The organism is Neorhizobium sp. P1_A6 (assembly GCF_056406795.1).
The window spans coordinates 227386-283493 of sequence record NZ_JBFTZM010000003.1; the positions used below are offsets into that span (position 1 = coordinate 227386).

General features: G+C 62.3%; 56 protein-coding genes (2 of these 56 only partly in view). 22 read left to right on the forward strand and 34 right to left on the reverse strand.

Annotated elements, in window-relative coordinates:
* A protein-coding gene (locus AC1D3C_RS07960) for a DNA alkylation repair protein (protein ID WP_477482516.1) crosses the window boundary here: on the forward strand, nt 1–520 show its 3' portion. The gene continues 170 nt to the left of window position 1, outside the view; the window shows 520 of its 690 coding nt (coding positions 171–690); its start codon lies beyond the left edge, outside the window; it ends in the stop codon at nt 518–520.
* Here AC1D3C_RS07960 and AC1D3C_RS07965 read toward each other — a convergent pair.
* From AC1D3C_RS07965 to AC1D3C_RS07985, 5 genes are all read right to left on the reverse strand, one after another.
* Complete coding sequence (locus tag AC1D3C_RS07965; RefSeq protein ID WP_477482517.1) at nt 517–1269, reverse strand: helix-turn-helix domain-containing protein; 753 nt, start codon at nt 1267–1269, stop codon at nt 517–519. The genes AC1D3C_RS07960 and AC1D3C_RS07965 overlap by 4 nt on opposite strands.
* Before the next feature lie 15 nt (nt 1270–1284).
* Nucleotides 1285–1701 (reverse strand): ester cyclase, encoded by a 417-nt coding sequence (locus AC1D3C_RS07970; protein ID WP_477482518.1) that lies wholly within the window; start codon nt 1699–1701, stop codon nt 1285–1287.
* Between the two features lie 102 nt (nt 1702–1803).
* The gene (locus AC1D3C_RS07975; protein ID WP_046637655.1) at nt 1804–2292 is read right to left on the reverse strand and encodes an Lrp/AsnC family transcriptional regulator; all 489 of its coding nucleotides are present in this window, start codon (nt 2290–2292) and stop codon (nt 1804–1806) included.
* Between the two features lie 48 nt (nt 2293–2340).
* Entirely contained in the window at nt 2341–3000 is a 660-nt protein-coding gene (locus AC1D3C_RS07980; RefSeq protein WP_477482519.1) for a uracil-DNA glycosylase family protein, read from the reverse strand.
* A 2-nt stretch (nt 3001–3002) separates the two neighbouring features.
* Entirely contained in the window at nt 3003–3569 is a 567-nt protein-coding gene (locus AC1D3C_RS07985; RefSeq protein ID WP_477482520.1) for a thermonuclease family protein, read from the reverse strand.
* A 120-nt stretch (nt 3570–3689) separates the two neighbouring features.
* Here AC1D3C_RS07985 and AC1D3C_RS07990 point away from each other — a divergent pair, with 120 nt between their 5' ends.
* The 3 genes from AC1D3C_RS07990 to AC1D3C_RS08000 are packed head-to-tail and all read left to right on the forward strand — an operon-like array spanning nt 3690 to nt 5767.
* A complete protein-coding gene (locus AC1D3C_RS07990; protein ID WP_038542723.1) occupies nt 3690–5225 on the forward strand; it encodes a sensor histidine kinase in 1536 nt (511 codons plus the stop codon).
* A 42-nt stretch (nt 5226–5267) separates the two neighbouring features.
* A complete protein-coding gene (locus AC1D3C_RS07995; RefSeq protein WP_477482521.1) occupies nt 5268–5501 on the forward strand; it encodes a hypothetical protein in 234 nt (77 codons plus the stop codon).
* Complete coding sequence (locus AC1D3C_RS08000) at nt 5498–5767, forward strand: type II toxin-antitoxin system RelE/ParE family toxin (RefSeq protein WP_477482522.1); 270 nt, start codon at nt 5498–5500, stop codon at nt 5765–5767. The genes AC1D3C_RS07995 and AC1D3C_RS08000 overlap by 4 nt, the downstream gene beginning before the upstream one ends.
* Before the next feature lie 12 nt (nt 5768–5779).
* Here the strand turns inward: AC1D3C_RS08000 and AC1D3C_RS08005 are convergent, their stop codons facing one another.
* Both AC1D3C_RS08005 and cobT read right to left on the reverse strand, forming a co-directional pair.
* Nucleotides 5780–6172, reverse strand: coding sequence for a diacylglycerol kinase (locus AC1D3C_RS08005; RefSeq protein ID WP_477482523.1), 393 nt, complete (start codon nt 6170–6172; stop codon nt 5780–5782).
* A gap of 7 nt (nt 6173–6179) precedes the next feature.
* On the reverse strand, nt 6180–7199 hold the full coding sequence (gene cobT / locus AC1D3C_RS08010) for a nicotinate-nucleotide--dimethylbenzimidazole phosphoribosyltransferase (RefSeq protein ID WP_255394411.1): 1020 nt from the start codon (nt 7197–7199) through the stop codon (nt 6180–6182).
* Nucleotides 7200–7309: 110 nt separating this feature from the next.
* Between cobT and AC1D3C_RS08015 the strand changes: the two genes are divergently transcribed.
* Genes AC1D3C_RS08015 through AC1D3C_RS08025 form a run of 3 tightly spaced genes read left to right on the forward strand, consistent with a single transcriptional unit; the run spans nt 7310 to nt 9028 of the window.
* Entirely contained in the window at nt 7310–8086 is a 777-nt protein-coding gene (locus AC1D3C_RS08015) for an adenosylcobinamide-GDP ribazoletransferase (RefSeq protein ID WP_477482685.1), read from the forward strand.
* 19 nt (nt 8087–8105) lie between these two features.
* Nucleotides 8106–8327, forward strand: coding sequence for a DUF1289 domain-containing protein (locus tag AC1D3C_RS08020; RefSeq protein WP_038586489.1), 222 nt, complete (start codon nt 8106–8108; stop codon nt 8325–8327).
* Entirely contained in the window at nt 8324–9028 is a 705-nt protein-coding gene (locus tag AC1D3C_RS08025) for a TIGR02281 family clan AA aspartic protease (RefSeq protein ID WP_038542711.1), read from the forward strand. Before AC1D3C_RS08020 ends, AC1D3C_RS08025 begins: the two co-directional genes overlap by 4 nt.
* 2 nt (nt 9029–9030) lie before the next feature.
* On the opposite strand, the gene AC1D3C_RS08030 is transcribed toward AC1D3C_RS08025, so the two are convergent.
* Nucleotides 9031–10008 carry an AraC family transcriptional regulator gene (locus AC1D3C_RS08030; RefSeq protein WP_477482524.1) on the reverse strand — a complete coding sequence of 326 codons (978 nt, stop codon included), beginning with the start codon at nt 10006–10008 and terminating at the stop codon, nt 9031–9033.
* A gap of 100 nt (nt 10009–10108) precedes the next feature.
* Here AC1D3C_RS08030 and AC1D3C_RS08035 point away from each other — a divergent pair, with 100 nt between their 5' ends.
* The gene (locus AC1D3C_RS08035; protein WP_477482525.1) at nt 10109–11332 is read left to right on the forward strand and encodes an MFS transporter; all 1224 of its coding nucleotides are present in this window, start codon (nt 10109–10111) and stop codon (nt 11330–11332) included.
* 30 nt (nt 11333–11362) lie between these two features.
* On the opposite strand, the gene AC1D3C_RS08040 is transcribed toward AC1D3C_RS08035, so the two are convergent.
* The 5 genes from AC1D3C_RS08040 to AC1D3C_RS08060 all read right to left on the reverse strand — a co-directional run bounded on the left by AC1D3C_RS08040 (nt 11363) and on the right by AC1D3C_RS08060 (nt 17584).
* Nucleotides 11363–12124, reverse strand: coding sequence for an ABC transporter permease (locus tag AC1D3C_RS08040; protein ID WP_038542707.1), 762 nt, complete (start codon nt 12122–12124; stop codon nt 11363–11365).
* Nucleotides 12121–13047 carry an ABC transporter ATP-binding protein gene (locus AC1D3C_RS08045; protein WP_477482526.1) on the reverse strand — a complete coding sequence of 309 codons (927 nt, stop codon included), beginning with the start codon at nt 13045–13047 and terminating at the stop codon, nt 12121–12123. The genes AC1D3C_RS08040 and AC1D3C_RS08045 overlap by 4 nt, the downstream gene beginning before the upstream one ends.
* 653 nt (nt 13048–13700) lie before the next feature.
* A complete protein-coding gene (locus tag AC1D3C_RS08050) occupies nt 13701–14024 on the reverse strand; it encodes an MmcQ/YjbR family DNA-binding protein (protein ID WP_477482527.1) in 324 nt (107 codons plus the stop codon).
* 9 nt (nt 14025–14033) lie between these two features.
* A complete protein-coding gene (locus AC1D3C_RS08055) occupies nt 14034–15503 on the reverse strand; it encodes an extensin-like domain-containing protein (protein WP_477482528.1) in 1470 nt (489 codons plus the stop codon).
* 242 nt (nt 15504–15745) lie between these two features.
* On the reverse strand, nt 15746–17584 hold the full coding sequence (locus AC1D3C_RS08060) for a methyl-accepting chemotaxis protein (protein ID WP_477482529.1): 1839 nt from the start codon (nt 17582–17584) through the stop codon (nt 15746–15748).
* A gap of 209 nt (nt 17585–17793) precedes the next feature.
* Between AC1D3C_RS08060 and AC1D3C_RS08065 the strand changes: the two genes are divergently transcribed.
* Entirely contained in the window at nt 17794–18183 is a 390-nt protein-coding gene (locus tag AC1D3C_RS08065) for an acyl-CoA thioesterase (RefSeq protein WP_038586468.1), read from the forward strand.
* Nucleotides 18184–18197: 14 nt separating this feature from the next.
* Nucleotides 18198–18785, forward strand: coding sequence for a hypothetical protein (locus AC1D3C_RS08070; RefSeq protein ID WP_477482530.1), 588 nt, complete (start codon nt 18198–18200; stop codon nt 18783–18785).
* Nucleotides 18786–18799: 14 nt separating this feature from the next.
* Here AC1D3C_RS08070 and AC1D3C_RS08075 read toward each other — a convergent pair whose 3' ends face one another.
* Both AC1D3C_RS08075 and AC1D3C_RS08080 read right to left on the reverse strand, forming a co-directional pair.
* Complete coding sequence (locus tag AC1D3C_RS08075; RefSeq protein WP_477482531.1) at nt 18800–19978, reverse strand: DUF1501 domain-containing protein; 1179 nt, start codon at nt 19976–19978, stop codon at nt 18800–18802.
* A gap of 3 nt (nt 19979–19981) precedes the next feature.
* A complete protein-coding gene (locus AC1D3C_RS08080) occupies nt 19982–21454 on the reverse strand; it encodes a DUF1800 domain-containing protein (RefSeq protein ID WP_477482532.1) in 1473 nt (490 codons plus the stop codon).
* Nucleotides 21455–21783: 329 nt separating this feature from the next.
* On the opposite strand from AC1D3C_RS08080, the gene AC1D3C_RS08085 reads away from it, so the two are divergent.
* The 6 genes from AC1D3C_RS08085 to AC1D3C_RS08110 all read left to right on the forward strand — a co-directional run bounded on the left by AC1D3C_RS08085 (nt 21784) and on the right by AC1D3C_RS08110 (nt 31178).
* Entirely contained in the window at nt 21784–23778 is a 1995-nt protein-coding gene (locus AC1D3C_RS08085; RefSeq protein WP_477482533.1) for a putative bifunctional diguanylate cyclase/phosphodiesterase, read from the forward strand.
* Between the two features lie 94 nt (nt 23779–23872).
* Complete coding sequence (gene uvrB / locus AC1D3C_RS08090) at nt 23873–26935, forward strand: excinuclease ABC subunit UvrB (protein ID WP_477482534.1); 3063 nt, start codon at nt 23873–23875, stop codon at nt 26933–26935.
* Between the two features lie 121 nt (nt 26936–27056).
* Complete coding sequence (locus AC1D3C_RS08095; protein WP_477482535.1) at nt 27057–28079, forward strand: ParA family protein; 1023 nt, start codon at nt 27057–27059, stop codon at nt 28077–28079.
* Nucleotides 28080–28081: 2 nt separating this feature from the next.
* Nucleotides 28082–28933, forward strand: coding sequence for an SIR2 family protein (locus AC1D3C_RS08100; RefSeq protein ID WP_477332558.1), 852 nt, complete (start codon nt 28082–28084; stop codon nt 28931–28933).
* A 322-nt stretch (nt 28934–29255) separates the two neighbouring features.
* Nucleotides 29256–29696: a DUF3828 domain-containing protein gene (locus tag AC1D3C_RS08105; RefSeq protein WP_477332560.1), complete on the forward strand. Its 441-nt coding sequence runs from the start codon at nt 29256–29258 to the stop codon at nt 29694–29696.
* 942 nt (nt 29697–30638) lie between these two features.
* On the forward strand, nt 30639–31178 hold the full coding sequence (locus AC1D3C_RS08110; RefSeq protein ID WP_477482536.1) for a hypothetical protein: 540 nt from the start codon (nt 30639–30641) through the stop codon (nt 31176–31178).
* A gap of 150 nt (nt 31179–31328) precedes the next feature.
* On the opposite strand, the gene AC1D3C_RS08115 is transcribed toward AC1D3C_RS08110, so the two are convergent.
* From AC1D3C_RS08115 to cysG, 5 genes are all read right to left on the reverse strand, one after another.
* The gene (locus AC1D3C_RS08115; RefSeq protein ID WP_477482537.1) at nt 31329–32156 is read right to left on the reverse strand and encodes a ferredoxin--NADP reductase; all 828 of its coding nucleotides are present in this window, start codon (nt 32154–32156) and stop codon (nt 31329–31331) included.
* Nucleotides 32157–32303: 147 nt separating this feature from the next.
* Nucleotides 32304–32813, reverse strand: coding sequence for a DUF934 domain-containing protein (locus tag AC1D3C_RS08120; protein ID WP_477482538.1), 510 nt, complete (start codon nt 32811–32813; stop codon nt 32304–32306).
* On the reverse strand, nt 32814–34487 hold the full coding sequence (locus AC1D3C_RS08125; RefSeq protein WP_477482539.1) for a nitrite/sulfite reductase: 1674 nt from the start codon (nt 34485–34487) through the stop codon (nt 32814–32816).
* Nucleotides 34488–34494: 7 nt separating this feature from the next.
* Nucleotides 34495–34809 carry a DUF2849 domain-containing protein gene (locus AC1D3C_RS08130; protein WP_247139022.1) on the reverse strand — a complete coding sequence of 105 codons (315 nt, stop codon included), beginning with the start codon at nt 34807–34809 and terminating at the stop codon, nt 34495–34497.
* Nucleotides 34806–36260 (reverse strand): siroheme synthase CysG, encoded by a 1455-nt coding sequence (gene cysG / locus AC1D3C_RS08135; RefSeq protein WP_477482540.1) that lies wholly within the window; start codon nt 36258–36260, stop codon nt 34806–34808. Before cysG ends, AC1D3C_RS08130 begins: the two co-directional genes overlap by 4 nt.
* 235 nt (nt 36261–36495) lie before the next feature.
* Here cysG and AC1D3C_RS08140 point away from each other — a divergent pair, with 235 nt between their 5' ends.
* The 3 genes from AC1D3C_RS08140 to AC1D3C_RS08150 all read left to right on the forward strand — a co-directional run bounded on the left by AC1D3C_RS08140 (nt 36496) and on the right by AC1D3C_RS08150 (nt 38696).
* Nucleotides 36496–37074 carry a nucleoside deaminase gene (locus AC1D3C_RS08140; RefSeq protein WP_477482541.1) on the forward strand — a complete coding sequence of 193 codons (579 nt, stop codon included), beginning with the start codon at nt 36496–36498 and terminating at the stop codon, nt 37072–37074.
* Between the two features lie 24 nt (nt 37075–37098).
* A complete protein-coding gene (gene mazG / locus AC1D3C_RS08145; protein ID WP_477482686.1) occupies nt 37099–37932 on the forward strand; it encodes a nucleoside triphosphate pyrophosphohydrolase in 834 nt (277 codons plus the stop codon).
* Nucleotides 37933–38006: 74 nt separating this feature from the next.
* Nucleotides 38007–38696 (forward strand): methyltransferase family protein, encoded by a 690-nt coding sequence (locus tag AC1D3C_RS08150; protein WP_477482542.1) that lies wholly within the window; start codon nt 38007–38009, stop codon nt 38694–38696.
* Nucleotides 38697–38720: 24 nt separating this feature from the next.
* Here AC1D3C_RS08150 and AC1D3C_RS08155 read toward each other — a convergent pair whose 3' ends face one another.
* From AC1D3C_RS08155 to dusB, 10 genes are all read right to left on the reverse strand, one after another.
* Nucleotides 38721–39740 carry an acyltransferase family protein gene (locus AC1D3C_RS08155; protein ID WP_477482543.1) on the reverse strand — a complete coding sequence of 340 codons (1020 nt, stop codon included), beginning with the start codon at nt 39738–39740 and terminating at the stop codon, nt 38721–38723.
* Between the two features lie 147 nt (nt 39741–39887).
* Nucleotides 39888–41261: a GTPase HflX gene (hflX, locus tag AC1D3C_RS08160; RefSeq protein ID WP_477482544.1), complete on the reverse strand. Its 1374-nt coding sequence runs from the start codon at nt 41259–41261 to the stop codon at nt 39888–39890.
* Nucleotides 41262–41304: 43 nt separating this feature from the next.
* Entirely contained in the window at nt 41305–41547 is a 243-nt protein-coding gene (gene hfq / locus AC1D3C_RS08165; protein WP_007757453.1) for an RNA chaperone Hfq, read from the reverse strand.
* A 106-nt stretch (nt 41548–41653) separates the two neighbouring features.
* Nucleotides 41654–42517, reverse strand: a complete 864-nt coding sequence (locus tag AC1D3C_RS08170; protein ID WP_477482545.1) for a D-amino-acid transaminase — start codon at nt 42515–42517, stop codon at nt 41654–41656.
* Between the two features lie 31 nt (nt 42518–42548).
* A complete protein-coding gene (gene trkA / locus AC1D3C_RS08175) occupies nt 42549–43925 on the reverse strand; it encodes a Trk system potassium transporter TrkA (RefSeq protein ID WP_477482546.1) in 1377 nt (458 codons plus the stop codon).
* A gap of 20 nt (nt 43926–43945) precedes the next feature.
* Complete coding sequence (gene ntrX, locus AC1D3C_RS08180) at nt 43946–45310, reverse strand: nitrogen assimilation response regulator NtrX (RefSeq protein WP_038542664.1); 1365 nt, start codon at nt 45308–45310, stop codon at nt 43946–43948.
* A complete protein-coding gene (locus AC1D3C_RS08185; RefSeq protein WP_477482547.1) occupies nt 45300–47573 on the reverse strand; it encodes a sensor histidine kinase NtrY-like in 2274 nt (757 codons plus the stop codon). Before AC1D3C_RS08185 ends, ntrX begins: the two co-directional genes overlap by 11 nt.
* A gap of 222 nt (nt 47574–47795) precedes the next feature.
* On the reverse strand, nt 47796–49247 hold the full coding sequence (gene ntrC, locus AC1D3C_RS08190; protein WP_038542662.1) for a nitrogen regulation protein NR(I): 1452 nt from the start codon (nt 49245–49247) through the stop codon (nt 47796–47798).
* The gene (locus tag AC1D3C_RS08195; RefSeq protein ID WP_046601061.1) at nt 49244–50392 is read right to left on the reverse strand and encodes a two-component system sensor histidine kinase NtrB; all 1149 of its coding nucleotides are present in this window, start codon (nt 50390–50392) and stop codon (nt 49244–49246) included. The genes ntrC and AC1D3C_RS08195 overlap by 4 nt, the downstream gene beginning before the upstream one ends.
* The gene (gene dusB / locus AC1D3C_RS08200; RefSeq protein WP_477482548.1) at nt 50389–51408 is read right to left on the reverse strand and encodes a tRNA dihydrouridine synthase DusB; all 1020 of its coding nucleotides are present in this window, start codon (nt 51406–51408) and stop codon (nt 50389–50391) included. The genes AC1D3C_RS08195 and dusB overlap by 4 nt, the downstream gene beginning before the upstream one ends.
* A gap of 158 nt (nt 51409–51566) precedes the next feature.
* Between dusB and AC1D3C_RS08205 the strand changes: the two genes are divergently transcribed.
* Nucleotides 51567–52787, forward strand: coding sequence for a bifunctional 2-C-methyl-D-erythritol 4-phosphate cytidylyltransferase/2-C-methyl-D-erythritol 2,4-cyclodiphosphate synthase (locus AC1D3C_RS08205; RefSeq protein ID WP_477482549.1), 1221 nt, complete (start codon nt 51567–51569; stop codon nt 52785–52787).
* Entirely contained in the window at nt 52784–53287 is a 504-nt protein-coding gene (locus AC1D3C_RS08210) for a CinA family protein (protein ID WP_477482550.1), read from the forward strand. Before AC1D3C_RS08205 ends, AC1D3C_RS08210 begins: the two co-directional genes overlap by 4 nt.
* Here AC1D3C_RS08210 and AC1D3C_RS08215 read toward each other — a convergent pair.
* A complete protein-coding gene (locus AC1D3C_RS08215; RefSeq protein ID WP_477482551.1) occupies nt 53278–53745 on the reverse strand; it encodes a type II toxin-antitoxin system RatA family toxin in 468 nt (155 codons plus the stop codon). The two genes, AC1D3C_RS08210 and AC1D3C_RS08215, sit on opposite strands and share 10 nt — an antisense overlap.
* Nucleotides 53746–53754: 9 nt before the next feature.
* On the reverse strand, nt 53755–54345 hold the full coding sequence (locus AC1D3C_RS08220; protein ID WP_477482552.1) for a P-loop NTPase family protein: 591 nt from the start codon (nt 54343–54345) through the stop codon (nt 53755–53757).
* A gap of 302 nt (nt 54346–54647) precedes the next feature.
* Between AC1D3C_RS08220 and AC1D3C_RS08225 the strand changes: the two genes are divergently transcribed.
* The gene (locus AC1D3C_RS08225; RefSeq protein ID WP_007758868.1) at nt 54648–54833 is read left to right on the forward strand and encodes a hypothetical protein; all 186 of its coding nucleotides are present in this window, start codon (nt 54648–54650) and stop codon (nt 54831–54833) included.
* A gap of 22 nt (nt 54834–54855) precedes the next feature.
* Here AC1D3C_RS08225 and lipA read toward each other — a convergent pair whose 3' ends face one another.
* Together lipA and AC1D3C_RS08235 are read right to left on the reverse strand one after the other, a co-directional pair.
* Nucleotides 54856–55830, reverse strand: coding sequence for a lipoyl synthase (gene lipA / locus AC1D3C_RS08230; RefSeq protein ID WP_477482553.1), 975 nt, complete (start codon nt 55828–55830; stop codon nt 54856–54858).
* Between the two features lie 37 nt (nt 55831–55867).
* Nucleotides 55868–56108, reverse strand: partial view of a GlsB/YeaQ/YmgE family stress response membrane protein gene (locus AC1D3C_RS08235; RefSeq protein ID WP_038542645.1) — the 3' portion only. It continues 5 nt past the right edge of the window; the window shows 241 of its 246 coding nt (coding positions 6–246); its start codon lies beyond the right edge, outside the window; it ends in the stop codon at nt 55868–55870.

Genomic DNA, 56108 nt, shown 5'->3' on the forward strand with positions numbered 1-56108 from the left:
CCGGGCGCTGGACCTCTGGCGCACCGGCATCCGCGAAGCCCGCATGCTTGCGATCTATACCGCCGATCCCGCCGCGCTGACGCCGGCCGAGGCGCGCGGATGGGCCGAGGACTTTGCCTCCTGGGAAATCGTCGACACCGCCGCCGACCTTTTGACCGAAACGCCCTACTGGCAGGAACTCGTTGCGGATTTCGCCGCGGACGACCGCGAATTCGTCCGCCGGACCGCGTTTGCGATGATTGCCGGCGCCGCCGTGCACTGCAAACAGGAGCCGGATGAAACCTTCGTCGCCTATCTGCCGCTGATCGAGGCGCATTCCGCCGACCCGCGCAATTTCGTTAGGAAGGCGGTCAACTGGGCGCTCCGCAATATCGGCAAACGCAACCGGACCTGCCACGCCCCGGCTCTTGAAGTCTCCGAAAAGCTTGCCGCCTCATCGGACAGGACCGCCCGCTGGATCGGCAAGGATGCAGTGAAGGAATTGTCGGGCGAGAAGCTTCTGGCGCGACTGAAGGCTTAGCCGGCTTTACCCACACGGTATTGCCGCGGCGTCGCGCCCGCAAACGTCCGGAACGCCTTGATGAAGGAACTCGTGCTTTCGAACCCGCAGGCAAGCCCGATTTCCGTTATCGGCTCCCGGCCGGCCAGCAGCATCTCCTTGGCCCTCACCATCCGCGCCCGATGCCGGAAATCGCGAAAGCTCATGCCGAGTTCCGCATCGAACCGCCGCGCCAGCGTCCGTTCCGAAAGACGTGACGCCTCCGCAAGGGAGCCGAAATCGAGGTCCCGGTCGAGATATTCCAGCATCCGCCCGACGGCGACCGCCATGCCCGGCGACTGCGGTTTCGGCAACCACGTCTCGTCCTCGTCCGCCGCCAGTTCCTTCGCCACGGATGCGAGCGCCTTGAAGAAGGCATTCGCGGTTTCGTCGCATGAGGGGCGCCCCGTATCCCAACGCATGACATGCAGGATCATTTGCCGCGCCAGATCGGAAAGACCGAAGACCCGGCAGGCCGGTAGCGGCGCTTCGAATTCGCGATCGCCGAACAGAACCGAGGACGCCGTGGCCGACCCATTGCTGCGCACCGCAATCACTGTTCCCCGCGCGATCAGCGCCGCCCTTTGCGGCGGTAGCATCCAGCGGCGGTCGCCGATATCGAGAATGAAGGTGCCGGCCGAGGCGTAAAGCAGGTAATCGGCATCGAAGGCCCGTTCGATCTCGAACGGCTCGTCAAACACCCGATGATAGGCATGAGAAATCGTCGCCATCGCTGCCGGGCTTACCTATACCGCCTGCTGTCCCCGCATCTGCTTTAGCAGTTCGGCGGTGTCGAGCAATGCGGAATGATGGACAATCTTTCCGTCCTTCAGGACGAAGCTCCGGTAGGCGCGCACGCGGATGGGATTGCCGGAGGGTTCGACGCCCTTGAAAGCCGCCTGGTGCGTGCCGCGCAATGTCAGCTCGCACATGACGCTATCGTCTTCGGCAGTCATCCGCTCGATCGACCAGACGGCATCCGGCATGATCCGCTTCTGCACCGCCACCATGGCGCAGTGTCCTTCGGAATTGGCCGGCGAATAGGTGGCCTCCTGATAGTTGGCAGCGAAAAAATTCTCGAAGCGCTCGATCAGACCGCGGTTCCAGATCTCTTCGATATATCCGCGGACGATCGTCTTGTTGGTCTTGGCCTGATCCTGCATGGCGAGCTCCATCTGTTTCGATGAAGCCCAGATAAAATCAAACGGGCCGTTTGAACTCGGCCCGTCCCGCCAGAAAATGATCCCGATCCGCCAATCGGCCGATCACTCCTCGCCGGACTTCTGGTTGTCCAGCGTCATGTAGTCGAGCGGCAGCTCGGTCGTGTACTTGATCTGCTCCATCGCAAACACCGAGGAGACGTCGCGGATCTCGATCTTGGCGATTAGGCGCTTGTAGAAGGCATCATAGGCGCCGATGTCCGGCACGACGACGCGCAGCAGGTAGTCGACATCGCCGCTCATCCGGTAGAATTCGACCACTTCCGGGAAATCGACGACGACTTCCGAGAATCGCTTCAGCCATTCGATCGAGTGGCTGGCGGTGCGGATCGAGACGAACACCGTGACCTTGGTATTGACCTTGACCGGGTCGAGCAGCGCCACACGGCGACGGATGACGCCGTCCTCTTCCATCTTCTGGATGCGGCGCCAGCAAGGCGTGGTCGACAGGCCGACCTTCTTCGCGAGGTCCGCGACGGCGAGAGTGGAATCTTCCTGCAGAATGCGGAGTATCTTACGGTCGAGGCGGTCCATCAGAGTCCTTTCGAAATGATTTTTCGTTATACACCGAATTCGTGGCAGTTAACCGAAATTTGTTTCCCGTATCAAGCTATCCACATGCTGTCGCAGGACCGGCAGCAGATCCGCCTCGAACCATGGATTCTTTTTGAGCCAGCCGGTATTGCGCCAGCTCGGATGCGGCAGCGGCAGTATCCTCGGCCCCTGGTTGGCGAAAACATAGTCTCGCCAGTTTTCCACCGTTTCCGTCATGCCCTTGCGGCGCCGGCTCCCCAGATGCCAGGCCTGCGCATAAGTTCCGACGGCGATAACCAGCTCGATCTGCGGCATGGCGGCGATCACCCGAGCCCGCCAGAGCGGCGCGCATTCGAGCCGCGGCGGCAGGTCGCTGCCCTTGGCATCGTAACCCGGAAAACAGAAGCCCATCGGCACGATCGCAAACTTTTCCGGATCGTAGAACTCTTCGCGGGTCACGGCCATCCAGTCGCGCAGCCGATTTCCCGAGGCATCGTTGAACGGCAGCCCGCTTTCATGCACCCGAAGCCCCGGCGCCTGGCCGGCGATCAGCACCTTCGCCGTCTTCGATAGCACTGCGACCGGCCGCGGCTCATGCGGCAGACGGTCGCCTTCGCCTTTCGCCGGCGCGTCGCGACAGATGCGGCAGGCCGCGATCGCGCCGGCCAGCCCGCCGATATCTTCCCCGCCATCGGCGATATCATCCATGCTCATTGCCAGGCCGTCACCCGTTTCATCCAATCCCAAAATGCCTCCACCAAGCTGACATCGTCCATCGTGCCGCGGCTGGCGCGCCAGTCGCGCGGGCTTTCGAACCGGCCGGCCCACAGCCCCTGCCGTTCGCGCCGCGCTTCCACCTGTTCCTGCGCATAACGTCCCGAGGCGACGGCGAGACCCTGCCGCACCAGCGTGCCGTTGATGCTCGTCGTGCCCGAATGGCAGCGGACGAGAAGCCGACGATATTTGTCGCGCTCGCGGCCGAGACATTCCGTCTTACCGTCGGCAACGAGGCGCATCAGCAGCCGTCTCGCCTCCTCCCCGCAGGCCCATGGTTTGCCGCGGCCGTCTTCGCAGGTCTGGTCGAGTTCCGGCGCATCCATACCCTGCAGCCGCAGGCGCTCGCCGCCCATCGCCAGCGTATCGCCGTCGATCACGTGGAACGGGCCGCGCACGGTGCTGTCGGCTGCCTCGTCCAGCTTGGCGGCAATCAGCACCAGAAGGATGAAGAAGGCCACGAGAAACGCGCCGTCGCGAAAAACCCTGAACGTTCGAGCCACAATCCAGCCTTATTGGAAAACGGAAGCTTCAGGAAAATGGCAAACAAAACCTTTCCCGGCAGTACTCTCTTAAGGATTTGGACATACTCTCTCAACACCCGGGGTATCAGTTCAGTGGCCATGAGTAGCGGCGTCAGCACATCGACCGACAAGAACATCGTTGATCGCTCGCGCGGCCACCGTAACAAGGCCGTCTCTAAAGCCGTGCGCGCCACGCGTGAACGCCTGCAGTCCAGCTCCCAGGGCAATCAGATCTTCGACCGCGACATGATCGCCATGCACGTCAATTCCGTGCTGCAGGGCGCATCGGTCATGCCGATCTTCATCGTCGTGGTGACGGCGATCGGCGTCTACCTCAATCCGAACGCCAATCTTTTTGCCTGGGCGCTGCTGATGTTCAGCGTCCATGCAATCAACGTGCTGATCGCCCGTCGCGCCAGCCGCAAGGACATCGGCTCGGGCGACGTCCAGAAATGGCGCCGCAGGCTGCTCGCGGCGCAGTTGATCGTCGGCACCGGCTGGGCGCTCTTCGCGCTACAGAACTGCAATGCCTGTTCGGGCGATAACTATTATTTCTACAAGGGCGCCGTTCTCCTTTTCGCGATCTCGATCACCGCTATGAGCAGTTTCATGCTGCGGCTCGGCGTGTTGTTCGGCTTCCTGCCGATGATCCTGGCGCTGCTTGCGACGGCCATCCTGACACGGAATGTGCTTGATATCGGCATGATCGCGATCTGCGCCATCGCGGTCGTCTTCTTCCACTATATCGCCGACCGGCTCTATCGCTCCAACCTGACGCTGATGTCCTATCAGTCGGAAAAGGACGACCTGATCGCCGAGCTGGAAGTGGCGAAATCCATGTCGGACGAAGCCCGCCGCCGCGCCGAAGAGGCGAACCTTGCCAAATCCCGGTTCCTCGCCTCGATGTCGCACGAACTGCGCACGCCGCTCAACGCGATCCTCGGCTTCTCCGAAGTCATGAGTTCCGAGGTCCTCGGCCCGCTCGCCAACCCGACCTACAAGGAATATGCTGGCGACATCCACCGTTCCGGCCAGCATCTCCTCAATCTGATCAACGAGATCCTCGACCTGTCGCGCATCGAGGCCGGCCGCTACGACCTCGCCGAGGAATCGCTGTCGCTGCTGGAGATCGCCGAGGATTGCATCGGCATGGTGCAGCTGCGCGCCAGCGCCAAGAACATCTCGATCAGCCAGCAGTTCGAACCGCAATTGCCGCAGGTCTGGGTCGATGAAAAATCGATGCGGCAGGTCCTGCTGAACCTGTTGTCGAATGCGGTCAAGTTCACGCCCCAGGGCGGCGAGGTGACCGTCAAGGTCGGCTGGACAGCCGGTGGTGGCCAGTATGTAGCGATCAAGGACAACGGACCCGGCATTCCGGAAGAGGAAATCCCGGTTGTGCTGTCGGCCTTCGGCCAGGGCTCGATCGCCATCAAGAGCGCCGAACAGGGCACCGGCCTCGGTCTGCCGATCGTCCAGGCGATCCTTGCCAAGCACGACGGCCAGTTCATCCTGCGCTCCAAGCTGCGCGAAGGCACCGAGGCGATCGCCATCCTGCCGGCGACGCGCGTGCTGCAGAGCGTGCCGGCCGTCGCCGACGCCCAGACCGTCGCCCGCCGTCGCAAGAGCTTCGCCTGAGCAGTATCTTTTGCACCGACACGTTTGGTGTATAATGCGCATATGACCAAACTTCTCGACCGCGCCATTGAACAGGCTAGAGAACTTCCTGCGGAAATGCAGGACGAGCTCGCCGCTATGCTTCTAAGCTTTATGGGTGAAAACGATCAGGAAGGCGTCTACGAGCTTACGCCGGAGGAAGAAGCCGATCTGGAAGAAGCCGATCGCGAAATCGAGCGCGGAGAGATTGCGACCGAGGAAGAAGTCCGCGCCATGTGGGCAAAGTACAGCCTGTGAAACTTCGCTACACGGCCAAAGCTCTCCACGAAATCGACGAGGCTATCTCCTATATCGGCGACCATTCTCCGCAAGGTGCAGACAATGTCGCTGCCCGCATTCGCGGAGCGCTGACGTTCTTGAGCGAGCAGCCGTTCGCGGGCAGTATCACGCCGAGAAATACCCGCCGCTTCTTTCTCAAACCCTATCCCTACACGGTCTATTACCGTGTCGGCGTCGACGAAATCGTCATTCAGCGCTTCCGCCACACGTCTCGCAAGAGTTAGTAATCGCCAATCTCACCCCCAGACGCCCTTGACCACCACATAAACCACGAAAAACCCGTTGGCGCAGAGCAGGCAAAAGACCGCGAACGAGCCGAGATCCTTGGCGTGACGGCCGACGGTGGAGATTTCCGGGGATATGCGGTCGACCAGTTCCTCGATCGCGGTGTTCAGCGATTCCACCGCAAACAGCACGAGCATCAGGATGGCCAAGACGAAATAGTCGAAAGCACCGGCACCGACGATCGCAAACAGCACGACGGCCGCCGCACAGGCAATCACCTCATGGCGAAAGGCTTCCTCCTGCCACAGGCGCATCAGCCCCTGCATCGAATAACGGAAGGCCGCAATTACCCGGCGGATGCCGGTCGCCCTTTCGATATTGCAGTCGAGCGGCGTCTTTTCCATCCGGGGCTCAGTGGCTCTTGTTGCTGACGCCGGCCTGCTCGAACGTCGCCATGCCGGAATGGCAGGCGGCGGCCGCCTTGACGATGCCAGCCGCAAGTGCCGCACCGGTCCCCTCGCCGAGCCGCATGCCGAGCGCCAGAAGCGGCGTCTTGCCGAGCTGTTCGATGGCGCGCAGGTGCCCCGGTTCACCCGAGACATGGCCGATCAGGCAGTGGTCGAGCGCTGCCGGATTGGCGGCCTTGAGGATGGAGGCCGCAGCCGTCACCACGTAACCGTCGAGCAGGACCGGGATTTTTTCGACGCGCGCGGCCAGGATCGCGCCGGCGATCGCAGCGATCTCGCGGCCGCCGAGACGGCGCAGGATCTCCAACGGGTCGCTCAGGTGGTCCTTGTGGAATTCGACGGCAGCCTTCACCGCGGCGATCTTGCGCTCCATGAATTCGCCATGCGAACCGGTGCCGGGACCGACCCAGTCCTCCGCCTCGCCGCCATAGAGCGCCAGGTTGATGGCAGCCGCGATCGTCGTGTTGCCGATGCCCATTTCGCCGATGCAGAGAAGATCGGTGCCGCCGGCGATCGCCTCCATGCCGAAGGCCATGGTCGCCGCGCAGTCGCGTTCCGAAAGAGCCGCCTCGCTGGTGATGTCGCCGGTCGGGTAATCGAGCGCCAGGTCGAAGATCTTCAGGCCGAGATCATGGGTGACGCAGATCTGGTTGATCGCCGCACCGCCGGCTGCGAAATTCTCGACCATCTGCTGAGTGACGGATGACGGGAACGGTGTCACGCCATGGCGGGTAACGCCATGATTGCCGGCAAAAATCGCCACAAGCGGCCGGTTGACGGCCGGTGCGCGGCCCGTCCAGGCGGCCAGCCAGAAGGCGATTTCCTCAAGCCGACCGAGCGCACCCGGCGGCTTGGTCAGCTGCGCATCGCGCTCGCGCGCCGCAACCAGCGCCCGCGGGTCTGGTCCGGGAAGGTTCTGCAGCAGGACACGGAAATCGTCGAAAGGCAGGCCGCTCACGCTCATGGAAAGTCTCTCTTGTGTCTCGGTCTCGTTTCGCGGCGGGAAAACTTGTCTTTTCCCGTAAATCGCGCTTGTGTGCGCAAACTCATAGTCGGGTCGGATCGGAGGAACAACTGCCAAACGCAACGGAATTCATCGCGGACCTCGCCCGCTCGGTCGGGTTCCTCAGCCGTCTGCCGGTGCCGGACCGTTTCTTCCGCGGCCATGACGGCACGATCTCGCGGGCGGTGCGGGCCTTTCCCGTCGCGGGGCTGGTCATCGCGGCCCTGCCGGCGCTCGTTCTTCTCCTCCTGCAATCCGGTGATCCGCTGCTTGTCAGCCTGATTGCGCTTGCGCTGCTGACGCTTGTGACCGGCGCGCTCCACGAGGACGGCCTTGCGGACACGGCGGACGGTCTCGGCGGGGGGCGGGACAAGGACCACGCGCTCCTGATCATGAAGGATAGCCGCATCGGCGCCTATGGCGTCGTGGCGCTGGTGCTGTCTTTCGGCCTGCGGGCCTCGGCGCTTTCAGCACTTTTCCGCGACGATGCCGTTACCGCGGCGCTCGCCGTGCTTGCCGTTGCAGCCGTCAGCCGCGCGATCCTGGTCGCCCATTGGCGCGCGTTGCCATCAGCCCGGGAAAACGGTGTCGCGGCAAGCGCCGGATTTCCGGAGGACGGCGCCCGCAATATCGCGCTGTTTTCCGGCGCCGCCATCGCGCTTGTCCTTCTCGTTCCGGTCCTCGGCCTGCCGAAGGTCCTATTGTCGCTGATCGTGGCGGCACTCGCCGGCTTCGGTTTCACCCGTTTCGTGCGCCGGAAACTTGGCGGTCACACGGGCGATACGATCGGCGCTACTCAACAATTGAGCGAGATCGCCATGCTCGCCACTCTTGCTCTTGCCGCCTGAAACCCCGATATACTGACGCATGATTTCGCCTTGCACCCTCGTCTGTTCGATCGACCTCAAGACCGGCTATTGTTTCGGTTGCGGACGCACGCGCGAAGAGATCGCCGCCTGGATGGATTATACCGATGCGGAGCGCCGTGCGCTGATGGAAACCCTGCCCGCACGGCTTGAAACCGTCGAGCGCCGGCCGCGTCGGGAAACCCGCCGGCAGCGCATGATCCGGGAACGCGACACCGCATGAACGCGCTCACCGGCATTCTCATCGTCCTCGGCATTGGCCTGGCGCTGCTGATCTTCAACCACGATGCCGGGCAGACCTTCGGCATCGACAACGACGATTTCGGCCAGATCATCTACCTCCTGCCGATCGCCGGCCTGCTCGCCGCCGGAATTCTCGCCGGCCGGCGCGGCAATGCCGGTGAGGTGCTGCGCAATATCGCCATCTGGCTGCTGATCATCCTCGGGCTGGTCACCGCCTATCTCTATCGTGACGACGCCAGCAATGTCGCCGCAAGGGTGACTGCCGGCCTGCTGCCCGGTACCGCCGTGGTGGTGACGACCAGCGAAGGCGGCAACGAGGTGATCATCCACAAGACCCAGGGCAGCCATTTCCAGACCAATGTCAGGGTCCAGGGCAAGGTCCTGCCGATGCTAGTCGATACCGGCGCCAGCACCGTGGTTCTCTCCTATGACGATGCCCGCGCGATCGGCCTCAATCCGCAGAGCCTCAATTATTCGGTCTCGGTGATGACCGCCAACGGCCGAGCAATGGCCGCGGGGGTGCGGCTGGACGAAATCGCCATCGGCCCGATCGTGCGGAAAAACGTCCGGGCGATGGTTGCGGAAGACGGAAGGCTCGGCGAGAGCCTGCTCGGCATGAGCTTCCTCTCCACCCTAGGCTCCCTGCAGATGCAGACCGACGAGCTGAGATTGCGGGACTGAGGTCAGCCGAAATCCTGGATGGCGACCCCCTCTCCCTTGCTGCGGAAATGGCTCGGCGGCGCGCCGATAATGCGCTTGAAGGCGCGGCTGAAGGAGGCCTCGGCATCGTAGCCGAGCCGTTCGGCGACGGTCGCCACCCGTTCGCCGTCCCGCAGCCATTGCCGCGCCTGGTGCATGCGCACCCGTGCCACGTAGCGGGCCGGCGTTTCGCCGACGACGCGCAGAAACCGTTCGGCAAAGCCTGACCGCGACGCCCCCATCAGCCTCGCCAGTGCCGCCACGGTCCAGTCACGGTCGGGTTGCAGATGGATGGCGGCGAGCACGCGGCCGACCTCCGGATTGCGCACGGCCGCGATCCAGCCGGTCGTATCGCCGCAACCGTGTTCGACCCAGGTGCGGATCAGCGTCGCGGTCAGCACGTCGGCGAGCCGTGCGAGAATGCCGCCGGCGCCGACCCGGTCCATGTCCACCTCGCGCGCCATGGCATCGAGGAGATGCGGGATGGAAGGCTCGTTCCTGGCGAGATCGCTGGTCAGCATCGCCTCGGGCATCAGTTGAAGCAGCGGATGCAGCTTGTCGATGTTGAAGCGCATCGAGGCCGTCAGCGCCACGGTGCCGCCGCAGGCATCGGCGCATTGCACGTCGAACACGCCCTGGCAGACCTCCTTGCGGCCGAACCGGCCGAAAGGCAGCGGCGGAATTCCGGGGGCGCTTGCCAGCACATGTCCATCGCCACGCGGCAGAAGCGCCGCATCTCCGGGCCGCAATTCCAGCCATTCGCCGGAGGGCGTCTGCAGCCATGCGGAGCCGGACGAAATGAAATGGAACCGCGCCGCCTCCTGCGCCGGAAACGATGTCGCCCAGGGCTCGGGAAGCCGGCAGCGGCCGTATTCGACACCGTCGAGCCGCAGGCCCCGCAGCATCTCGGTCAGAGGATCGGAGGGGTCTATCGATGGTTCTTTGGACAAATGGTCAAGCATATCGGATTTTCTAGCATGGAAACTACAGACTGTCACGCCTAAGTCTAATCCATCCTCCCGGCACGGCCTTCCGTGCCACCTCCCAAGACAGGACATGACTATGACTAACAGCATTTTTGAAGAGGACGATGTCGTGCGCGACACGTCGTCCCCGAACACATCGGCCAAGGCCCGGTGGGACGCGGTCATCGCGCTCACCCTCGGCGTCTTCGGCCTCGTGACGGCAGAGTTCCTGCCGGCGAGCCTGCTCACCCCGATCTCCGCCGATCTCGGCATCAGTTCCGGCGTTGCGGGCCAGACCGTGACGGTGACGGCGGTCGTCGCAGCTTTTGCCGGCCCCGGCGTCGTCATCGGCACCCGCAGCTTCAACCGGCGCTGGACGCTGTTCGGGCTGACCGCCCTGCTCATCCTCTCCTGCGCGCTGGCGGCCCTTGCCAACGGCCTGACCCTGCTCCTCGTGTCGCGCGTCCTGCTCGGCGTCGGGCTTGGCGGCTTCTGGGCCATGGCCGGGGCGCTTGCCATGCGACTCGTGCCCATGAACCACCTGCCGCGCGCCATGGCGATGATCTTCACCGGCGTCTCGGTGGCGACCGTTATGGCGGCACCGCTCGGCGCCTATATCGGCTCCACGCTCGGCTGGCGGGCGGCCTTCGTGCTCGCCGGCGCTGTCGGCGTGCTGGCGCTCATCGCGCAGCTCGTCACCGTACCCTCGCTGCCGCCAGCCGGACATGCCGGGCTCGGCACGCTGGCGGAAGTCCTCAAGCGGCCGAAGATCCGCATCGGCCTGATCGCCACCCTTCTCATCGTCGCCGGCCATTTTGCGGGCTTCACCTATATCCGCCCCTATCTGGAAGACGTTCCGCGGCTTGATGTCGAGATGGTCTCGCTCCTCCTGCTCGCCTATGGTGTCGGCGGTTTCTTCGGCAATATCGTCGGCGGCATGATCACCGAACGCAGCTCGACGCTCGGCGTCGTCTTCGCCTCCAGCCTGATCGCCGTTTCCGCCGTGCTCCTCGTCTCCCTCGGGGCTTCGACGGCAGCAGCAGCGGTTGCCATCACGCTCTGGGGTTTTGCCTTCGGCGCGCTGCCGGTCAGCATCCAGAGCTACATCACCCGGGCCGCCCCTGACGAGGCGGAAAGCGCCGGCGCGCTGCTGCTGACGACCTTCCAGATCGCCATATCCAGCGGCGCCGTACTCGGCGGCTTGCTGATCGACGCTCAGGGGCCGCTCGGTGTCATGACCTTCCTCGGCATCGCAGCCATTCTCGGTGCGTCGGTGATGGTCGCACGTGGCGGGCGCCAGGTCCAACTCAGCCAAGGCTGAACGTACCCTCAAAACTGTTATCGGCTGCGGTCAGTTGCGCAGCCGATAACCCGTCTTGAAGATCCAGCCGAGGATCGACAGGCAGATGACCAGGAAGAGGGTGATCATTCCGAGGCTCACCATCGGGTTGACGTCGGCGATCTCGTAGAAACTCCAGCGGAAGCCGGAGACGAGATAAAGGACCGGGTTGAAATGGCTGACCGTCTGCCAGAAGGGCGGCAGCATGTTGATCGAATAGAAGCTGCCGCCGAGGAATGTCAAAGGCGGCACGACCAGCATCGGGATAACGTTGAGCTGCTCGAAATTCTTCGCCCAGATGCCGATGATGAAACCGAACATGCTGAAGGTGACCGCCGTCAGCACCAGGAAAAGCACCATCATGAACGGATGGGCGATGTGAATGTCGACGAAGAACGAGGCGGTGGCGAGGATGATCAGGCCGATGATCAGCCCCTTGGTCGCCGCCGCACCGACATAACCGACGATGATCTCGGTCATCGCAACCGGCGCCGACAGGATTTCGTAGATCGTGCCGGTGAATTTCGGGAAATAGATGCCGATCGAGCCGTTGCTGATGCATTGCGTCAGCAGCGTCAGCATGATCAGGCCGGGCGTGATGAACGACCCGTAGGAAACGCCCTCGACCGTCTGGATGCGCGAACCGATCGCGGTGCCGAAGACGATGAAATAGAGCGAGGTGGTGATGACCGGCGAAATGACGCTCTGCAGCAGCGTGCGCCGCAGCCGGGCCATCTCGAAGACATAGATCGACTTGATCGCTTCGAAATTCATGCGTCTTCTCCCACCAGTGCCACGAAAATATCCTCAAGCGAGCTCTGTCGCGTGGAAAGATCGCGGAAATGAATGTCCTGGGCGGCGAGCGTCGACAGCAGCGATGCAATCGTGCCCTGCCCTTCCTCTCCCTGGTATTCGTGGATCAGTGCCGTGCCGTCTTCGGAAAGCGTCAGGTTGTAGGCAGCGAGGCTTTCCGGCAGTACCTTCAGCGGCTCGGACAGTTCGAGCCGGAGCTGCTTGCGGCCGAGCTTCTTCATCAGCGCCGCCTTTTTCTCGATCAGCAGCAGCTTGCCGCCGTTGATGACGCCCACCCGGTCGGCGATCTCTTCCGCCTCCTCGATATAGTGGGTGGTGAGGATGATGGTGACGCCGCTTTCGCGCAGCTTCTCGACCAGTTGCCACATCTCGCGGCGCAGGTTGACGTCGACGCCGGCGGTCGGTTCGTCGAGGAACAGGATTTTCGGTTCATGGGCGAGCGCCTTGGCGATCATCACCCGCCGCTTCATGCCGCCCGAAAGTTCGCGCAGCATGTTGTCCTTCTTGCTCCAGAGCGACAATTCCTTCAGCACCCTCTCGACCAGCGCCGGATCGGGTTTCTTGCCGTAGACGCCGCGGGAAAAGCTGACCGTATTCCACACCGTCTCGAACATGTCGGTCGTCAATTCCTGCGGCACCAGGCCGATCAGCGACCGCGTCTGGCGGAAATCCCGGATGACATCGTGGCCGCCGACCATCACCTTGCCGGTCGAAGGATTGACGAGGCCGCAGATGATCGAGATCAGCGTCGTCTTGCCGGCGCCGTTCGGGCCGAGCAGCGCGAGAATCTCGCCTTCCTCGATTTCCAGGTCGATGCCTTTCAGCGCCTGGAACCCGTTCTCGTAGGTCTTGGTAAGCTTATCTATGGAAACGACTGAGGCCATGCGGAACGGTTCTTCCCAAGGATTCTATTTGCGGGATGCGCCGCGAATATAGGCACCCCAACCTTCGAAACCATCCCTTGTGGAAGAATATTGCTGACGGTTTCAGAGGATAATCGACGGGAAGAGCCGCTCCGGAATGACGATCCGGTCTCGACCGCGATGTCTCGACCGAAGAAACCGCCGCTGTCATTTTTCCGTGACGTTCCTACAGCATTGTCCCACCAGGCAAGCAACGGTCCCGCCTTTACGCCGCACGTAACCCCTCGCGCGACCGTCATGACCATAGTGTTTTAGTCTTTCTCGTTTTCCGCTTGCCGCATGCGTACTGTTTTCAAGTATGAGTTCTTCAGTAACCGGAAGCACGGCTCCTCCTCGCGAGCCCGACCTCCACTCTCGCCGGCTCCCTGAGCCGGCTTTCTTTTTTGTGGGTTCAAGCCAATTCCGTTCGGGAGGCCGGGTGAGACCCGACGCGCGATGGGCATGGTCTGCGCGTCGGGTCTCGTGCCGCAGTAGGGGTAAAGCCTGGGGGGCGGACTGCGGCACCACCACTCTTGCGTCGCCGCGGCTTATGGTTCCAGTTTGGTTTCCGCATATGGTTTAGGGAGCGTTAATGTCCACAGGCTCGCTGCAATCGCCATATCCGAAGCGGAAGCTCAGGTCCTGCGTCTGCCGGGCAGCGCATGCCGCCATGCCGTTTCCAGAGCGTCGCGGAGGTCCGCCTCTTCGAGTTCGGAAAGAACCGCCGTCGTCCAGCCCTGATGGCCCCAGGCGTTCTGGACCGGCGAAAAAGCATGCGGCAGCATCTCGCATTTGAACTGCTGCTCGTCGGGCGTGAACTTGAAATTCGCGGTCAGGCCATCGGCCGCAAGCGTCGCGAAGATGCGCCTGACCTTGAACGCCGCCCGGTCGAAATGCGGTGCCTCGGACGTTCCTTCGAGCGAGAGGGCCAGACTGCGGAGCATGTCGGCATCGGCCATCGTCAGACTTCAGTCGCAATAGCGCTTGCCGCCCCTGCGGGAGCGCAGGTCGAAGTGGAAATGGTTCCAGTGTTCCGCGTTACTGCCCGGGCCGAGCACGGTGCTGAAATACTTGCAGCTATCGCTGCGCACCGCTTTCAGGAGACCGCCTTCGCGCATCGAGAACAGGCCCTTCTTGCGCACGTCGATCTCGTGGCCGTCCTTCAGCACGATCTGGCCGATGTCGATGGCATTGCCCTTGGCGTGCTCCGACATCGGATTGTTGCGCTGGTTGCTGTTGTTCATCCGCCGGCAGGAATAACCGCCCATCGGCACGATCTTTTGGATGCCGGTCAGATAGCGGTAACGGGCGGAGGGTGCGAGCTCGTTCTTCACCCATTTGGCAAAGGCGAGCGTCGTCTGGCAGTTCAGCGTGACGGCCGGCTTCACGTCGATATTGCCGGACAGGCCGGCGAGTTTCACCGGATAGGGCACGCTGCAGCTCGGGCCGGCATCAATGCTCGGCCGGTCTTCGAATTCGACGCCGAGACGGCGCAGTTCGGCGCGGCAGCTGACCTCCGACTGCGGCATCACATCGCGCTGCCAGGGCATGTCGCGCTGGCTCATCGGGCCGCTGTCGATCATCGGATTGTTGGGCCGCAGCATTGCCACCTGCTGGGTGCCGGCCGCCGATCTGCTGCCGGGAGGTGCTATGCTCCGCTCATTACCCCAAGCCATGTCGCGATTGGCCGCGTTGCCGCTCGAAAGATCGCCTTGCAGGCCAGCGCCCTGGCGCTTCGGCGGCACCCGCACGCGGTCGTCGTTCATGGGTTGGGAGATCGGCTGGCGGCGCGACTGCAGCGCGCGGGGATTGTCGGTGCCGATGCCGTCGACGACGGGCTGGTCGCCGACACCTTCGGCGATATCGGAATCCTCTTCCGCGGCAAGCCCCGTGACGTCGCTCTCGTCGGGGCCGAAACCGAGCTCGGCATCGATGTTGACGCCGTCTTCTGGAATAGTCGTCGGCCCGGCATTGCGGGTCGTGTTGCGCTGTCGGGCGGATGCCTGCTGCTGCATCGCCTCGTCGCTGTCGATCATCGGCAGGCGGCCCTGGCGCGCGCCGGGTGCCTGCTGCGACATCGGCGCGCCAAGCGGCGCCGACTGCACCGGCTCCGGCGCCCGCAGATAGTGGCCGCCGTCATTGGCCCCGGAGCCGGGATAGGCCGAATTCTGGTAGTTCGAATTCGGATAACCGGTGCCCGCAAGGTTCGGCGTATTCGCGTAATCGACGGCGCGGGCCCCGGAGACCAGCGCGGGGTTCGTGGGATAAGCCTGCTGCGAGGCGGGCTCGCGCGGTATGTCGCGCATCGGCTGGATCGCCCCGACGCGGCCGTTATCGATCGACGCCGGCGGAACGAGATCCCCGGCGGAGCAGGCAGCCAGCATTGTCGGGATCATCAGCGAGCCGATCACCCGCCGAGAAAGGGAAGCATACGCCATACAAGTTTGCCACTCTTCCGGTGCCGAAATGACACACGCTGAGAGTTTAGGCAAAGTCGGTAAATGAACCTTTGAGAAATCAAGGCTCTTTCGTGACCTTTCGGTGCAATTCAAGGTCGTTTCGGGACGCCCGCCGTCCCATTGCCTCCATTCTGGCGACCCATTTCGATACGGCCGACAGCAAAAGACCGCCGGGCTTTTTGCGCCGGCGGCCTTGTGTTTTTCAGCGGTAGATCGGTCGATCAGGCGGCGCGAGCGCGGGATGCCTGACTCGAGGTCGCCGCGCGGCCGCCGCTGCCGAGCCTGAAGGCCGAAAGGAGGCCCTGCAGGTGCAGGCTCTGTTCGGCAAGCGTCTGGCTTGCCGCGGTGGTCTCCTCGACCATCGCCGCGTTCTGCTGGGTCATCTGGTCCATATGGTTGACGGAGGAATTGATCTCCTGGAGCCCGGTCGCCTGCTCGCGGGCGGCCGTCGCAATCGTGTCCACATGGGCGTTGACCCGCTCGACCAGGGTGGCGATCTCGACCAGCGCATCGCCGGTGGAGCGCACCAGCGCCACGCCGCCTTCCACCTCGCGGGCGGAATTGCTGATCAGCGTCTTGATCTCCTTGGCGGCATTGGCGGAGCGCTGCGCCAGTTCGCGCACTTCCTGCGCCACGACCGCAAAACCGCGGCCCGCCTCGCCTGCCCGTGCCGCCTCGACGCCGGCATTCAGCGCCAGAAGGTTGGTCTGGAAGGCGATCTCGTCGATCACCGAGATGATCTGGTTGATGCGGTTGGAGCTCTCCTCGATCCGGCCCATGGCGTCGATCGCATTGCGGACGATCTCGCCCGAACGGCCGGCGCTGTCCTTGGTCTCGCTGACCATGGTGCGGGCCTCGACGGCCCGTTCCGACGCGGTGCGGACGGTTGCGGTGATCTCGTCGAGTGCTGCCGCGGTCTCTTCGAGCGCCGCCGCCTGCTGTTCGGTGCGCTTGGACAGATGGCCCGTCGCCCCGGAAATATCCGAGGCGCTGTCGCGCACCACGAGGCTGGTCTCGGAGATCGCCGCGATCGCCTGGTGGAGCGAACCGACCGCCGCGTTGAAATCGTGGCGGAGTTTTGCATAGTCCTCGCCGATGTCGACGAGTGCCACGGAAAGGTCGCCCCCGGCCAGCGCCTCGAGCGCTCGGCCGAGCTCGCTGATCGCGCGCCCCTGGCGTTCGGCAGCAACCGTCATCGTCCGCTCGTTGTCGGAGCGCTCGCTGGCGATCATGCGGGCCTGTTCGGCCTCGCGTGCCTGCAGCTGGACCCGTTCGTCGACCGAATCGCGCAGCACGGAAAGCGCGCGGGCCATCTCGCCGATCTCATTCTTCTGTTCGGTGCAGGGCACGGTGACGCGCGCCTCGCCCGATGCGATCGACTGCAGCGCCTGCCTGATCTTGCCGATCGGGCCAGTCACCGTCTTGACCACGAAGGTGGCGCCAGCGATCAGCACCAGCGCGCCGATGCCGAACATCGAGGCGAAGTTGATCGCATCACGCCGGAACATGGCGTGCAGGTCGTCGACATAGACGCCGGTGCCGACGATCCAGCCCCAGGGCGCGAAACCGGCGACATGCGAATATTTCTCGACCGGCTGCTCGGCGCTCGGCTTCGGCCAGTAGTAGTCGACGAAACCCTTGCCCGTCGGGCTTGCCTTGACGGCATTGACGAACTCGACGAACAGGAACTTGCCGTTCGGGTCCTTGTCGTTCGACAGGTCCTTGCCGTTCAGCTCCGCCTTGATCGGATGCATGATCATCCGCGGCAGCATGTCGTTGAGCCAGAAATAGCCGCTGCCGTCGCCGTAGCGCATCACCGAGATGACCGCCTTGGCCTCGGTCTGGGCCTGCTCGCGGGTCATCGCGCCGGAGGCTTCGAGGGCCTGGTATTTCTTGAGCACGGTCAGCGCCACATCGTTCATCTGGGCAAGGCCCGCCTTCCGCTCCCGTTCCGACGAAGCGTAACTCTGGAACAGGCTGAAGACCATGGCGCCGCCGAGGATGACGAGCGACAGGAGCACAAGACTATAAAGGCGCCAGGAAATGGCGAGACGTTGCATGGGACCCCCCTTATGTGCAATTCGCCTTAAATTCTAATGGTCGATGGTTACCAGGTAGTGAAGCCCTGACAAATCGCGGCGAACGCGAATTAGTTCAGCCTAAATAATTGATGTTGAAACGCTTTTTGGCGGAGTTTCCTTCTCCTTCATGTGCGGTTAGTCTCGCGGCGGGAGGAGTCGCCCGAAAACCGCTTCGAAAGAGAGACGACATGACCGAAAATCCCAAGCCGACCGGCGAACTGACGCTCCGGACGCTCGCCATGCCGGCGGATGCCAACGCGGCTGGCGATATCTTCGGCGGCTGGGTGATGGCGCAGATGGACCTGGCGAGCGGCATCCGCGCCGCCGAACGCGCCCGCGGCCGCGTGGTCACGGCAGCGGTCAAGGAAATGGCCTTCGAACTGCCGGTCAAGATCGGCGATACGCTTAACATCTATACGGAAATCACCCGCGTCGGACGCTCGTCGATCACGCTGACAGTCGAAGCCTGGGCGCAAAGGGCGCGTCACCGGATGATCGAGAAGGTCACGGCAGGGACCTTCATCATGGTTGCGCTCGACGAGGACGGCCGCCCGGTGCCGGTGCCCGCCGAGGAATAGATCGAGGAGCAGCCATGGACGTCGCCACCGCCGCCGAAACCTATACGCATATCCGCGTGGTCATGGGCATGGTGGTGAGCCTCAGCCTGGCGCGGCTGCTGAACGGCCTCGCCGGCATCGTCCAGCATCCCGGCGCGGCGCGCATCTACCCCGTCCACCTCGGCTGGGTGGTGTTCATGTTTCTGTTCCTGGCGCATTTCTGGTGGTGGGAATACCGGCTGCACGCCCTGCCGGTGATCGGTTTTGCGGCCTATCTTTTCCTGATCGCGTTCTGCGCGCTGTTCTTCTTCCTCTGCGCCCTGCTTTTTCCGACTTCGATGCAGGATTATGACGGATACGAACATTATTTCCTGTCGCGGCGAACCTGGTTCTTTGGTTTCCTGGCGGGAATGCTCGTCACCGATCTCGTCGATACGGCTCTCAAAGGGCGCGATTATTTCCTGTCGCTTGGCTACGAATATCCGGCCCGCACCGCGGTCTATATCGTGCTCAGCATCATCGCCGCGATCACCACCGACCGGCGTTATCACGCGGCCTTCGTCGTCTTCGCGCTGGCCTACCAGTTCTACTGGGTATTCCGGGTCTACGACCTCCTGACATAGACGAAACCGGCCGGTTAACCCTTCAGATAGGCCGAGGACCTGTCGAAACTCAGKCCGGGAAAAACCTTGGCGGTGAGCGTGTCGGGCTCGATGCCGAACTGCCGGTAAAGCATGGCGGCGGCGACTTCGCGCACGTCGCCGGTCGGCATCAGGTCGCGGCGGTCGAGCAGCTTGTCTTCGGAAAGGCCCGGCCATTTGCCCAAGACCCTGCCGCCCGGGATCGCCCCGCCGGCGAGCACCGCAAGCCCGCCGGTTCCGTGGTCGGTGCCGTTGGTGCCGTTTTCGCGGGCGGTGCGGCCGAATTCGGTCATTGCCAGCACGACGGTCTTTTTCCAGGCCTCTTCGCCGAGCGTATCCTTCAGCGTGATAATCGCGGTCGAGAGATCGCCGACGGCTTTCCTGAACTGCCCTAGCTGGCCCACATGGGTGTCCCAGCCGTTGATCGAGAAACTGGCGATCCGATAGTCCTCGCGCAGCATGCCGCCGGCAAGCCGCGCCATGTCGGCAATGCCAGCGCCCCGCCTGTTGTCGGCGTAAAGGGAGTCCGCCGACATATCGGTCTTCTTCGCCTCCTCCATGGCTTTCGCAAACGCCGGATCGCTGGCGTAGAGGCGGTCGAGAAAGGCGATCTCGTCCTCGGCAAGCGCGAAATTGCTTTGCGACGACCATGTATCCGCTTCGTTCGGACCACTGAGGATCAGTTCCATCGACGTATTGATGTCGATCGCCTTGCGGCCGTTCGAGCGCGGGATGATCGCGAGCGTGCGGTTCAGCCAGCCGGTGCGCTGGCCCTTGGCGTTGCCGCCGGTCTCCAGCATGTCCTGGCCGTCGAAATGGCTGCGCTGGTCGCGATAGGGCGTCGAGACGGCATGCACGAAGGAGAGCTCGCGCGCCTGCCACAGCGGCACCAGTGCGGAAGCTGCCGGATTGAGCCCGAAGAACCCGTCGAGATCGATGAGGCCGGTATCCGGCCTCAGGCCCAGTTTCGGGCGCAGCGCCGCATAGGCCGGATCGCCGTAAGGCTGGACGAAGTCGAGCCCGTCCATGGCGCCGCGCAGGATGATCGTCACGAAGCGGTTGTCGCCGGGCATCGCCGCAAAGCTCACCGGCGTCAGGAGGGGAGCCGCCGCCGCGCAGCAGGCGCCGGCCAGAAAACCGCGGCGAGACAACGGGAAACTGTCCTGGACGCTCATCTCTTATCTCCTGTTGAATTCAGGGGATGCCAGCACCATCGTGATGCCGTGCACCTTGTTGGGCGCCTGCGCGATCACCCTGCGGGTCTCCGGATGGGCGGCATCGGCAAGTGCGGCCTGCAGGAATTCGGACGGCTCCAGCCTCTGTGCAAAGATGCGCCCGACCATGCGCGACCAGGAAATCCGTTCGCTCAACTGGCTCGGGGTCAGCCACACGCCCGTTTCGTCCGCGAAACCCGCGGGGCTCGGCGGCTGCCAGATCGGCTGGCCCATGCGCTGCAGCGCGCCGAGCGTCAGGGCATTGGCACGCCCCGCCTTCTTCCTGATATCTTCCCTCTTCGCCATACCAGTCAGGTCCATGGCCTTCTGCATCGGGCTCTCGTCCTCGTCGCCATCGTCCATGTCGCGCAGCAGGTTGGCCAAATTCCTCTCCGGCAAATCGAGGGCGCGGAAACCCGACGCCACGAACTCGAACGGCTGCTTGATCTTCTGGCCGGGATCCGACCAGGCCCGCGGATGAGCGAGCATGGCGCGGTAGACCTCGGTCAGATTGCCCTCGCTCTGCGTCCATGCTGCGACCATCACGCCGACCATGTCTTCGGGCGCCTCGTCGGCGACGAAATGCCGGACGAGCTTGCCGCAGACATGCCGCGCGGTCCTGGGGTTGGCGGCGAGGTCCTCGAGCATCAGCACGTGGTCCTGGCCATCGCCCTCGTCGTCCTGATAGGTCCGGCCGAGCAGGTTGACCGGTCCCGCCTCGGCGAGGCGCGGCTGATAGACGACCTGCATGGCGCGGTTGTCTACCGACAGGCCGGTGAGGATCAGTGCCGCGGCACGCACGTCGTCCTGCGTATAGCCGCTGCCCGCGCCCAATGTGTGCAGCTCCAGCAGTTCACGTCCGAGGTTTTCGTTGAGACCGCGGCCGTTCTTGCGGGCAGCGGCGGAATCGGGCCCGACACTCTGGTTCTGGTCGAGATAGATCAGCATGGCCGGATGCAAAATCGCATCGGACAGCAATTTCGTGAAGGAACCGCCAATATTGGGGCGAATCGCCTGTGCCTCATAGAGCGGCACGATCATCCGCATCGGCAGCGATTTCATCACGCTGGTCGAAAAATGGTCGACCCAGAAACTGGCGAGGCGCTCATAAAATCCGAGCGGCGAATGGATCGCCTGGGCAAGCCGCGCCATGGCATCCTGCCGATAGATGCGCCGCGCCTCGGTCCGGGTCGCCTTGCGGACGTCTTCATTCGGATTGCCGGCCTGACGGGCTTTCGCCTCGGCGGCGAGCAACGAGACGACACGGGTTGCAGTGTCCAGCCGGCCATTCACGCCCTCGCGCGGAAAGCGGGGCTTTTCGGAAGCCCCTTCCTCGATCTGCGCCAGCAGCGCCTCGACATCGCGGGGCGGCTCCTCGCCGGGACGAAGGCCATAACCGTATCGGATGGCGGCCAGGGTCGGGTTGGGAAGAGCCATTGGATTACTCCTCGTTTGACTCGCTTAGAATCCCGAAAAAATGTGGTGGAAACCAACAGGAATTGCGGCCATTTCGTGACATGGACAATTTGTAATTCGTGACCGCGCGGGAAGTTCCAGCAGTGCGGGAGAAATCGGATCAACTGCGGGATCTACCAGCTATCGGTACAATCGAACGGCATCCGCCCAATATTGAGGCGCCATGAACGGCCGGTTACCTTTTCATTCAGGATAACCCGGCTGGGTTGAAGAAGATCCCTCGAATGCAAGACTTTCTTATCGCTGCCGTTGGATAGTGTCGGCATAGGAACTCCAGCCCAAGCAGATCGATGGAAGCCGAATTCAGAACAGGTCAGATCGACCCGGCCCTTGCCCTGGACGTGAAGCGAGCGCAGGCATCGACCATGCTCGAACGCCTGATCTCGACGCTCGCAACCAATGCCGCGATATCCGCTTCGGCGCTTTTCGTCACCACGATCGACCGTGGCCTAACCGTCTCGGCCAGCCTCTGGTTCATGGCGGTGATCGCAAGCCTGGTCCTGCGCGTCGTCATGGCCTCGATCCTGAAGCGTTGGGAAACCGTGGAACATGCCCCGCAACAGGCGCTGGACGTGTTGACCGTCGGGGCGCTCTTGAGCGGGCTCGCCTGGGCGGCCCTTCCGCTGACCGTGCCCGATTTCAACGCGCTCGACGGAGACAGCGGCCTCTATCTGATCATGTGCGGCATGGCGACCGGCGCAGTCCTGATGGGTGTTGGGCACAACCCGGTTTCGCTCGCCTTCGCCATACCGCCCAACATTTCCGTGATGGCGTCGCTTGCCGTCGCCGGCAGCGCCAGCGGCTGGCTCCTCACCATCGACGTCGTGGCGCTGACGATGGTGCTGATCCGCAGCAGCCGCACCAGCGAGGCGACATTCGTCGGCAACGTGCTCGGCAAACTCAAGGCGACGGCGCTTGCCGATTCCCTCTCCAGTGCCAATTCGAACATCCTGCGCGCCAATTACCGGCTGGAAGTGCTCGCCAATTGCGATCCGCTGACCGGGCTTGCCAACCGCGCCGCCTTCAATGCCGCCCTCGATACGGGAATTTCCGCCGCAAAGGTTGGGCAAGAACAGCTCGCCCTCCTCATCCTCGATCTCGACCGCTTCAAGACGGTCAACGACACGCTCGGCCACAGCGCCGGCGACGCGCTGCTCGTCGAGGTCAGCGACCGGCTGCGTTCGGCGGTCGACGGCAGGGGCGTCATCGCCCGGCTCGGCGGCGACGAGTTCGCGATCATTCTCGGTGGCTCGGATGCCGCCGAAACCGCCCGGGGTCTAGCGAAGCGCGTCCTCGAACACAGCCGGCAGCCGGTCATGCTCGAGGGCCAGCCGACCGTGGTCGGCGCCTCGATCGGCCTGGCGCTCTTCCCGCTGCATGCGGATACGGCCGAGGACCTGTTCATCAGCGCCGACATGGCGCTCTACAGGGCCAAGGACGGCGGGCGCCGCCAGTGGCGCGAATTCGAGCCGGCCTTCCGCTCCCAGGCCGACCGCCAGAACCAGATCGAGCACGAACTCGCCGATGCGCTCGATGCCGGCGATCTCGAAGCATGGTTCCAGCCGCAGGTCGACCTTGCCTCCCAGCAGATCACCGGTTTCGAGGCGCTGGTGCGCTGGCACCACCCCTATCTGGGGCCGATCGCGCCGCCGGAAATCGTCGCCGCCGCGCAGGCCGCCAACCTTGCCGACCGGCTGACCGCGACCATCGCCGAAGCCGCCTGTGGCCTGCTGACCCGCCTGCCCGCGCTCGGCCTGCCGCGCGCGACCGTCGCCATCAACGTCTCGCCGCGCGAGTTCGACCTCTATTCGGTCACCGACGTGCTCGATTGCATCACCTCGGCCCACGGCATCGATCCGGCGCTGTTCGAGATCGAGATCACCGAGGAGGCGATCCTCGACACGCTGGTCGCCGGCGAGCAGCTGAAGCGCATCGAGCGGTCCGGCTACAAGCTCGCCGTCGACGATTTCGGCGCCGGCCATTCCTCGCTCGCCTATCTCGTGGCGCTCAAGGTCGACCGGCTTAAGCTCGACCGACGGTTCATCACCAACGTGCATCTCAGCCGCCAGAACCAGGAAATCGTCGGCGCCATGGCCGGCCTCGGACGGGCGTTGTCGATGGAGGTGGTGGTCGAAGGCGTCGAGAGCGAGGAAGAGGCAAACGCCCTCAAAGCGCTTGGCTGCCAGTTCGCCCAGGGCTATTTCTTCGGCCGCCCGATGCCGGCCGAACGCATCCCCGGCTGGATCGAAAGCCGCCGCGCCGTCAGCGAACGCCAGGTGGCATAACCCGCCCGCACCCCAAAAAATCCGTTTCCCTTTTGTACTCGTTTTGTGACCTGCCCCTCTTCACTTTCGCGACGAGTCTCTCCATATTCGCGGCATGGCCAGATCACCGAAAAAATCGCCCGTCTCGAACCCGAAAAATCACAACGGTTTCGAGGAGGCCCCGCAATCGTCGTTCGAAGGCGCGCCGCTCTCCGGTTCGGTTTCCGACTGGGTGAAGCAGCTCGAGGCCGAGGCGGAGGCCTCCGGCGTCGAGACGCAGCGCGAGATCGCCTCCAAGGCCGGCAAGCACCGCAAGAGAATAGAGATCGCGGCGCGCGAGGAAGCCATCAAGGCCGCCAAGTCGGCCCCGACGACGGCCAAGAACACCACGGCCTCGAAGACCGCCCGCGGCGTGTCGATCGGCGCCTCGTCGGATCCCAAGACGCGCGCCCGCGCCGGCCTCAACCCGGTCGCTGGTATGGATACGTCGCTGGAGGATGCCGAGAACCTTGCCTCCGGCGCGGTCACCGCCACCGTCGAGGCCCTGTCGGCGCTGATCGAGAGCGGCAATCCGCTGTTCAAGGACGGCAAGCTGTGGACGCCGCACCGCCCCGCCCGGCCGGAAAAGTCCGAGGGCGGCGTCACTATCCGGATGTCCTCCGACTACGAGCCCGCCGGCGACCAGCCGACCGCCATCCGCGACCTCGTCGAGGGCATCAATTCCGGCGAGCGCAGCCAGGTGCTGCTCGGCGTCACCGGCTCGGGCAAAACCTTCACCATGGCCAAGGTGATCGAGGCGACCCAGCGCCCGGCCGTCATCCTCGCCCCCAACAAGACGCTGGCGGCGCAGCTTTATTCCGAGTTCAAGAACTTCTTCCCGGACAACGCGGTCGAATATTTCGTCTCCTATTACGACTATTATCAGCCGGAAGCCTATGTGCCGCGCTCCGACACGTTCATCGAGAAGGAATCCTCGATCAACGAACAGATCGACCGGATGCGCCACTCCGCCACCCGCTCGCTGCTGGAGCGCGACGACTGCATCATCGTCGCCTCGGTCTCCTGCATCTACGGTATCGGCTCGGTCGAGACCTATACGGCGATGACCTTCCAGATGTCGGTCGGCGACCGATTGGATCAACGTCAATTGTTGGCCGACCTGGTCGCCCAGCAATACAAGCGCCAGGACATCAATTTCGTGCGCGGCTCGTTTCGCGTGCGCGGCGACACGATCGAAATCTTCCCGGCCCACTTGGAAGATGCCGCCTGGCGCATCTCGATGTTCGGCGACGAGATCGACGCGATCACCGAGTTCGACCCGCTGACCGGCCACAAGGTCGGCGACCTGAAATCGGTCAAGATCTACGCCAATTCGCACTACGTCACCCCACGTCCCACCCTCAACGGCGCCATCAAGGCGATCAAGGAGGAGCTGAAGCACCGGCTCGCCGAGCTCGAAAAGGGCGGCCGCCTGCTCGAGGCGCAGCGGCTGGAACAGCGCACCCGCTACGATATCGAGATGCTGGAGGCGACCGGCTCCTGCGCCGGCATCGAGAACTATTCGCGTTACCTGACCGGCCGCAATCCCGGCGAGCCGCCGCCGACCCTGTTCGAATACATACCCGACAACGCTCTTCTGTTCATCGACGAAAGCCATGTCTCGGTCAGCCAGATCGGCGGCATGTACCGGGGCGACTTCCGCCGCAAGGCGACGCTCGCCGAATACGGTTTCCGCCTGCCCTCCTGCATGGACAACCGGCCGCTGCGCTTCGAGGAATGGGATGCGATGCGCCCGCTCACCGTCGCCGTCTCGGCCACCCCCGGCAACTGGGAAATGGAACAGTCCGGCGGCGTGTTCGCCGAACAGGTCATCCGCCCCACCGGCCTGATCGACCCGCCGGTGGAAGTCCGTTCCGCCCGCTCCCAGGTCGACGACGTGCTCGGCGAAATCCGCGAGACCGCCGCCAAGGGGTACCGGACGCTGTGCACGGTGCTCACCAAGCGCATGGCCGAAGATTTGACCGAATACCTGCACGAACAGGGCGTGCGCGTCCGCTACATGCACTCGGACATCGACACGCTGGAGCGTATCGAGATCATCCGCGATCTTCGCCTCGGCGCCTTCGACGTGCTGGTCGGCATCAACCTGCTGCGCGAAGGCCTCGACATTCCCGAATGCGCCTTCGTCGCCATCCTCGACGCCGACAAGGAAGGTTTTTTGCGCTCGGAAACGTCGCTCATCCAGACGATCGGACGTGCCGCGAGAAACGTCGACGGCAAGGTCATCCTCTATGCGGACAAGATCACCGGCTCGATGCAGCGCGCCATGGACGAAACCGCCCGCCGCCGCGAAAAGCAGATGGAATACAATACTGCCAACGGCATCACGCCGGAATCGGTGAAGGCAAGGATCTCCGACATCCTCGACTCGGTCTACGAACGCGACCACGTCCGCGCCGACATTTCCGGCGTCTCCGGCAAGGGTTTTGCGGATGGCGGCCACCTGGTCGGCAACAATCTGCAGGCCCATCTCAACGCGCTCGAAAAATCGATGCGCGACGCCGCCGCCGACCTCGACTTCGAAAAGGCCGCCCGCCTGCGCGACGAAATCAAACGCCTCAAGGCCGCCGAACTCGCCGTCATGGACGACCCGATCGCCCGCGACGAAGCCCGCGCCGTCGAAGGCGGCAATGGCAAGGCAAACGGCAAGGCTGGAAACGGCAAAGGCGGAGCAAAACCCCGCCGCGAGTCGATCTCCCCCCTTGAGGCGGGGTCCGAAGGACGGGTCGAGACCCGTGGCTCGACCCAAACCGGCAGGACAGAGGGGGGTGCTTCCCCACCCTCGACCTCCCTCTTCGCCAAACCCGGCCTCGACGACATGGGCCGCGACATCGCCGAGCCCGCCAAGCCATCGCTGTTCCGCAAGAACGACCTCGACGAAATGACCGTCGGCCGCACCGAAAAACCGGTCACCGGCAAGCTGCCGCCAAAACCATCATCCTCATCCTCCCCTCCGTCATCCTCGTCCTCGGGTTCAACCCGAGGATTGACCCGAGGATCCACCGACGACCCCCGCCCCCTCGTGCGCRGCAAGGTCGGCGCGGGAAGTTATGAGGATGCCGGCGAGCAGAAACGGAAGAGCCGGACGAAGGGGAAGACGGGGCGGCCGGGGCGGTAACCTGGTACTGTTTGACGCTGGATATGGGCAAATTAGTCCGGCCAAAATAAGCTTGCTACTTACAGGGGATTTTTCTACCACCGTTAGCGTTGTTGCTGCTCGGTGCGGAGACTTATACGAGATGAAAATTGTTTCGTTTTTTAATAATAAAGGCGGAGTTGGAAAGACAACCTTGACGGGTAACATCGCTGCTTATTTTTCAACAGAAATGAAAAAACGGGTCTTGGTTGTAGATTGTGATCCGCAATGCAACATAACACAGTATATACTTGGGGATGAGAAAACCATTGATCTATATTGGCCAAAGGACATCGATAAAGATGAGCCTAAAATAAAGACTATAATGGATGTAGTTCAGCCAATAATTGACGGGGATGCTAGCATTAATCGCAGCGTAAAACCCATAGCATACAAAGGAAATAGATTTGGAGTAGACTTACTGCCGGGAAACCCTCGATTTTCGCTTTTCGAGGATCAACTGTCGCAAGCTTGGACGGATATACCTAGTGGGAAAGCTGGCGGCTTTAGAATTACGAACTGGTTACGTTCATATCTTTCGGCTCAATCAAGCAACTATGATATTGCTTTTATTGACGTTAGTCCTTCTCTCGGCGCCTTAAATCGGTCCGTTTTACTTTCGTGTGATAATTTTATAACTCCTCTTGGAGCCGATGCCTTTAGTCTTCTTGGTGTGAGAAATATTTCGAGATGGATAGTTGGATGGATCGACTATTATACAGTCGCCTTGGAGCAATCAGAGAGACTGAATCCAGGAGCCTTGGAGCGTTTTAACATATCAAGAGATATTTCAATTAAAAAGGGGTACCTAGGCTACACGCTTCAGCAGTATATAGCCAAGTCAAAAGAAGGCGTTCGCCGTCCGACCCGAGCTTACGAGAGAATACTCGAGGATGTTCCAGGGGAGGTAAAGAATTATCTTGCTCAGTTCTCTAATTTTGATGGCACGCACCTGGGAGATGTGCCAAATCTTTACAGCCTTATCCCGCTTGCTCAGAATGCAAATACTCCGATTATTTCGCTAAAGGCGAAAGACGGACTGGTGGGCAGTCAATTTAGCCAGTCCGCATCATACAAAGATATTATTGGAAACCTGGCTAACGCAATAGCGGTAAGGGTTTTCTAATTATGGTAACTTGGCCGAAACCCCTCGTTCGCGAAATTGCGGAGCGCCGTGTCCTCGTTTTTGTCGGTTCAGGCATCTCAAAAGCTGCGAGTCCAGCTATGCCCAACTGGTCTAATTTGCTGTCAGAATTAAAGGATAACCTTTCACAGGCGACGGAGAAAAAATTTGTCTCCGGCCTTATCAAAACCGGCAACCTTTTGGACGCGGCTCAAATTATTTCTGATGGCCTTGATCGCGCAGTAATTAACGACTTTATGCGCGATAAATTCCAAATACGGCCAATGATTCATCACGAAATATACAGAAGTATACTTGAGCTCGATTTAAAAACGATCGTTACGACAAATTACGATGAGTTTCTTGAGAAGAATTTTGAACACTTTAGTGGTGGAATGCAGGCATATAATGTTTGCAAGCATACATCATCTGACCTCCTAGATAAGCTACGCTCCCCAGGCCGAACTATAGTAAAAATGCACGGTTGCGTTACGGAGTTAAATGACCTTGTCTTGGACAGATTTTCCTACTTTAAGGCGAAAAGGGAAAATTCTGGATTTTTCCAGGTATTGTCGTCCCTGTTTACAATAAATACCGTCCTGTTCCTGGGGTATTCCCTAGGAGATCCGGACATGCAGATAATACTTGAGGATATTAATATGCATTCTGATTCGTCTCACGGGCACTATTCTTTAGTATCCAGACAAGACCATAAATCAATTAATAGATCGATGAAAAGAACCTATAATATACTTTGCATTGAGTATCCTAAGGGCGCTCATGACGATGTTCCCAGCTATCTGGCCGAACTGGCAACTGCGGTAGGTGATGAGCGAGCCGCACGCGGAATAGTATAAGTTCGACTTTCAATATTAAAGGCTTTTATAACGCTGAGATCAATCTGAATTGCCTACGCGAGCTCGCCCGGGCCCGCAAGCTCTTGTACTGAGTTGCCGTACAATTTTGTTTAAGCGGTCGAAGGCAGACTCTGGGCGTCACATAATTCACTCGGCTTCTAGTCCAAGCGCGACATCAGTTCGATATAATGAAAGCACTCCCTTTTAAAAGCTTCGAGATCACTGGCTCTTGCACCCTAGCTCCTCCTTCTCCTCCCCTCTATCCTTCCACCCCTCCATCCCCTAAACATCCCATCACGTCCAAACGGGGAACGACTCATCCATGCGCATGCCGGCCATCGTTTTCGGACTGCTGTTTTCCCTGCTGGCTGCGGCCGGCGCCGAGGCGCGGGTCTACAAGTCGCCGCAGGCGCTGATCAAATCGCTTTATGCCGACACGATCGACCCGGCCGAGGACGATGCGCCCTCGCCCTATTCCGCCTATTTTTCCGATGCGCTCAACGAGAGCCTGACGGCGAATGGCGAGGCGGTGGATTTCGATCCGATCCTTGCGGGGCAGGATGGCGTCGCCAGCAATGTCCAGCTTTCCCCGCCGATCGTCCTCGGTAACAGGGCCGAGCTGGAAGTGTCCTTCCGCAACGGCAAGCGCTCGGCGACGCTCTTCTACACGCTGGTGCGCGAAAACGGCGGCTGGAAGGTGGACGACATCGCCGACCAGTCCGGCGACGACCCCTGGAGCCTTCGCGAGTTGCTGGGGCAGTAGCCCTTTTCCTTTCCTGACGGTAATCCCCACACTCCCTCATTCCTGTCCTCGTGACAGGAATCCAGCAGCGCCGCGTCCGCAGCGCGGAAGACTTTCCCGGACGCGATGTCTGACAGGGTCCTCTCGCCGTGCAGACGCACGCGGATGGATCCTCGGGTCGAGCCCGAGGATGACGGAGAGGGCGGAGAATGACGGAGGAGAGAATGGGGATCACGGTGGAGAGGGTGCCGGTGACGGACACGGTACAACATCCAAGGTCGTCATCCTCGGGCTCGACCCGAGGATCCACCCTTTGAACGCCGCCCCATCCGGGCATATTCGTCCCCCCCCGCCAGCCCTATCAAGCACTTAACCTGCCTCTCATCCCCGCCCTCCCAGCCCGTGCCTAAAATCCGCCCGTTCCGTCGCGGATACACCGGCAGGCGTGCTGGCGAGGCGGGACCGGCGCGGACGTCAAGGGCAAGACGCAAAACCTTGGCGTTCGGGTTCGCGGAAAATGGTCTCCCTCCGGCGACGCGGGACGGATGAGAAGCTGTCGGACCGACTTCTCGTTTCGTTTTCCGTCATGGTGCGCCGGGCGTGCCTGTGAGGCACACAGGGTGATGGGCCGCGCCGCGCGGCGTCCGAGGGTTTTTCAAAAAACCCGGATTGTGCGGTGCAGGTGGAAGACGATGCCGGGCGGCAGTCATGGCCTGCGGCATCCTGGTCTGCGAGCGTGCATGACACCCTCTTCGGAGGGGCACACAACCGTTCCCACAACCCCCGTCATCGCAGAGGGACCGCAGTCGCGGATAATAACCGCCGAACGGGGCGCTGAGAGGTGTCACTTATTACTTATCTTACGAGGCAGCTTTCAGCGCCCCGTCCGATCCTCGGGTCTCGCTTTGCTCACCCGGGAATGACGAAAAGAAACCGAGGATCGCCAAGGGAAGAGTGTGTCCGATGGATCCCGCCCTTCCCCTCCATATGCCGAGACAGACCGAGGAACCCATGGCCACAAGGCGATTGCCCGAACAACCACTACCCAGCGAGCAGCCTGCACCGCTCGAAGACCGCGTCAGCCGCCGCCTCGCCGATGCTCTCGGTATGCCGCAGATCTGCCGGCGCCGCGCGTGCCGACGCACCGGGCATTGCACCGCCGAAGTCTCCACCGCGGGCGAACCCGCCTGCATTGGCGTCCTGCAGGATTGTCACCGCGAACTGTTTGTCGCCCAGAAACGGGTCGCCGCCCTCTGTGCCGAGCGCTTCTCCGCGCGGCGGGGTCTGCCGGGAGTGGTCGACACTGGGCAGTCTTTCATGCTGCGGCAGGGCGCCTGCGCAGCCGTCTCCGCGCTTTGCGACAGCCAAGCGGTCCGCCCCGCGGTTCGGGGATGGCTGCGCCGCATCCGCCTTCCTCCACCCTCCCCGCCTCCCCGCAGCATCGCCGGAGCCTTCGAGAGGTTCGGCGAGTTCCTGCCGGAGGAGGACGATGGGGGGCAGTAGAGGGAGTGGATCGCGGCGGATTTGACTCGGGGAGATGAGTCCAAGGAGGCGCATATGCGGCACCGCCTCCCGGCCCTTCGCTTCGGCTCAGGGCGTTCGACGCTCAAAACGCTCCACTGAAGCGTTTTGCCGGCCGCAGGCCGTCGCGTCTCACCCCACAAACGCCCGTTCGATGACGAACTCGCCTGGCTTGTTGTTCGAGCCTTCGATGAGGCCGGCCTTTTCGAGCAGGTCCTTGGTGTCCTTCAGCATCGCGGTCGAGCCGCAGATCATGCCGCGGTCGACTTGCGGGTCGAGCGCCGGCACGCCGAGGTCCGTGAACAGCTTGCCGTTCTCGATCAGGTCGGTGATGCGGCCGCGATATTTGAAGTCCTCGCGGGTCACGGTCGGGTAATGCTTGAGCTTGTCCCCGACGATCTCGTGCAGGAACTCGTGGTTGTTGATCTCGTGCACCAGGTCGAAACCGTATTTCAGCTCGGCGACGTCGCGGCAGGTATGGGTGAGGATGACCTCGTCGAACTTTTCGTAGGTCTCCGGGTCGCGGATGAGGCTGGCGAAGGGCGCGATGCCGGTGCCGGTCGAGAACATGTAGAGCCGCTTGCCCGGCGTCAGCGCATCGAGCACCAGCGTGCCGGTCGGCTTCTTGCGCATCAGCACCGTGTCGCCCGGCTTGATCAGCTGCAGGTGCGAGGTCAGCGGGCCGTCCGGCACCTTGATCGAGAAGAATTCCAGCTCCTCGTCCCAGGCCGGGCTGGCGATCGAATAGGCGCGGTAGACCGGCTTGTCGCCGACCATCAGGCCGATCATCGCGAACTCGCCGGAACGGAAGCGAAAACCGGCCGGCCGGGTCATGCGGAAGCGGAACAGGCGGTCGGTATAATGCTCGACGGCGAGCACCGTCTCGGCGTAAACGCCGTCCGGGATCTTTGCCTGAACCTGGGCCACTGCGAATTCTTCCGTCTTTGCTGGAGCGTTCATGCCTATCGGTCTCTTCGTCTCGTCGTTCTTCGCAAAAGCGAAATATACCATCTGGTCCCGCATTTGAAGGCATCCGCGTGCCTTTGTCGCGGGCCTTTCAGAAAATACGTGCGGGAAATTCACCTTTCGGCCGGTTGTCCCCTGGCCTCAGGCCGTCACGGTGCGGCGCCGCCAGCTGTAGCCCTCGCCCTTTTCGGCGTGGCGGGCCGTCGGCTGGTAGTGCTCGGCAATGCCCGGCAGCCGGCCCTCTTCGAGCCGCTTCAGCGCCGTAGCGTTCTTCACCGAAAAGCTGTCGATACCACAGCGCAGCATCAGCGGCACCTGGTCGATCAGCACGTCGCCGACCGCGCGCAGCTCGTTCCGGTAGCCGAGCCGGTCGCGCAGCAGCGAGGCATGCGAAAAGGCGCGGCCGTCGTTGAAGGCCGGGAAATCCACCGCGACTATCTCGAGGCGGTAGAGATAGGGTTCGAGCTTGCGCACGTCGTCCGCCGGGCGGATCAGCACGCCGAGGCCAACATCGTTGCTCTCCTCGGCCCGGGCGATCATCTCGTCGAGCGGCAGCAGCACCTTCTGGTCCTCGGTCGCCTTGACCTCCTCGGTCTCGATCACCCAGGGGTCGTTTTCGACGAAGCCGATTTCTCTCCAGAGTCTGGTCATTTACGCAGCCTCCGCCTTGGCATCGCCATAGAGCGCTTCCTTGAAAGGCTGCGGCCCGACACGGCGATAGGCTTCGAGGAAGGTCTCCTCCTTCGAGGTACGGAGGCCGAGATAGGTGTCGACGATGGTTTCCACCGCGTCGGTGACCTTGTTCGGCTCGAAACCTCGGCCGATGATCTCGCCGATCGAGGTGTTCTCGTCGCCGGAACCGCCAAGCGTGATCTGGTAAAGCTCGGCGCCCTTCTTCTCGACACCCAGAAGGCCGATATGGCCGACATGGTGATGGCCGCAGGCATTGATGCAGCCGGAAATCTTGATCTTCAGCTCGCCGATATCCGCCTGACGCTCCGGCGAACCGAAGCGGGTGGAGATTTCCTGCGACAATGGGATCGAACGGGCGTTCGCCAGCGCGCAATAGTCCAAGCCGGGACAGGCGATGATGTCGGTGATCAGCCCGGCATTGGCGGTTGCGAGATTATGGGCGACCAGCGCGCGGTAGAGCGGCTCGAGATCGGCCAGCGCCACATGCGGCAGGATGACGTTCTGCTCGTGGCTGATGCGGATCTCGTCGAAGGCGAACTCTTCCGCCAGCTCGGCGATCGCGTCCATCTGCACGTCGGAAGCGTCGCCCGGAATGCCGCCGATCGGCTTCAGCGAAATGGTCACCATGCCGTAGTCAGGATGTTTGTGCGGTTTGACGTTCTGGTCGACCCAACGGGCGAAATTCTCGTCGGTCTTTTTCCAGCCGGCCAGCTGCGGCCAGCCTTCGGCCCGGTCGGGAAGAGCCGGCGGCGCGAAATAGGCGGCGATCGCCTGGATGTCCTTCTCCGGCAGCTTCAGCTCGGTGCCCTGCAGATGGGAGAATTCCTCCTCCACCTGGCGGGCCAGTTCCTCGGCGCCGGTCTCATGGACGAGGATCTTGATGCGCGCCTTGTATTTGTTGTCGCGGCGGCCGTGCAGATTGTACACGCGCATGATCGCGGTCGTGTAGGAGAGCAGGTCTTCCTCGGGGAGGAAATCCTTGATCTTCTTGGCGATCATCGGGGTACGCCCCTGCCCGCCGCCGACATAGACGGCAAAGCCGATCTGGCCATCCTCGTTCTTCTTCAGATGCAGGCCGATGTCATGCACCTGGATCGCGGCGCGGTCGCGCTCGGCGCCGGTGACGGCGATCTTGAATTTTCTGGGCAGATAAGAGAATTCCGGGTGGACCGACGACCACTGGCGCAGGATTTCGGCATAAGGCCTGGGATCGGCGACTTCATCGGCGGCGGCACCGGCGAAATGGTCGGCGGTGACGTTGCGGATGCAGTTGCCCGAGGTCTGCAGCGCGTGCATCTCGACGGTCGCGAGATCAGCGAGGATATCCGGCGTGTCGGACAACTTCGGCCAGTTATACTGGATGTTTTGGCGGGTGGTGAAATGCCCGTAACCGCGGTCGTATTTGCGGGCGATATGGGCGAGCATCCGCATCTGCTTGGCATTCAGCGTCCCATAAGGGATCGCGACGCGCAGCATGTAGGCGTGAAGCTGCAGGTAGACCCCGTTCATCAGGCGCAGCGGCTTGAAGGCGTCCTCGGCCAGTTCACCGGCGAGGCGGCGGCCGACCTGATCGCGGAACTGCTCCACGCGGCTCGAAACAAAAGCGTGGTCGAATTCGTCGTAACGGTACATGACTTCCTCAAACTGCGATGAAGGCCGGATCGGCGGGGCGGTAGCCGGCAGCATATTCCATGGTCGGGCCCTGGGCACGAATACGTTCGCGAAGACGCAGCGGCCAGAGCTTGCCGTCCTGCTCCTGCACGTCGATGACGGCAACGTCAACCACCCGGTTCTGCGCAAAATCGCGCTTGCCGATCGCCTCCAGCGAGGCCACGGCCTCGGGATGCCGGGCGACGATCGCATCCTGCAGGTTTTCCACCCATTGGCCGCTCGCATCGAGCCAGACGGCGATGCCGTCGGAAAGGCGGTTGGCGGTCAGAACCTTGTCAGTCATCTTGTCTGTTCCATTTCCTCGCGAACCGGAATCTTACCATGAGAAAGCGGTTCGGACTTTTCGAAATTCGCACCGGCGACGGCTTCGCCGATGATCACCATGACCGGACCGGAAAGATCGTCGCGCGCTTCCAGGTCCGGCAGCTCGCGAAGAACGCCGTGGAAGAGCCGGCGGTCGGCGCGGCTGGCATTCTCGATCACCGCGACCGTGGTTTCCGGGGCAAGGCCGGCGCCCATCAGGCGTTCGGCGACGGAGGCGGCAACCGTGCGGCCCATGTAGACGGCGATCGTCGCGCCGGAGATCGCAAGGCTTGCCCAGTCGGGCAGGACGTCGCCGGTGAGGTCATGGCCGGTGGTGAAGATCAGCGACGAGGCAACACCGCGCAGCGTCAGCGGCAACTCGAAATCGGCTGCCGCGGCAAAGGCGGACGTGATGCCCGGTACGATCTCGTAAGTGACACCCGCGTCCCGAAGTGCCGCCATCTCCTCGCCAGCGCGGCCATAGACCAGCGGATCGCCGGACTTGAGGCGGACGACGCGCTTTCCTTCGCGGCCGAGCCTGACCAGCAGCCTGTTGATCTCGTCTTGAGACTTCGAATGGCAGTTCTTGCGCTTGCCGACCGACAAGCGCTCGGCGTCTCGGCGGCCCATGTCGACGATCGCCTGCGGCACCAGCGCGTCATAGACGATCGCGTCGGCTTCCATCAGCACGCGCTGGGCGCGCAGCGTCAAAAGATCTTCGGCACCCGGGCCGGCGCCGACCAGCCAGACATGGCCCGCGGCGCGACCGGTGTTCGACAGAAGCGCATTGGCCGAGCGGCGGGCGGTGGCGATATCGTTGGCATCGACGGCGCTTGCGACATCGGCCGAGAAGAAGCGGCGCCAGAAAATGCGGCGCGACACACCGCGGGGCACCAGGCGTTCGGCGGCATCGCGATATTCCGCGGCGAGACGGGCGAGAACGCCAAGCGATGGCGAAAGCATCTGGTCGATGCGGACGCGGATCATCTGAGCGAGCACCGGTCCGGCACCTTCCGTGCCGATGGCAATCGCTACCGGCGCGCGATTGACGAGAGCCGGCGTGTAGAAATCGCAGAAATCGGGCTGATCGACCGCGTTGGCCGGGACCTTTTCGGCACGGGCGGCAGTGACGATCGCACGATCCAGCCCGGCATCGCCGGTGGCGGCAAACACCATCACCGCGCCCTTGACCTGATCTGCGAGCTGATCCGGCGAAAAATCCGAATGAACGGTGTCGATGCCCTGAGCGGCCAGCCAGCCGGAATAGTCCGCATCAGGTGCGGAGGCGTAAGCGACGATGTTCGCATCGGTGTTGCGCAGCAGCCGGGCCTTGGCATAGGCTTCGTCGCCATTGCCGAACACGACAACGCTCCGTCCGCTGACGCGGAAGAAAGCCGGAAAGACCGACAGGCGTTGTTGGCTTGGAGACATGCGGGTATCCTGAATCATATGACAGCAATATCCACAATAAGACGGCGGAATTGAAGGAATGGATATGCGAAGTGGATTGTGAGCCGGTATTTCTGTTTTACGATCAACCGGTTCTTGAGCAAAAGCCACCGCAGACGATAATTCTCCAGTGTTTCCATAGACTACAGCGTTTTTTGCCCCGATCCTTTCGTTCCGCGCCATAAACTGCCTAGACACCTTGCGATAAAGAGTTCCCATGACAATCGCCCCCCGCCTTCTCGACGTCATCGAAAACGACATTCTGCCCCTGACGGAAAAGGGCGTCGCCACCGGCAACAAGGTTTTCGGCGCGGCGATCCTCAAGAAATCCGACCTGTCGCTGGTGATTGCCGAAACCAACAACGAGCTCGAAAATCCGCTGTGGCACGGCGAAGTCCACACGCTGAAGCGCTTTTACGAAACCACACGAGATCTTCCCACCAAAGACCTGATTTTCCTGTCGACTCACGAACCCTGCTCGATGTGCATGTCGGCGATCACTTGGGCCGGTTTCGACAATTTCTATTATTTTTTCAGCCATGAGGATTCGCGCGACGCCTTCGCCATCCCGCATGACCTGAAAATCCTCAAAGAGGTTTTCGGCCTGGAGCCCGGCGGTTATCGGCGCAACAACGCCTTCTGGCATTCCTACGCAATTGCCGACCTGGTCGAGAGCGAAGGCGAGCCGCTCCGTGCCGGCCTCAAGACCCAGACCAGCCGGATCAAAGCCCGATATGACGGGCTTTCCGGCGTCTACCAGTCCAGCAAGGACAAAAACACCATACCGCTCGCCTGACATCCGGCATTGAAGGACAAGATGATGGAAGCATCGAAGGATATTTCGCGGCTGATCGAGATCATGGCGGCGCTCAGGACACCCGTTACCGGCTGCCCCTGGGACCTCGAACAGAATTTTTCGACCATCAAGCCTTATACGATCGAGGAAGCCTATGAGGTCGCTGATGCGATCGAGCGCAACGACATGGACGATCTCTGCGAGGAGCTGGGCGACCTGCTGCTGCAGGTGGTCTTCCACGCCCGCATGGCCGAGGAAGCCGGCGAATTCTCCTTCGGCGACGTCGTCCAGGCGATCACCAAAAAGATGATCCGCCGGCATCCGCATGTCTTCGCCGTCTCGGATGCGGCGACGCCGGATGCGGTGAAACTGCAATGGGACGACATCAAGACGGAAGAAAAGCGCGAGCGGGCCGAACGGCGGGCGCGGCGCGGCATTACCGAGGATTTCAAGCTCGGCTATCTCGGAAGCGTCCACCGCGCCCAGCCGGCACTGACGGAGGCGCTGAAGCTGCAGCAGCGGGCGGCAAAGGTCGGCTTCGACTGGTCGGCGGCCGAACTGATCCTCGACAAGATCGAGGAGGAAATCGGTGAACTGCGCGAGGCTCTGCGTGACGGACGCCAGGACAAGGTCACCGACGAACTCGGCGATCTGATCTTCGCGCTGGTCAATATCGGCCGGCATGTGAAAGCCGATCCGGAAGAGGCGCTTCGCGGCACGAATACAAAATTCCGGCGACGGTTCAATTATATAGAATCGTCTCTTCAACAATCGGATGAGACGCTGGAGGCTGCCACGTTGGAGCGCATGGAAGAACTCTGGCAGGCCGCCAAGGCGATCGAACGGACGCTCGGCTGACTGTCCGGCCCGCCCTCTTGATCGTCACGGGCAGAGGATTATTTAGATCTCGCTCATCAGATCTGGATAGTGACATGCAGGAGCACAGCAATCGGCTCGGCGTCCGAACGACCAAAGTCACCGCAATCTTCATCGCGTTCCTGGCAATTCTGATATTCGCCTGTGCGGGCACATTGAATTACTGGCAGGCTTGGCTCTATCTGGCGAACTTCACCGCCTGGACGATCGGCACCGGCTGGTATGTGGTGACGCATAGTCCCGAACTTGCCGAGAAACGGCTGAGCGCCGGGCCGGGTTCGGAAACGCAGCCGGCGCAGAAGCGCATCCAGGCGTATAACAGCGTGGTGATCATGGCGCTCTATGTGGTCTCCGCTCTGGATTACCGCTTCTCGTGGTCGTCCACGCCGGTTGGGCTCGTCGTCATCGGAAACATCCTGACCGCCCTCGGGTTTGCGGGCTGTCTTGCCGTCTTCCGGCAGAATTCCTATGCCTCTGCGACCGTGGATGTCCAACCCGGCCAAAGGGTTGTATCCGACGGTCTCTACGGTCTTGTGAGACATCCGATGTACAGTTCCGCCCTCCTTCTTTTCGCAGGCGTCCCGCTTGCGCTCGGATCGCTCTGGGGACTGGTCCTCGTGCCGCCCATCGTCGCCGGGCTGGTCGCCCGGCTGATCGACGAGGAAAGACATCTGCGGGCCGAATTGCAGGGCTACGCTGCCTATTGCGAGCGCGTGCGATACAGGCTGGTTCCGAGGATCTATTGAGCCACTGTTTTCCGGGGATGCTCTCTATGCCGGTCGGCCAGCGGTGACGACTTTCTCCAGGCGGTTCTGGAAAAGGCGATTGAGCGCTGTTCGGGAGGGTTTTTCCACGAGGTAGAAACTGACGAGCGCGACAAGCACGGCAGCCAGCAGCAACAACGGAGTTGGAGCCGCTCCCTCGCGATAGAGTTTGTAGAAAGGCTGCTGCCACAGATAAAGCGAGAAGGACCACAGGCCCGCATAGGTGAGCACCTTGGCGGACAGGATTTTGCGGAAGACCGGCGCCGCACTGTCGATCGTGGTGATCGACAGTGCCAGCATGGCGGTCGACAGGCCGAAGGACAGGACCTGAATGGGCATCCCCTTCGCCACGACCGCAATCAGCAGCGCCAGCGGCGAGACCCACCAGGGAGCCTGGCGGTTGCGCAGGAACAGCCAAAGACCGCCGGCGATGAATATGCCCGCGACAGAGACGTCGCTGCGCCAGTGGGTATAAAGAACGCTTGCGCCGAGCTCGGTGCGGATGATGCCGTTCAGCATGGCCGCAATGCCGAGCGCGATGACCAGAGCGGCGACYGGAAACAGTCTGCGGCGGGACAGGAAGGCGATGCCTGCCAGGAGAATATAGGCGTGCTCCTCGACGCACAGCGACCACAGGTGATCAAGCAACGCCACCGGATGGGTATAGACCATCGCGTAGTTGATCGTGAACGTCAGCGCCAGCAATGCGGCAACGGGGCCATGCGAAATGTCGGTGCCCTGGAAAGCAAGGGTCGTGACGACCACGAATGCGAAAAGGGCCGGATAAATTCGCGAGAAACGCCGGAAAAAGAACGTCGGCAATTCGGTCCGCTTGACGAACAGTATTTCCGACATCAGCCGGCCCGACAAAACAAAAAAGAGATCGACGCCGAATGTACTGACGCCCGGCTTGAAATCATCTATCCAGAAATGGCCGGCGATTACGAAGATGACGGCGATCCCCCGCCAGCCATCCAGATAGGCCAAATGTTTTCCGGTCTCTTCGTGCGGCTGATTTTGTACCATTACGAACCCATTGTTGCCGGCCCGCGGATGATAATACCGCAAGAAGTGTGACCGTCGTGGACGGTTTATTTTGCACCGCAAAAAACCGGCAACATCAAGGCGCCGCACGCAGCCGCCTCGGGGCAGAAGCCGCGTAGGGAACGCTTCCTATCGTTCCCAGTCCTCCTTTTCCGCTTTTGGACCGTTGCCGAGCTTGCGCTCGAACTCCGCAGCCTCGGCTTCGGACATGCGGACATCCAGGGTCACCGAACCGTCCTCGTTGTCCTCGCGGCCGTCGACGACGGCGTTGCCGTAGACCCAGGAGACGATGGCCAGCTTTTCCGGCGGGATGGTGATCGAGGTTTCGGTGAGCACGCCGGAAAGGCGTTTCGAAATCTCGTCCATCAGGGGCTCGACGCCCTCGCCCGTGATCGCCGAGACCGCCATGACGTTCTCGCGGCCGAGGGCGCGTTCGGCAATCGCCTCATGGGCCTCCGGATCGAGCCGGTCGATCTTGTTCCAGACCTCGATGATGCGGGCGGCCGCTTCCTTCTCGTCGATGCCGAGATCGGCAAGGATGCGCATGACGTCGCCGGCCTGGGCGGCATTGTCCGGGTCGGACATGTCACGCACATGCAGGACGAGATCGGCTTCCAGCACCTCTTCCAGCGTGGCGCGGAAGGCAGCAACGAGATGGGTCGGCAGGTCGGAGATGAAGCCGACGGTGTCGGAGAGGATCACCGTGCGGCCATGTGGCAGCTTCATGCGGCGCAACGTCGGATCAAGCGTTGCAAACAGCATGTCTTCGGCCAGCACGCCGGCGCCGGTGATGCGATTGAACAGCGTCGACTTGCCGGCATTGGTATAACCGACCAGCGCCACGATCGGATGCGGCACCTTGCGGCGCTTGGCGCGGTGCAGCTGGCGGGTGCGCACGACCTGTTCGAGCTCGCGCTCCAGCTTAACGATGCGCTCCTGCAGCAACCGGCGGTCGGCTTCGATCTGGGTTTCGCCGGGGCCGCCCATGAAACCGGCGCCACCGCGCTGGCGTTCAAGGTGGGTCCAGCTGCGGACCAGACGGCCCTTCTGGTAATTCAGATGCGCCAGGTCGACCTGCAGCGTGCCTTCCTTGGTGGAGGCGCGGCGGCCGAAGATTTCGAGGATCAGGCCCGTCCGGTCGATGACCTTGGCCTGCCATTCCTTTTCGAGATTGCGCTGCTGCACCGGGGTCAGCGGATGATCGACGATGACGAGGCCGGCGTCGTGCTCGTCGAGCAGCGCCTTGATCTCCTCGATCTTGCCGCTGCCCATCAGCGTTCCCGGGCGCGGCTGGCTGATCGGCACGATCAGGCCCTGGACGATCTCCAGGTCGATCGCTCGTGCCAAGCCGATCGCCTCTTCGAGGCGGGCTTCGTTAGAGCGCTGCGGTGCAGGTGCCTGACTTGAGTCGCCCTGCCCGGCCTTTGACCGTGCCTGCTTGAGGACCGGCACGATGACGAGCGCACGCATGTCGTCCCGGCGCTTTTCAGCCTCCGGGACCATGGATTCGTTGGAAGTATCGCGATTTGAAATCTGTTCTGTCCTGTTAGGCGGCGTTCTCTTCGGTTTCGAACATCTGCATGGGCTGGCCCGGCATGATGGTCGAGATCGCGTGCTTATACACGAGCTGAGAATGGCCGTCACGGCGAAGCAGGACGCAGAAGTTGTCGAAAGAGGTCACGACACCTGTCAGCTTGACCCCGTTGATCAGGAAAATCGTCAGGGAAATCTTCTGCTTGCGAACGGTATTGAGAAATAAATCCTGCAGGTTCTGAGAACGTTCCGCCATAGCGCCGCTTCTTTCTTTTTTGCCGGCCAATAGCCGGGATCATGATCAAGCTTGATAAGAGGCGACCGGAAAGCGCCCCGTGCTTCCCTTCCCCGATGTTTGACTATCAAATCGCCGTCTTTTCCGCAACGTCGAAAAAGGTGTCGCGAATACTTGACGACACGGTGCCCGGATGGCCGTTGGCGACGGGCTTTCCGTCGATTTCGACGATCGGCACGCAGATCCCGGTGGCGGAGGTGAAAAACACCTCGCGGGCGGCCAGCATCTCTTCCGTCCTGAACTCACGCTCGACGACCTTGAGGCCGAGCTTCCTTGCGACGTCGATGAGCGTCGTGCGGGTGATTCCCTTCAGGATGCCGTGTTCGGCCGGGCGGGTGACGAGCTCGCCATCCGGCGTGACGATCCAGACATTGGAGGACGCGCCTTCCATGACGATGCCGTTGCGGTCGATGAAGATGGCGTCCTGGGCACCGGCTTCCTTCGCCTGCTGCTTGGCGAGCACGTTCGGTAGCAGGCCGACCGTCTTGATGTCGACGCGGTCCCAGCGGTTCTCGGGCAGCGTGATGACCTTGATGCCGTTTGCATATTTCTTGGCGGCGGCCGAGGGATCGGTGCTCTTGGCGGTGATGGTGATGGTCGGCGGCGTGCCGTGGGCCGGGAAGTAGTGGTCGCGGCGGGCGGCACCGCGGGTCACCTGCATGTAGAAGATGCCGTTCTTGACCCGGTTGCGGCGGAGCACTTCACGGATGACGAAGGTGAGCGCTGCGCGGCTCATTGGCGATGCCATCCTGAGTTCGCTCAGCGACCGGTCGAGGCGGTTCAGGTGGCGAGTCAAGTCGACGATCATGCCGTGACGCACTTCGCAGACCTCGTAGACGCCGTCCGCGAACTGGAAACCGCGATCCTCCACATGCACCGCGGCTTCGGAATGGCGAACATATTGTCCGTTCACATAGGCAATTCTCGACATCGATATCCCCTGCGCTTGTCGCAAATGCTGGTTAGAAATACTGGATGGAAACGCGGAAAAGCTGCTCCACATGGCGCACGGCTTCGGCGGCGGCAAACAGCACCACCCGGTCGCGTGCCTTGATCCTGGTGTCGCCGTTCGGGCGGATCACCGCCTCGCCGCGATAGATGGCGCCGATACGGACGCCGTCCGGCAGGTCGAGCTCGCGGAAAGCCCGGCCGACTAGCGGCGAGGTTTCGAGCGCCTCGGCCTCGATGATCTCGGCAGCACCATTCTGCACCGCATAGACCGAGCGGATGCGGCCCTTGCGGACATGCTGCAGGACGCGGGAGATCGTCACGGCGCGCGGATTGATCTGCGCATCGATGCCGAGCGCGTCGGTGACCTGATGGAAGGAGGTGGAGTTGATCAGCACCAGGTTCGACTTGCAACCGAGCGATTTCGCCATGACCGCGCCGAGGATGTTGATCTGGTCGTTGTTGGTCAGCATCACGATCAGGTCGGTATCCTGGATATCCCCCTGGGCGAGGATGTTCTGGTCGAGCGCCGAGCCGTGCAGCACGATCGTATTGCGCAGCTGCTCGGAAACCGCCATCGCCTTGTCACGGTCGCTCTCGATGATCTTCAGTCGGGTCCTCGGCTGGTGTTCCTCGATGGTGCGGGCGACGTAATAGCCGATATTGCCACCGCCGGCGATGATGATGCGGCGTGCCTCCTGCTCCTCGTGTCCGAACAGGCCGAGCGTGCGGCGAATGTGTTCGCGCTGGCAGATGACATAGGCAAGATCGCCGACCTCGAGCTCATCGGCGGAGCGGGCGACGGTCAGAACACCGTTCCGGACGATGCCGACCACGGTTGCCATCAGGTCGGGGAAGAGGTCGGAAAGCTGATGCAGGGGCGTGGCGACGACCGGGCAGTCCTCCATGCATTCGATCGCCACCATGGCGATGTGATCCTCGGCAAAGCGGACGACATCGGTGGCGCCGGGAAAGGAGATGCGCCGCAGCACCATCTTGCCGACCTCGATCTCCGGCGAGATCGTCACGTCGATCGACATGTTCTGGCGGCTGAACAGATCGGCATATTCCGGCTTCAGATAGTTCTGGGCGCGGATGCGGGCGATCTTGGTGGGCACGGAGAAGAGCGCCTGCGCGACCTCGCAGGCGACGATGTTGACCTCGTCGTAGAGGGTCACCGCGATGATCATGTCGGCGTCTTCGGCACCGGCCTTTTCCAGCACGTCCGGATGGGCGCCGTGGCCGACATAGCCCTTGACGTCGAGGGTCTCGGTGATCGCGGCGATCAGGGTCGCCGAGGTATCGATGACGGAGACGTCATTGTCCTCCTGCGACAGCCGTTCGGCGATGCCGTAGCCCACCTGTCCCGCGCCGCATATGATCACCTTCATGGGTTACATACCGGCATCGGCTACACACCGAGCGACTTGAGCTTGCGATGCAATGCAGAGCGTTCCATGCCGACGAATTCCGCGGTGCGCGAAATATTACCGCCGAACCGGTTGATCTGGGCGATCAGGTAATCGCGCTCGAACATTTCGCGGGCCTCGCGCAGCGGCAGCGTCATGATGTGGTAGTCGCCCTTGGCCGACACCTTCGGCAACATGTCGCCGAGGTCGGTTGGCAGCATGTCGGCGGAAATCGGCGAATCCGGGCCGTCGGAGCGGGCAAGGATCATCAGCCGCTCGATATTGTTGCGGAGTTGGCGGATATTGCCCGGCCAGTCGTGGGCCTGCAGGACGGCCATGGCGTCCTCGCCGATCTTGCGGGGACGGATGCCGGCCTGTTCGGAAATCTGACGCATGAACATATCGACTAGGAAGGGAATGTCCTCGCGCCGTTCGGCGAGCGCCGGCACCTTGACCGGCACGACGGCCAGCCGGTGATAAAGATCTTCGCGGAACGAGCCGTCGGCGATCAGGCTTTCGAGATTGTAGCAGGTCGAGGAGATGATGCGGACATCCACCTTGACGCGCTTGGAACCGCCGACGCGCTCGAACTGCTGATCGACCAGCACGCGAAGAATCTTGTTCTGCGTCTCGCGCGGCATTTCGCCGACTTCGTCGAGATAGAGGATGCCACGATGGGCCTCTTCCAGAGCGCCGATCTTGCGCGCCTGGCCGGGAGCGCCTTCGGTGCCGAACAGAGCGACCTCCATGCGATCGGGCGTGATCGTCGCCGCGTTCAGCGCCACAAACGGACCGGCGACGCGCGACGATCGCTTGTGGATCATCCGCGCCACCAGTTCCTTGCCGGAGCCGGAAGGGCCGAGGATCATCACGCGGCTGTTGGTGGGGGCGACCTTCTCGATCGTCTGGCGGAGCTGCGAGACGGCAACCGAGGTACCTACCAGCTCGGCGGCATCGCCGGTGCGCTTCTTGAGCTCGGTCACCTCGCGCTTCAGCTTGGAGTTTTCGAGTGCCCGCTCGGCGATCAGGATCAGACGGTCGGCCTTGAACGGCTTTTCGATGAAGTCGAAGGCGCCGCGCTTGATGGCGGAGACCGCCGTCTCGACATTGCCGTGGCCGGAGATCATCACAACGGGCAATTCGGGATGCCGGCTCTTGACTTCGTCGAGCAGCGCCAGGCCGTCGAGCCTGGAGCCCTGCATCCAGATATCCAGGAATATCAGCCGCGGCACGCGATCGGATATCGCCGCCAGCGCGCTGTCGCTGTCATGGGCCGTGCGGGTTTCATGGCCCTCATCGGACAAAATACCTGAAACGATATCGCGGATATCCGCCTCGTCATCTACGACCAGAATATCAGACGCCATAAGCCAATTCCTTGTTATTATCCGTTCCGGGCACCGCCACCTGCTCCAGATGCGGCAGCAGCACCCTGATCATGGCGCCCTTGCCATGATCGAAATCGGCGGGGGCATCGTGCAATTCGAGCTGCCCGCCGTGTTCTTCAATGATCTTCTTGACGATCGCGAGGCCCAGTCCCGTGCCCTTGTCGCGCATGGTCATATAGGGCTCGAGGATGCGGTGCCGGTTTTCGGTCGGCAGGCCGCTGCCATTGTCGATGATGTCGACCACATAGGTGTCGCGCTCGGCGTCGTAGACCGAGCGGACCTTGACCTTGCGGCCGTCGCGTTCCTGATCGCTCGGCACCGCCTCGATCGCCTCGACGGCATTCTTGATGAGATTGCCGAAAGCCTGGCCGAGCATGCGTGCATCGAACATGCCCTTCAGCGGCTCCTCGCCGAGCTCGCGGATGAAATCGACATGGGTGGTGCCCATCTCGCGCAGGAAGATCGCGTCGCGCAGGATATCGCGCAGATCGGCTTCTTCCTTGGCGGGTTTCGGCATGCGGGCAAAGGACGAGAATTCGTCGACCATGCGGCCGATATCGCCGACCTGGCGCACGATCGTGTCGGTACACTGGTCGAAGACGGCGCGGTCGTCCTCGGCGATCTGCTTGCCGTAGCGACGCTTGAGGCGCTCGGCGGAAAGCTGGATCGGGGTGAGCGGGTTCTTGATCTCATGGGCGATGCGGCGGGCGACATCCGCCCAGGCGGTGGAGCGCTGGGCGATCACGAGATCGGTGATATCGTCGAGCGTCACCACATAGCTGTCGTGCGCGGCGCGCTGTTCCTCGCGGGTGACCTGGACCGACAGCGTCCGCTCCTTGCCGCCGCGCATCAGGTTCACCTGCTTGCGGAACTCGCCGCGGGCCCTGCTGCGCGCCTCGGTGAGGACGTGGTCGATCTCGGGGGCGACATCCTGGAGCTTCTCGCCCATCAGCTTTTCGGCGGGAACGTCCAGGAGATGTTCCGCCGACGGATTGACGATAGTGATACGGCGGTCTTCCTCGACACCGATAACGGCAGCGGTGACGCCGGACAGCACCGCCTCGATGAAGCGGCGGCGGTCGTCGACCTCGTCCTTGGCTTCAAGGATCTCGTCGCGCTGGCTGCGTATTTCGGAAATCATCTTGTTGAAGGTACGCGACAGGCTGCCGACGTCGCCATCGGCGGCACGCACCGGCACGACGACGTTGAGATTGCCGGTCGCCACGCTGTCGGCGGCGCTGATCAGCAGCCGGATCGGGCGGACGATGCGGTCGGCGACCGCGATCGCCGTCCAGATCGCCGCGAGCAGCACGATCAGCGCGAAACCGAGATAGAGCACCGCAAAGGCGATCTGCAGCGATGTGCGGCCGGCCTCCATCGCCTGGTATTCGGCGGTGTTCTCCTCCATCAGCCGCATGGCCGAGATGACCTTCGGATCAACGGCGCGGATCGTATAGAGATAGGAGCCCGGAATGGCATCGAGCTTGATGACGGCGCCGACAAGGTTGGTGACACCAGGCGGGATCAAGGTCGGCTGGCCGGCCGCCGCGGTCTTCAGCGCATCCGCCGGGATCGCCGGCAGCGGCTTTTCGGTCTTGATGTCGGCCTGAACGATCGCCTGGCCGTCCTCGCGCACCAGGAAGGCGCCGAGCATGCCGCGGCCGCGCGCCTGGCGGGTCATCAGCTCCACGAAACCGGTACGGTCGAGATAGAACATCGGCCGGTTGCGCTCGAGGTCGTTCGACATCGAAACCGTCTGGCCCTGAAGATAGCTGGCATTCTCGAGCATATAGGCACGGGCAACGTCCTGGGAGGACTGCACGATCGACTGGGTGCGCAGCGAGAACCAGCGGTCGAGGCCGACATTGAGCGTGAGGCTGGCGAAGATCGCGACCAGAACCGCCGGGGTGATCGCCACGATCGAGAAGAGCACGACGATGCGGACATGCAGGCGGGCCGCGGCGCGGCCGCGGTTGCGCGCCTTCACCAGCCGGACGATCTCGCGGCCGATCAGATACATCAGGCAGAGGATGAAAAGCGAATTCAGCGCAGCCGACGCGATCACCACATTCGTGGTCGGGGCGATCGGGGTCAGGCCGAGCAGGATGAATAGTGTCACCGACGCACAGATCAAGGCTCCGCCGGCGAGCAGAAGGCCGGGGAGCGCGAAGGACGCGCGCCGATCCTGCACTGACACCGCTGGCTCGTCTTCGGCCATCGGCGCTGTTACGCCTTCCGTCATCGAATCCACTCCGATCCCCAAAACCCTCGCGGGAGATCATTTCAACCCGGTCAGACCGAGCGAAGCGACAGCCACTTTCCAGAAGAAGGGCCGGCCTACCCCCTCGACGGCCGCCACTCCGTCGAGCATTCACCAAACCCTGCGTGACCTTTAAGCAACGCAATGTGGCGAAAATGCAACGATGAGCGGAAGGTGTCAAGCAGCTGGGAACAAACTAACGCATCAGGCGCCACGAGAGCTGCGATAGACTGAGACACCCAGTTCCCGGATCTTCTTTCGCAGGGTGTTGCGATTGAGGCCGAGGAGATCGGCCGCCTTGATCTGGTTGCCGCGGGTGGCCGTCAGTGCCGCCAGGATCAGCGGATATTCCAGCTCCGTCAGGACGCGATCGTAGAGGCCTGGCGGCGGCAGGTTGTCGCCGAAGCTCGCGAAATAGGTGCGCATGTTTTCTTCGACGGCTTGCGCGATGGTGAGCGAACCGTTGCGCGTGCCCATTTTATCGATCGGGCTGTCGGGAACATCCGAGCGCAGCTCCGATTCGATGATCTCGCGGCTCATGACCTCCTGCGGATATAGCGCCATCAGGCGGCGGACCAGGTTTTCCAGCTCTCGCACGTTGCCCGGCCAGGCATAGGCCTTCATGAGATCCAGCGCCTCGGTGTCGAAACGCTTGCCGTCGAGCCCCTCCTTTTCGGCCATCTGCATGAAATGGCGAACGAGATCGGGAATGTCCTCGGCGCGGTCGCGCAAGGGAGGCAGACGCAGCGGCACGACGTTCAAGCGGTAATAAAGGTCCTCGCGGAACAGGCCCTGGTTGATGAGGTGCTTCAGGTCCTTGTTGGTCGCCGCGACGATGCGCACGTCGGTACGGATCGGCGTGCGACCGCCGACGGTGGTGTATTCGCCCTGTTGCAGGACGCGCAAAAGACGCGTCTGGGCGTCCATCGGCATGTCGCCGATCTCGTCGAGGAAAAGCGTACCGCCCTCGGCCTGCTCGAAGCGGCCGGTGGAGCGGTTCTGGGCGCCGGTAAAGGCGCCTTTCTCATGCCCGAAGAGTTCCGATTCGATCAGGTCGCGCGGAATGGCGGCCATGTTGATCGCCACGAACGGACCGTTGCGGCGCTTGCCGTAATCGTGGAGCGCGCGGGCGACGAGTTCCTTGCCGGTGCCGGACTCGCCGGTGATCATCAGCGTCAGGTCGGTCTGCATCAGACGCGCAAGTACGCGGTAGATTTCCTGCATGGCAGCGGAGCGGCCGACCAGCGGCATGCCGTCCTGCATGTCGTCGTCGAGGCGGGCGGGCTTGCGTTTCGGTTCGGCAAGTGCCCGGCCGATGATGGCGATCAGCTCGGTCAGGTCGAACGGTTTCGGCAGGTAATCGTAGGCACCCTTTTCGGAGGCCTTGATGGCGGTCATGAAGGTGTTCTGGGCACTCATGACCAGCACCGGCAGATCGGGCCGCGCCTTCTTGATGCGCGGCAGCAGGTCGAAGGCGTTCTCATCGGGCATGATCACGTCGGTGACGACGAGATCGCCCTCGCCGGCCGAGATCCAGCGCCACAGGGTGGCGGCATTGGAGGTGATGCGCACTTCATAGCCAGCCCTGGTCAAGGCCTGGTTCAGAACAGTGCGGATGGCCGCGTCGTCGTCGGCGACAAGGATCGTGGCAGTCATTTTAAGTTTCCTGTGGAGTTCAAGGCGCGGCCGTCCATGGCCTCTTCCTTGTGCATGGGCATCAGAACACGGAATATCGTCCGGCGCGCCTGGCTGTCGCATTCGACGATGCCGCCATGGCCACCGATGATCTTGGCGACCAGGGCCAGGCCCAGGCCGGAGCCGTTTGTCTTGGTGGTGATGAAGGGATCGAAGAGATGCGGCACGAGATCGGTCGGAACGCCGGGTCCGTTGTCGATGACGCAGAATTCGAGCGGCAGGGAAATCTTGTCCCGCGTGCCGGCGACCGAGAGCTTGATGCCCGGGCGATAGGCGGTCGTCAGCATGATTTCGCCGTCCGGTTGGTCACCGACGGCTTCGGCCGCGTTCTTGATGAGGTTGAGGAAGACCTGCACCAGCTGGTCGCGGTTGGCAAAGACCGGCGGCAGCGACGGATCGTACATTTCGGAAATCTTGATCTTGCGGGCAAAGCCGGCCTTGGCGACCGCCTTCACGTGATCGAGGACAGAATGAATGTTGAGGGCGATGCGATCGACCGGACGTTCGTCGGAGAAGACTTCCATGCGGTCGACCAGCGAGACGATGCGGTCGGTCTCGTCGCAGATCAGCTGGGTCAGCGCCCGATCGTCGTCGGGGACGACGCTTTCCAGAAGCTGGGCGGCGCCGCGGATGCCCGACAGCGGGTTCTTGATCTCGTGCGCCAGCATCGAGGCCAAACCGGTCACCGAACGGGCGGCGGCGCGATGGGTGAGCTGGCGGTCGATCTTGTCCGCCATCGAGCGTTCCTGGAAGACGACGACCACTGAGCCCGGCTCGCTGACGACAGGCGCGACATAGAGGTCGACCAGCTTGTCCTGGCCGAGGCGGGGCGACGACAGATCGACGCGGTACTCGTTGACCGGCGCTTTACGTTCGCGCACCTGGTCGATCAGGGCGAGCAGCGGGCTGCCGAAGGGGATGAAGGTGGAGATCCTGTTCTTGGCGAGATGTGCGGCGCTGGCGCCGAAGAAGGCCTCCGCCTCCCAGTTTGCGAACGCGACCTTGCCCGCCGCATCGACCAGGATCACCGGGTTCTGCACCGAATTGAGGACCGCCATGGCGAGCGCGTTGCCAATCGTGGCATCCTGCGCCTGGGACTTGCTCATGCGGCCTCCTTCTGGGCGGCGACGGATTGACCGCCGAGCGCTGCTGTCATCCGGCGCGAGACATCGGCCGGGTCTTTCGAAATCATGATGGCGGCCTTTTCTGTGGCGGGCAGGTCTGCCGCATAGCGGTCGAGATACCAGCCGAGCTGTTTTCGCGCATGCCGGAGGCCGGCCTCGCGGCCGTAAAGTTCCAGCATCGCCTGGTAATGTTCGACGACCAGGCCGGCGATCTCAGCCTGCGACGGCGCGGCATGACCGGCGAGCCAGCCGACATGCCAGGGCCGCCCCTGCGCGCCGCGGCCGACCATGACAGCGTCGGCGCCTGAGCGCGCCAGGATAGCTTGAGCGTCCTCGGGCGATTCGACGTCGCCATTGGCGATCAGCGGAATGGAGATCGCGTCGCGCACCGCGCGGATCGCATCCCAATCCGCCCTGCCCTCGTAGAACTGCATGCGGGTGCGGCCGTGGATGGTCACCAGCCGGACGCCGGCCTGTTCGGCACGGCGGGCGATCTCCGGCGCGTTGATGGAATTTTCGTCCCAGCCGAGCCGCATCTTCAGGGTCACGGGCACGCTGACGGCGTTGACCGTCGCCTCGATCATGGACAGGGCGTGGTCCGGATCGCGCATCAGCGCCGAGCCGGAATAACCGCCCGTCACCTTCTTGGCCGGACACCCCATGTTGATGTCGATGATATCGGCGCCATTATCGGCAGCGATTTTCGCGGCTTCCGCCATCGGCCTCGCTTCGCGGCCGGCGAGCTGGACCATATGCGGCGAGATGCCGGCACCCTTCAGCCGCGCCCACGATTCGCCGCGGTTCAGAATGAGCTCACCGCTGGCAACCATTTCCGTCACGACCAGCCCGGCGCCATAACGCCAGGCAAGCTGCCTGAACGGCAGATCGGTGACGCCGGACATCGGCGCCAGGACGACGCGATTGCGAATGGCGACAGGCCCGATCTGAAAAGGCTTGGCAAGATCTTGGAAACTCAAATGATGATCTTTCGGGCACATGAGATAGTTGCACTATTTTTATTCATGTCTCGGGCGTTTGCCAAGAGCAATTCCGGAACTGCGTTATTTTTGAGCGGCATGCTGGAATTCAGGCTTTTGGTCCTATAGTTCTGCGCCTGTCAATCCAAAACGAGTTACGGGTCGAGGACGACAAAGCCATGACAATCGGTTCCATGACAATCGGTATCGTCATCGTCGCCGCAGGCCGCGGGGAACGAGCAGGCTCTCTGCAGGACGGTCCCAAGCAGTACCGGCGGATCGGCGACAGACCGGTCATCGCCCATACCCTCGAACGATTTCTGACGTGGCGTCGAAGCGGCCCGATCGTGGTCGTCATCCACCCGGACGACGAGGCGTTGTTTGCGGCGGCAACGGCCGACGTCCAGGGGGCGGCGGGGGTGATCACCACGTTCGGCGGCGAAACCCGGCAGCGCTCGGTCTATGAGGGCCTGCGCGCCCTCTCAGGCACCGAGGCCACCCATGTGATGATCCACGATGCGGCGCGTCCCTTCGTCGATCACGGCGTGCTCGAGCGTGTGGCGCAGGCGCTCGACGAGGGGCAGGACGGCGTGCTGCCGGCCATTCCCGTCAGCGACACGCTGAAGCGCAGCGGTTCCGACGGGCTGGTGCACGAGACCGTGCCGCGCTCCGGCCTCTACGCCGCGCAGACGCCGCAGAGTTTTCTTCTCTCCGAAATCCGCACCGCCCACGAGAAAGCGGCAGCACTGCGCCGCGAGGATTTCACCGACGACGCCTCGATCGCCGAATGGGCCGGCCTGCCGGTGACCCTGGTCGAAGGATCGGTCGACAATATCAAACTCACCGTGAAGCGGGATATCGCCATGGCCGACGAAAAACTCTCGCAGAGCCTGTCCTCGGCCACCCTCCCCGATGTCCGCACGGGCAACGGCTACGACGTGCACCAACTGGAACCCGGCGACGGCGTGACGCTCTGCGGCGTGTTCATTCCCCACGACCAGAAGCTCAGCGGCCATTCGGATGCAGATGTCGCATTGCATGCGCTGACCGATGCGCTGCTCGCCACCTGCGGCGCCGGCGATATCGGCGACCATTTTCCGCCGTCCGACATGCAGTGGCGCGGTGCGCCGTCGAAGATCTTCCTCGACCATGCGGCAAAGATCGTCCGCGAGCGTGGCGGCACGATCATGAACGCCGATATCTCGCTGATCGCTGAAGCGCCGAAGATCGCCCCACACCGCCAGGCGATGCGCGAAACCCTCTGCGAGATCCTCGGCATTTCGCTCGACCGTTGCTCGGTCAAAGCGACCACCAACGAGAAGATCGGCTTCATCGGTCGCCGCGAAGGCATCGCCGCGATCGCCACGGCGACCGTCGTTTATCGCGGAGATGCTGCGTGAGCCTGTTTCCTGCCGATATCGAGGATCAGGCCAGGCGGATCATCACGGATTTCAGCGCGCGCGGAAAAATGGTCGCGACCGCCGAATCCTGCACGGGCGGGCTGATCGCCGGGGCGCTGACGGAGATTTCCGGCTCGTCCGCCGTCGTCGACCGCGGTTTCGTCACCTATACGAACCAGGCGAAGATGGACATGCTCGGGGTGACAGACGCCACGCTCGCGACGCATGGCGCGGTGTCGAAGGAAACCGCGCTGCAGATGGTGCATGGTGCGCTCTATCGCTCAAAGGCCGCCGTGGCGGTTGCGGTGACCGGCATAGCGGGACCCGGCGGCGGATCGGCGGAAAAACCCGTCGGGCTGGTGCATCTGGCGGCGAAAAGCCGTTCGGGCAAAATCCTGCACCGGGAAATGCGCTACGGCGATATCGGCCGCACCGAGGTCAGGCTGGCGACCGTCAGAACCGCGCTGGAAATGCTGGCCGAGGTGGCCGCTCAGGCGTAGATCTTGTCGGCCCGCTTTTCGAAGGCTTCGGCGAACATGCGGAAGGCGCGGTCGAACATCGAGCCCATCAGGGCGCCGAGGATCATGCTCTTGAACTCGTAATCGATGTAGAAATGCACGACGCACCCTTCTGGGCCGGCATTCGCCGAGCCGTCCGCCGCCGGCTCGAAGCTCCAGCGGTTGTCGAGATATTTGAACGGCCCCTCGATATATTTCACATCGATGATCCGCTCGGCCGGATTGAGCAGGACCTGGGTGGTGAAGGTCTCGCGGATTGCCTTATAGCCGACTGTCATATCGGCCACGAGCAGCGTCTTGCCATCGCGCTCCTTGGAGGAACGCACGGCCAGCGCTTCGCAGAGCGGCAGGAATTGCGGGTATTTTTCAACATCGGCAACGAGCGCGTACATCTTTTCGGCGCTGTGCTTCACGGGACGGCGGATTTCGAACTTTGGCATGATCCCGAGTTAAGCGCCCGCTCCGATAAGATCAAGAAGATCGCGCATTTCGCGACGGGATTTCAACACCAGAACCGGCTTGCCGGCCGCGTGTGCCGTCAAGCCGACAGCCACGCGCCGGCCATAGACCTTCTCCCAGGTCCAGACGAAGCGGAAGAAATCGAGGTCGATCTTCTCCGGACAACCGGGCGCCATTTCCGGACGGGTGCCTCCCCTGTTCATGATCCAGCGGCTGAGAATTCCCCAGACGCATAGCCAGCGCGGCATGCGCACCCAGATGACCAGATCGCTGCGCGGCACGCGAATATCGTACGTGGAGGTATTGGTGCCATCCATGATCCAGCGTTCGCCGGCGGCCAGCTCGACGATGAGGCGATGCTGTTCGGGCTTGTCTCGCTGCACCCAGCCCGGCAACCAGAGCACATCGCGGTCGATCGAGATGTAGTTGAGCTCGAAACGACCGGCGACCTTCTGGGCCAGCGTCGATTTGCCACCGCCGGAACAGCCGATGACCAGAATTCTGTCGGCACTGGAGACCTTGTCCGCTGCCTCGGCAATTCCCACGTAACGGATCGCATTCACGCCAGATTCCATATCCATGATGATCTCCCGTGAATCAGGCTCGCTGCATCGTGATTGGTGGTAGACGCCGATGATGACAGGAGGATTTCAATGTCGGGCAGACGGCGCTATAGAGGTCGCCGAATGCGATTGTGACGGAGCTTTGACACGGATGTCAGAGTGACGGGTTCAACCATCGGTCATTTGTCGATGTCAGATGGCATTCAGGTTGATAAGATGTAATGTAGGATTCATCCGGTTGTAGTGATCCAGAGTCGCAAGCCAGCGTACAATGGCATAATCAACCGATAGCAGACCGGGCGCACCCGAAAGAAGCATCCATGGACGATTTCTCGCAGATGATAAAGCTGCTCGAATCCGCAAAGCAGCTTGCAGACATGAACCAGCTTCCCATGCTGGTCTATCTTATTGAAATGGCGAAGAGCGAAGCACGCGGACATCGTTTCACGCTGCGCGAACGCCGACGCGGCCAAGACAAGCACGAAAAGGTTCAGGCAGCCGAATAAGGCTTACGACCGGCTCGCCGCCCTACTCGGCGGCGGCCAGGACTTTCCTCTCGCGTGCAGCCCTGAGGCGAGCGAAATCATCCCCGGCGTGATGCGAAGACCGGGTCAGCGGGCTCGAAGACACCATCAGGAAACCCTTGGCATAGGCTACCGTCTCGTAGGACTTGAACTCCTCGGGCGTGACGAAGCTTTCTACCTTGTGGTGCTTGCGGGTCGGCTGCAGATACTGGCCGATCGTCAGGAAATCGACGTCGGCCGTGCGCAGGTCGTCCATCAGCTGCAGCACTTCGTTGCGCTCCTCGCCGAGCCCCACCATGATGCCCGACTTGGTGAACATGGTCGGATCCAGCTCCTTCACCCGCTGCAGCAGCCGGACGGAGTGGAAATAACGGGCTCCGGGGCGCACCGTCAGATAGTTGCCCGGCACGGTTTCCATATTGTGGTTGAACACATCCGGCTTGGCGGCGACGACTCGCTCCAGCGCACCGGGCTTCTTCAGGAAGTCTGGCGTCAGGATCTCGATGGTGGTTGCCGGCGACGCGGCGCGGATCGCCCAGATCACCTTCTCGAAATGCTCGGCGCCGCCGTCGGCCAGGTCATCGCGGTCGACGGAGGTGATGACCACATGGCTAAGACCCATCTGCTTGACGGCCTTGGCGACGTTTTCGGGCTCTTCCATATCCAGCGCGTTCGGCTTGCCGGTCGCGACATTGCAGAAGGCGCAGGCGCGGGTGCAGATCTCGCCCATGATCATGAAGGTGGCGTGCTTCTTGTCCCAGCACTCGCCGATATTGGGGCAGCCCGCTTCCTCGCAGACCGTCACCAGCTTGTTTTCCTTCACGATTGCCCGGGTTTCCTGATAACCTTTGGAGACCGGCGCACGGACGCGGATCCATTCGGGCTTGCGCATGATCTCGGTATCGGGACGATGCGCCTTTTCCGGATGACGGACGCGCTTTTCATCGCCGGATGCGATCGTGTCGAGAATGGTGACCATAAGAACCTGCTTTCAACCGCCTGTATCGCGGGGTTCGTCAGCGCCTGACGAGTTTGGCAAGAAATAGCAAAATGCAGGAGCCGATGAAACCTGCAACCAGGTAACCCAGCCATCCGTCTGCAACATGGATGTTGAACCTGTTGAAGATGCCATTGGCGAGAACCGCGCCAACGATGCCGATGACGATGTTCATGAAAATGCCGAAACGGACGTCCATCAGCTTGCCGGCAAGCCAACCCGCCAGGCCGCCGATGATGATCGCCGCAATCCAACCTACC

Bases quoted from the DNA above. Each gene is read 5' to 3' on its own strand.
- AC1D3C_RS08095 (WP_477482535.1), top strand. From the start codon at position 27,057: ATGAAAATTGTTTCGTTTTTTAATAATAAAGGCGGAGTTGGAAAGACA.
- AC1D3C_RS08005 (WP_477482523.1), bottom strand. From the start codon at position 6,172: ATGGAAAAGACGCCGCTCGACTGCAATATCGAAAGGGCGACCGGCATC.
- AC1D3C_RS08120 (WP_477482538.1), bottom strand. From the start codon at position 32,813: ATGACCAGACTCTGGAGAGAAATCGGCTTCGTCGAAAACGACCCCTGG.
- lipA (WP_477482553.1), bottom strand. From the start codon at position 55,830: ATGGTCACCATTCTCGACACGATCGCATCCGGCGATGAAAAGCGCGTC.
- AC1D3C_RS08045 (WP_477482526.1), bottom strand. From the start codon at position 13,047: ATGGCCTCAGTCGTTTCCATAGATAAGCTTACCAAGACCTACGAGAAC.
- AC1D3C_RS08035 (WP_477482525.1), top strand. From the start codon at position 10,109: ATGACTAACAGCATTTTTGAAGAGGACGATGTCGTGCGCGACACGTCG.
- AC1D3C_RS08085 (WP_477482533.1), top strand. From the start codon at position 21,784: ATGGAAGCCGAATTCAGAACAGGTCAGATCGACCCGGCCCTTGCCCTG.
- AC1D3C_RS08140 (WP_477482541.1), top strand. From the start codon at position 36,496: ATGACAATCGCCCCCCGCCTTCTCGACGTCATCGAAAACGACATTCTG.
- AC1D3C_RS08050 (WP_477482527.1), bottom strand. From the start codon at position 14,024: ATGGCCGATGCCGACATGCTCCGCAGTCTGGCCCTCTCGCTCGAAGGA.
- AC1D3C_RS08225 (WP_007758868.1), top strand. From the start codon at position 54,648: ATGGACGATTTCTCGCAGATGATAAAGCTGCTCGAATCCGCAAAGCAG.
- hflX (WP_477482544.1), bottom strand. From the start codon at position 41,261: ATGGTCCCGGAGGCTGAAAAGCGCCGGGACGACATGCGTGCGCTCGTC.
- AC1D3C_RS07975 (WP_046637655.1), bottom strand. From the start codon at position 2,292: ATGGACCGCCTCGACCGTAAGATACTCCGCATTCTGCAGGAAGATTCC.
- AC1D3C_RS08115 (WP_477482537.1), bottom strand. From the start codon at position 32,156: ATGAACGCTCCAGCAAAGACGGAAGAATTCGCAGTGGCCCAGGTTCAG.
- AC1D3C_RS08060 (WP_477482529.1), bottom strand. From the start codon at position 17,584: ATGCAACGTCTCGCCATTTCCTGGCGCCTTTATAGTCTTGTGCTCCTG.
- AC1D3C_RS08185 (WP_477482547.1), bottom strand. From the start codon at position 47,573: ATGACGGAAGGCGTAACAGCGCCGATGGCCGAAGACGAGCCAGCGGTG.
- mazG (WP_477482686.1), top strand. From the start codon at position 37,099: ATGGAAGCATCGAAGGATATTTCGCGGCTGATCGAGATCATGGCGGCG.
- ntrC (WP_038542662.1), bottom strand. From the start codon at position 49,247: ATGACTGCCACGATCCTTGTCGCCGACGACGACGCGGCCATCCGCACT.
- AC1D3C_RS08020 (WP_038586489.1), top strand. From the start codon at position 8,106: ATGATTTCGCCTTGCACCCTCGTCTGTTCGATCGACCTCAAGACCGGC.
- AC1D3C_RS08100 (WP_477332558.1), top strand. From the start codon at position 28,082: ATGGTAACTTGGCCGAAACCCCTCGTTCGCGAAATTGCGGAGCGCCGT.
- trkA (WP_477482546.1), bottom strand. From the start codon at position 43,925: ATGAAGGTGATCATATGCGGCGCGGGACAGGTGGGCTACGGCATCGCC.
- AC1D3C_RS08170 (WP_477482545.1), bottom strand. From the start codon at position 42,517: ATGTCGAGAATTGCCTATGTGAACGGACAATATGTTCGCCATTCCGAA.
- AC1D3C_RS07980 (WP_477482519.1), bottom strand. From the start codon at position 3,000: ATGGATGATATCGCCGATGGCGGGGAAGATATCGGCGGGCTGGCCGGC.
- AC1D3C_RS08125 (WP_477482539.1), bottom strand. From the start codon at position 34,487: ATGTACCGTTACGACGAATTCGACCACGCTTTTGTTTCGAGCCGCGTG.
- AC1D3C_RS08040 (WP_038542707.1), bottom strand. From the start codon at position 12,124: ATGAATTTCGAAGCGATCAAGTCGATCTATGTCTTCGAGATGGCCCGG.
- AC1D3C_RS08105 (WP_477332560.1), top strand. From the start codon at position 29,256: ATGCGCATGCCGGCCATCGTTTTCGGACTGCTGTTTTCCCTGCTGGCT.
- AC1D3C_RS08065 (WP_038586468.1), top strand. From the start codon at position 17,794: ATGACCGAAAATCCCAAGCCGACCGGCGAACTGACGCTCCGGACGCTC.
- ntrX (WP_038542664.1), bottom strand. From the start codon at position 45,310: ATGGCGTCTGATATTCTGGTCGTAGATGACGAGGCGGATATCCGCGAT.
- AC1D3C_RS07990 (WP_038542723.1), top strand. From the start codon at position 3,690: ATGAGTAGCGGCGTCAGCACATCGACCGACAAGAACATCGTTGATCGC.
- hfq (WP_007757453.1), bottom strand. From the start codon at position 41,547: ATGGCGGAACGTTCTCAGAACCTGCAGGATTTATTTCTCAATACCGTT.
- AC1D3C_RS08130 (WP_247139022.1), bottom strand. From the start codon at position 34,809: ATGACTGACAAGGTTCTGACCGCCAACCGCCTTTCCGACGGCATCGCC.
- AC1D3C_RS08205 (WP_477482549.1), top strand. From the start codon at position 51,567: ATGACAATCGGTTCCATGACAATCGGTATCGTCATCGTCGCCGCAGGC.
- AC1D3C_RS08030 (WP_477482524.1), bottom strand. From the start codon at position 10,008: ATGCTTGACCATTTGTCCAAAGAACCATCGATAGACCCCTCCGATCCT.
- AC1D3C_RS07995 (WP_477482521.1), top strand. From the start codon at position 5,268: ATGACCAAACTTCTCGACCGCGCCATTGAACAGGCTAGAGAACTTCCT.
- AC1D3C_RS08025 (WP_038542711.1), top strand. From the start codon at position 8,324: ATGAACGCGCTCACCGGCATTCTCATCGTCCTCGGCATTGGCCTGGCG.
- AC1D3C_RS07970 (WP_477482518.1), bottom strand. From the start codon at position 1,701: ATGCAGGATCAGGCCAAGACCAACAAGACGATCGTCCGCGGATATATC.
- AC1D3C_RS08195 (WP_046601061.1), bottom strand. From the start codon at position 50,392: ATGAGCAAGTCCCAGGCGCAGGATGCCACGATTGGCAACGCGCTCGCC.
- AC1D3C_RS08150 (WP_477482542.1), top strand. From the start codon at position 38,007: ATGCAGGAGCACAGCAATCGGCTCGGCGTCCGAACGACCAAAGTCACC.
- AC1D3C_RS08080 (WP_477482532.1), bottom strand. From the start codon at position 21,454: ATGGCTCTTCCCAACCCGACCCTGGCCGCCATCCGATACGGTTATGGC.
- cobT (WP_255394411.1), bottom strand. From the start codon at position 7,199: ATGAGCGTGAGCGGCCTGCCTTTCGACGATTTCCGTGTCCTGCTGCAG.
- cysG (WP_477482540.1), bottom strand. From the start codon at position 36,260: ATGTCTCCAAGCCAACAACGCCTGTCGGTCTTTCCGGCTTTCTTCCGC.
- dusB (WP_477482548.1), bottom strand. From the start codon at position 51,408: ATGTGCCCGAAAGATCATCATTTGAGTTTCCAAGATCTTGCCAAGCCT.
- AC1D3C_RS08215 (WP_477482551.1), bottom strand. From the start codon at position 53,745: ATGCCAAAGTTCGAAATCCGCCGTCCCGTGAAGCACAGCGCCGAAAAG.
- AC1D3C_RS08055 (WP_477482528.1), bottom strand. From the start codon at position 15,503: ATGGCGTATGCTTCCCTTTCTCGGCGGGTGATCGGCTCGCTGATGATC.
- AC1D3C_RS07965 (WP_477482517.1), bottom strand. From the start codon at position 1,269: ATGGCGACGATTTCTCATGCCTATCATCGGGTGTTTGACGAGCCGTTC.
- AC1D3C_RS08220 (WP_477482552.1), bottom strand. From the start codon at position 54,345: ATGGATATGGAATCTGGCGTGAATGCGATCCGTTACGTGGGAATTGCC.
- AC1D3C_RS08070 (WP_477482530.1), top strand. From the start codon at position 18,198: ATGGACGTCGCCACCGCCGCCGAAACCTATACGCATATCCGCGTGGTC.
- AC1D3C_RS08110 (WP_477482536.1), top strand. From the start codon at position 30,639: ATGGATCCCGCCCTTCCCCTCCATATGCCGAGACAGACCGAGGAACCC.